We start from the raw sequence: 56,123 nt of genomic DNA, 5'->3' as shown, positions 1-56,123 counted from the left end.
TTGGAGAACGTCGGCTACTACGTGGTGGACAACCTGCCCCAGGCGTTGATGCTCGACATGGCCGAGTTGGCGTTCAAGGCCGGGGGAGCGGCCCGGCGTACGGCCATGGTGCTGGACGTACGGTCGCGGGCCTTCTCCACGGATCTGGCCGGGGCGATCCGCGAGCTCAAGGAGCGTGGCTTCTCGCCCCGGGTGGTCTTCGTCGACGCCGACGACGAGGTGCTGATCCGGCGGTTCGAGAGTGTGCGCCGGTCGCACCCGTTGCAGGGCGAGGGGCGGCTGGCCGACGGCATCGCCGTGGAACGCGGCCTGCTGGAGGAGGCCCGCGACCAGGCCGACGTGATCATCGACACCAGCCACCTGAACGTCAACCAGCTTCGGCGGCGCATCGAGGAGCTGTTCGGCGGCGAGGACGCCCGCCGGCTGCGGGTGACAGTGCTGTCGTTCGGCTTCAAGTACGGCCTGCCGCCGGACGCCGACTTCGTGCTTGACGCCCGGTTCCTGCCCAACCCGTACTGGGTGCCGGAGCTGCGGGAGCACACCGGGCGGGAGGAGGCGGTGAGCGCGTACGTGCTGGGTCAGGAGGGTGCGGACGCCTTCGTCGCCTCGTACGCCGACCTGGTCAACGCCACCACCACGGGCTTCGAACGGGAGGGCAAGCGGTACCTGACGGTCGCCGTGGGCTGCACCGGCGGCAAGCACCGCAGCGTGGCCATCGCCGAGGAGTTGGCCGGGCGGCTGCGCCAGTCCGGGTTGGCGGCCAACGCGCAGCACCGCGACCTGGGGCGGGAATGACGGCGCGTCGGGTGGTGGCGTTCGGTGGCGGGCACGGGCTGTCCGCGTCGCTGCGGGCGCTTCGCCACTGCGCTCCCGAACTCGACCTGGACATCACCGCGGTGGTCACCGTCGGTGACGACGGCGGGTCAAGCGGTCGGCTGCGCGCCGAGCGGGGTGGTCTGCCCCCGGGCGACCTGCGGCAGGCCCTGGTCGCGCTGGCCGGCGACCACCCGGCCACCCGGCGCAGCGCCGGACTGTTCCAGCACCGCTTCGCCGCCGTACCGGCTGTCGGGACCGACGCGGACGTGGCGGCGGCGGGCGGCCCGGGGTCGCGCGGCGCGGAACCGACGGCGGCGCGCTCCGACGGGCTGGCCGGGCACGCGGTGGGCAACCTGGTGCTCTGCGGCCTCATGGAGCTGCTCGGTGACCCGGTGGCGGCGCTGGAGCACGCCGGAGCGATGCTCGGCGCGGTCGGTCGGGTGCTGCCGATGTCCCGCCAGCCGGTGGGCATCGAGGCCCGGGTCCGCGGGGCGGACCCGGCCGCGCCCGACGAGATGCGCACGGTACGCGGCCAGCACCAGGTGGCGGTCACCACCGGGCGGGTCGAGTCGCTGCGGCTCACCCCGGCGGCCCCGGCGGCCTGCGCGGAGGCCCTCGCGGCGATCGGCGCGGCGGACTGGTTGATCTTCGGGCCGGGCAGTTGGTACACGAGCGTGCTGCCGCACCTGCTGGTGCCACAGCTCGCCGACGCGATCGTGTCCAGCCCGGCCCGGCGGCTGGTCACCCTGAACCTCGCCGCCGAGAAGGAGACCCTCGGGCTCTCCGTCGCCGACCACCTCGCGGCGCTGCGCTGGTATCTTCCCGAGCTCAAGGTGGATCTCGTGCTGGCCGACGCCAAGGCGGTGGGTGACCCCGAACCGGTCGAACGTGCGGCAGAATCGCTTGGTGCCCGCCTGGTCCTCGCCCCCGTCGCCGTCACCGACGGCACTCCCCGCCATGATCCGGCTGCCCTGGGCGCCGCGCTGGTGCCTGTCCTGGGCGCCGATCGTTAGACACGTACGTAATCTCCGGCGACACGCCGGAACAGGTCCGTGAGGGGACGCACAATGGCGATGACGGCTGCGGTCAAGGACGAGCTGAGTCGGGTCGACGTGCCCAAGCCCTGCTGTCGGCGGGCGGAGATGGCTGCGCTGCTGCGCTTCGCCGGTGGGCTGCACATCGTCTCCGGCCGCGTGGTGGTGGAGGCTGAGCTGGACACCGGGGCGGTGGCCCGCCGGCTGCGGCGGGAGATCGCCGAGGTCTACGGCTACCCCAGCGAGATCCACGTGCTGGCCTCCGGCGGCCTGCGCAAGGGCAGCCACTTCATCGTCCGGGTGGTCAAGGACGGCGAGGCCCTCGCCCGCCAGACCGGCCTGCTGGACGTACGCGGACGCCCGGTGCGGGGGCTGCCCCCGCACGTCGTGGCCGCGAACGTGTGCTGCGCGGTGTCCGCGTGGCGGGGCGCGTTCATGGCGCACGGCTCGCTCACCGAGCCCGGCCGCTCCAGCGCACTGGAGATCACCTGCCCGGGGCCGGAGTCGGCGCTGGCGCTCGTCGGCGCGGCCCGGCGCATCGGCATCACCGCGAAGAACCGCGAGGTACGCGGGGTGGACCGGGTGGTGGTCAAGGACGGTGACGCCATCGCGGCGCTGCTCACCCGCATCGGCGCGCACTCCAGCGTGCTGGCGTGGGAGGAGCGGCGGGTGCGCCGCGAGGTGCGGGCCACCGCCAACCGGCTGGCGAACTTCGACGACGCGAACCTGCGCCGTTCCGCCCGGGCGGCGGTGGCCGCCGCCGCGCGGGTGACCCGCGCCCTGGAGATCCTCGCCGACGAGGCGCCCAACCATCTCACCGACGCCGGCCGCCTGCGGTTGGAGCACCGGCAGGCGTCGCTGGAGGAGTTGGGAGCGCTCGCCGAGCCGCCGCTGACCAAGGACGCCATCGCCGGGCGGATCCGCCGACTGCTGGCGCTCGCCGACAAGCGAGCCCGGGACCTGGGCATCCCGGATACCGAAGCAGCCGTCACGCCCGACATGCTCGTGGTCTGATAGGACGGTGAGGCCGCGCGGTGCGCCCGGGACGCGACCCGGCGCAGCGTGGCGTCGCACGCTCGGATAGGGTCGCTGCGTACGGCAAGGGGGCCGACACAGGCACCCCTCGCCGTGCCCACCGCCTCGGGCGGTCAGGTCCTCAGACCGCGGCGGGGTGCCGAGATGAACCGTCAACGGCCGGCTCCAACGGTCGGCGCACATCACTTCGCCGGCCCGTTGTCTGAAGCCGGCGGACCAGAACGCGAGGAGATGGGACCTGTGACCATCCGGGTTGGCATCAACGGCTTCGGCCGGATCGGCCGTAACTTCTTCCGGGCAGTGCTGGCGTCCGACGCCGACATCGAGGTCGTGGCGGTGAACGACCTGACCGACAACGCCACGCTCGCCCACCTGCTCAAGTACGACAGCATCCTGGGTCGCCTCCCGTACGAGGTGAAGGCCACCGCCGACGAGATCACCGTGGGCGGCAAGACCATCAAGGCGTTCGCCGAGAAGGACCCGTCGGCGCTGCCGTGGGGCGAGGTCGGCGCCGACGTCGTCATCGAGTCGACCGGCTTCTTCACCGACGGCACCAAGGCCAAGGCGCACGTCGACGGCGGCGCCAAGAAGGTCATCATCTCCGCTCCGGCGAAGAACGAGGACGTCACGGTCGTCATGGGCGTGAACCACGACCAGTACGACCCGGCGAAGCACACGATCATCTCGAACGCCTCGTGCACCACGAACTGCCTCGCCCCGATGGCGAAGGTTCTGCACGACACGTTCGGCATCCAGCACGGTCTGATGACGACGATCCACGCGTACACCCAGGACCAGAACCTGCAGGACGCGCCGCACAAGGACCTGCGTCGGGCCCGGGCCGCCGCGCTGAACATCGTCCCGACCTCGACCGGTGCGGCCAAGGCCATCGGCCTGGTGCTGCCGGACCTCAAGGGCAAGCTCGACGGGTACGCGCTGCGGGTGCCGATCCCGACCGGCTCGGTCACCGACCTCACCGTCAACGTGGGCCGTGAGACCACCGTGGACGAGGTCAACGCCGCGCTGAAGGCCGCCGCGGACGGCCCGCTCAAGGGCATCCTGGTCTACAACGAGGACCCGATCGTCTCCACCGACATCGTCACCGACCCGGCGTCGTGCATCTTCGACGCGCCGCTGACCAAGGTCGTCGGCAACCAGGTCAAGGTCGTCGGCTGGTACGACAACGAGTGGGGCTACTCCAACCGCCTGGTGGACCTGGTCAAGCTGGTGGGTTCCTCGCTGTGAGCATCCGGACCCTCGACGACCTGCTCGCCGAGGGGGTGTCGGGTCGGCGCGTGCTGGTGCGCGCCGACCTGAACGTCCCGCTCGACAAGCAGACCGGTGACATCACGGATGACGGGCGCATCCGCGCGGTGCTGCCGACGCTCGGCGCGCTTGTCGAGGCCGGCGCGAAGGTGGTCGTCTGCTCGCACCTGGGCCGCCCGAAGGGCACGCCGGACCCGCAGTTCAGCCTCAGTCCGGTCGCGGGGCGGCTCGGTGAGCTGCTCGGCGCGCCCGTGCACTTCGCCGAGGACACCGTTGGTGACTCGGCCCGCTCCACAGTCGCCGGCCTGGCCGACGGCCAGGTCGCCCTGCTGGAGAACCTGCGCTTCAACGCGGGGGAGACCAGCAAGGACGAGGCCGAGCGGGGCGCCTTCGCCGACCAGCTCGCCGCGTTCGGTGACGCGTACGTGGACGACGCGTTCGGCGCCGTTCACCGCAAGCACGCGAGCGTGTACGACGTGCCGGCCCGGTTGCCGCACGTCGCGGGTCGTCTGGTGCTGCGTGAGGTCGAGGTGCTCTCGAAGCTCACCGGCAGCCCGGAGCGGCCGTACGTGGTGGTGCTCGGTGGTTCGAAGGTGTCCGACAAGCTGGCGGTGATCGAGGCGCTGCTGCCGACCGTCGACAGGCTGCTCATCGGCGGCGGGATGTGCTTCACGTTCCTCAAGGCCCAGGGTCTGGAGGTGGGCACCTCGCTGCTGGAGAAGGACATGGTCGAGACCTGCCGCAACCTGCTGGAGCGGTCCGACGGCAAGATCATGCTGCCGGTCGACGTGGTGGCGGCGGACGCGTTCGCCCCGGACGCCGCGCACGACACGGTCCGGGTCGACGGCATCCCGAGTCACCGGCTGGGTCTGGACATCGGCCCGGAGACGGTCGCCGGTTTCGCCGCCGCGCTGTCCCAGGCGAAGACCATCTTCTGGAACGGCCCGATGGGCGTGTTCGAGATGGCCGCGTTCGCGGCCGGCACCCGGGGGGTCGCCGAGGCGATCACCAAGGCCGACGCGTTCAGCGTCGTCGGCGGCGGCGACTCTGCGGCCGCGGTCCGTGCGCTCGGTCTTGACGAGTCGTCCTTCGGGCACATCTCCACGGGTGGCGGCGCCTCCCTGGAATACCTCGAGGGCAAGACCCTCCCCGGCATCGCGGCCCTGGAGAACTGAACATGGCGAGCACGACCCGCCGGCCGTTGATGGCCGGCAACTGGAAGATGAACCTCAACCACCTCGAGGCCAACCTGCTTGTGCAGAAGCTGGCCGCGAGCCTCACCGAGAAGCAGCTCACCGAGGTCGAGACGGTCGTGCTGCCCCCCTTCACCGATCTGCGCACCGTGCAGACGGCTGTGGACGGGGACAAGCTGCTGATCGGCTACGGCGGGCAGGACCTCTCCCCGCACGCCTCCGGCGCGTACACGGGTGACATCTCCGGCGCGATGCTGGCCAAGCTGGGCTGCACGTACGTGGTGGTCGGGCACTCCGAGCGGCGGGCCTACCACCACGAGGACGACGCCCAGGTCAACGCCAAGGTGAAGGCGGCGTTGACGCACAACCTGACCCCGATCCTCTGTGTGGGGGAGGGGCTGGACGTGCGCGAGCAGGGCACCCACGTGGCGCACTGCGCCGACCAGCTCGACGGTGGTCTCGCGGGGCTCACGGCCGAGCAGGTCAAGCAGGTGGTCATCGCGTACGAGCCGGTCTGGGCGATCGGCACCGGCAAGACCGCGACACCGGAGGACGCCCAGGAGGTCTGCGGCGCGGTCCGGCAGCGGTTGGCGGAGCGCTTCGACGCCGAGACCGCCGACGCGGTCCGCGTCCTGTACGGCGGCTCGGTCAAGGCGTCGAACGTCGCCTCGATCATGGCCCAGCCGGACGTGGACGGGGGTCTCGTGGGTGGCGCCAGCCTGGACGCGGAGGAATTCGCGCAGATCTGCCGGTTCCCCGAGCACATCGCCCGCTGATCGCTCGCTATCCTTGACACCGCCCGTCCACCGGCCGGTGCCATCGTGCCCGACCTGTCCGGGCGAGGATCGCTACGAGAGGACTGCCCCCAGCCATGCCGATCTGGTTCGCATACACGTTGATCGTGTTGCTGGTCATCACGAGCGTTCTGCTCACCCTGCTGATCCTGCTGCACCGCGGTAAGGGCGGCGGACTGTCGAGCATGTTCGGCGGTGGTGTCAGCTCCAGCCTCGCCGGCTCCTCGGTGGCGGAGAAGAACCTGGATCGTTACACCGTTCTGGTGGGCGTCGTCTGGTTCGCCGCCATCGTCGGGCTCGGCCTCTGGCTCCGCCTCCAGATGAACAGCGGCGCCTGAGCAGGCTCGTAAAGTCGTACAATCTGCGCGCGGTCCGTCATTCGACGGGCCGCGCGCAGGCTTTTCTCCGCTGCACCGCGTCGCCCGCCGTCCACCCCCGAAGACGGCGGGTCCCCTCCGACGACAGGAGCGAGCAGCCGTGCCTAGTGGCAACGTTATCCGCGGCGCCCGGGTCGGGTCGGCGCCCGTCCGCCCGGACGAGCGACACCAACCCGCACCCCGACAGGACGTCACCTACTGGTGCCGCAACGACCATCGCACCAGCATCCGGATGGCCGCGGACGTCGCGCCGCCGCCGCTGTGGGACTGCCCCCGGTGCGGGCTGCCCGCCGGCCAGGACGAGCAGAACCCGCCCGGCCGGGTCCGCGCCGAGCCGTACAAGAGCCATCTGGCGTACGTGAAGGAGCGGCGCACCGCCGAGGAGGGGGAGGCGCTGTTGAACGAGGCGTTGGCCGCGCTGCGCCGCCGCCGAGGCGAGTAGCGGGTCAGCGCAGGCTGCGCAGCCGGGTGGGCACGTCGGCGGCCGCGGCCCGGTCCAGCAGCCAGCGGGTACGGTCCACGCCGTGCACGCCCGCCGCCGGCAGCTGCACAGGCCCGGCGCCGGCCAGCGCCATGCCCACGGCACGGGCCTTGTCGGCGCCGCCGGCGACCAACCAGACCTCCTCGGCCGTGTTGATCGCGGCGAGGGTGAGGGTGGTCCGCACCGGCGGGGGCTTCGGGCTGCCCCGCACCGCGCTTACCGGACGGGTGTCGTAGTGCACCGGATGCCCGGGGAAGACCGACGCGACGTGGCCGTCCTCGCCGACGCCGAGCATCAGCACGTCGAAGTGCGGCAGCGCGGCGTGCCCCGGCCGGGCGGCGCGCGCCAACTCCTCGGCGTACGCGGCGGCGGCCGCCTCGGGGTCGTTGCCGGCCGGGCCGTCGGACGCCGGCATCGGGTGTACCCGGTCCGGGTTCAGCGGCACCACGTCCAGCAGGGCGGCCCGCGCCTGGGTCTCGTTGCGCTCCGGGTCGCCGGCGGGCAGGAACCGTTCGTCGCCCCACCACACGTCGACGCGGGACCAGTCCACCGCGTCGCGGGCCGGCAGCGTGGCGACAGCCCGGTACACGGCCGCGGCGACCCGGCCGCCGGTCAGGACCACCGACGCCTCACCACGGTCGGCCTGCGCGTCGAGCAGTTTCACAAGCAGCCGGGCCGCCACGGCCTGCGCCAGCAGGTCGGCGTCGGCGTGGACGGCGACACTCGCCTCACTCATGGGTTGTGCCTTCCCGACCGCTGAGCGGTCGCTGTCGCGTCGTCGTGCCCGGACGTACGCCCGGGGAGGAGGTGGTGGGGCGGGATGCCCCGGGACCGGGGCAGAGCGGGGACGGTGCCCGGCCCTGCCCCGGTGCGGCTCAGCTCTCGCCGCTCGTGCCGGCGTGCGCGGTGACCCCGGCCTCGGCGCGCTGTGCGGTGGCCGGGTCCTTCCAGACGTGCACCCGCTGCGGTGGACGCTGCTCCAGGCCGCGCAGCCCGACTGTCGCGCCGAGCGCCTCCGCGTACACCTGGTCGGCGTCGAGGCGGCGCAGTTCCTCGGCCAGTTCGTCGCCGAGCGGGCGACGGACCAGTGGCAGGGTCCGGTCGTCCTGACCGGTCCGGCGGAAGACGGCCAGGCTGTCCTCCCGGGTCAACGTCAGCTGGTCACCGTTGGCGCAGGTCAACTGCACCTCACGCATCCGGGGGAACTCGGTGTCGTCCACCCGGCGGGGGGTGATGCCCAGCCGGCTGGACAGCCAGCCGATCATCAGCGTCGCCGTCGGGTCGCTGGGCGGCGCGACGACTGTCGCCTCGGTGACCTTCGCCTCGGTGGTGTCGAACGCTCCCGCGACGAGGGTCCGCCACGGGGTGATCCGCGTCCACGCCAGGTCGGTGTCACCCGGGGCGTAGTCCCGGGCCCGCTGCCGCAGCGCCTCCTGCGGGTCGGCGGCCTGCGCCGAGTCGGTGATCCGGCGGTCGGCGACCACACCGAGGAAGTCGGTGGCGATCTCCGCCGGCGGTTCGCCGTGCCACCAGGTGACCACCGGCACGTCCGGAACGAGCAGCGGCATCACCACCGACTCGGCGTGCAGGGCCAGCCGCCCGTACATCCGGGTGACCACCGCCTCGCACGGGCCGAGCCGGCCACCTACCACGATCTCCGCGTCGAGCCGGTTGCGGTCCCGCTCGATCTCGGAGCGGACCACCACCACGAGCCGGCACGGGTGGGCGGCGGCGGCGATGGTGGCCGCCGCCTCCGCCTCGCGGACCCGTCGCTCGTCCACCACGACGATGAGGGTGAGCGCCATGCCGCTGGCCACGCCACCGGCGCTGCGCCGCTCGGCGGCGAGCGCCTTGACCACCTCGTTGCCGGTGGTGTCCCACAGCCCGATCATGCTCTTCTCCAAGCGCGGCCCTCGCGGGCCAGCATCTCGTCGGCCGCCCGCGGCCCCCACTCACCGGCGCGGTACGGCTCCGGCGTGGTGCCCTCCCAGGCGTGCTCCAACGGGTCGATCACCTGCCAGCTCTGCTCGACCTCGGCCGCGTCGGGGAACAGGGTGCGGTCGCCGATCAGCACGTCCAGCACCAGACGCTCGTACGCCTCGGGGCTGGACTCGGTGAACGCCTCGCCGTACTGGAAGTCCATCGCGATGTCGCGGACCTCCATCGTGGTGCCCGGCACCTTCGAGCCGAACTTGAGCACCACGCCCTCGTCCGGCTGCACCCGGATGACCAGCTGGTTGTTGCCCAGCGACTCCATGTCGGCGTCGTTGAACGGCAGGTGCGGCGCCTTCTTGAACATGATGGCGACCTCGGTGACACGTCGGGGCAGCCGCTTGCCGGCCCGGATGTAGAACGGCACCTCGGCCCAGCGGCGGTTCTGGATGCCGAGGCGCACCGCCACGTACGTCTCGGTGGTGGAGTCGGCGGGGACGTCCTGCTCCTCCAGGTAGCCGACGGCACGTTCGCCGCCCACCCAGCCGGGCAGGTACTGGCCGCGGACGGTGTCCCGGGCCACGTCCTTCGGCAGGGTGATCGCCTTGAGCACCTTGAGCTTCTCGGCCCGGATCTCGTCGGCGTCGAAGCTTGTCGGCTCCTCCATGGCGACCAGGGCGAGGAGCTGGAGCAGGTGGTTCTGCAACACGTCGCGGGCGGTGCCGACCGTGTCGTAGAACCCGGCGCGGGTGCCGATACCGACGTCCTCGGCCATGGTGATCTGCACCGAGTCGACGTACTTGGAGTTCCACAGTGGCTCGAACAGGTTGTTGGCGAACCGCAGGGCCAGGATGTTCTGGACCGTCTCCTTGCCCAGGTAGTGGTCGATGCGGAAGACGTCCTGCCGGGTGAAGACGTCGTCGACCAGGTCGTTGAGCGCCTTCGCCGACGGCAGGTCGTTGCCGAACGGCTTCTCCACCACCACCCGGCGCCAACCGCCGGACTTCTCGTTGTCGGCCATCCCGGTGCGGGCCAGCTGCTTGAGCACGACGGGGAACGCGGCCGGGGGGATCGAGAAGTAGAACGCGGCGTTGCCGGTGATGCCGTGGGTCTGGCGCAGGTCGTCGAGCGTCTCGGCGAGGGTGTCGAACGCCGCGTCGTCGTCGAACGACCCGCCGACGAACTTGATGTTGCCGGCCAGACGCGCCCACACCTCGTCCCGCCACGGGGTACGGGCGTGCTTGCGGGCCGCCTCGCAGGCGAGGGTCTCGAAGTCGCCGTCACCCCAGTCGCGGCGTGCGAAGCCGAGCACCACGAAACCGGGCGGCAGCAGGCCCCGGTTGGCCAGGTCGTAGACCGCGGGGAGCAGCTTCTTGCGGGCCAGGTCGCCGGTCACCCCGAAGATCACCAGAGCGCACGGCTCCGGGATCCGGGGCAACCGGCGGTCCTGCGGGTCGCGTAGCGGGTTCACGCCTTGGGTCACGTCGTCCATCCTCACGTGCGCAGCTGACCGGCCGCGTCGAGCAGTTGGGCGACGCCGGCCGCCCGGTCGGTCAGGTGCAGTCGCAGCACGGGCCGTTCCCGACCGGCGAGGGCCTGCCGGTCGCCGGCGGCCTGCGCCGCCTGCAACTCACCGAACGTGTACGGCTTGCCCGGCACGTCCAGGTCCTCGGCGACCGCGCCGGTCACCTGGAGGTAGCTGCCGACCTGCGGACCACCCTTGTGGTACTGGCCGGTCGAGTGCAGGAACCGCGGCCCCCACCCGAAGGTGACGGGCCGGCCGGACGCCTCGGCCAGCAACGGACGCAGCCGGGCCGTGTCCGAGTCGGCGAACCGGTCGAGGTACGCCATGACCGCCAGGTAGCCGTCGTCGCCCAGCCCGTCCAGCAGCCACCGCAGCACACCCGCCAGGTCGCCGGGTGCGCCCTGCGGCGCGTACACCTCGATCGCGCCCTCGGTGAACGACGGCGTCTCCGTCGGCAGACCCGAGGCCAGGATCTTGTTGGTGTTCTCCTTGGACTCGGTGACGTTCGGCTGGTTGAACGGGTCGATGCCGAGCACCACACCCGCCACCGCCGTGGCGTACTCCCAGGCCAGGAACTGTGCGCCGAGCGGGCCGTTCACCGCCACGTCCGGGTCGGTGCCGCCACCGGGCACGTCGCCGGGGGCCAGCGCGCCGCCGTAGGTGACGGTCAGCACGTCGGAGCCGGTGGCGCCGGGGCTGTTCGGGGACTCCACCACCACCGGCAGGATGCCCACGCCGGCCTTGCCTGTCGACTCGGCGATCAGCTGCTCGGCCCAGTCGCCCAGCCCGTCGATGCCGGTGCCGTCGGAGATCAGGGCGACCTTGTCCCGGGCCAGGGTGGCGGCGGCGCCCAGCGCGGCGCCCAGCGCCAACGCCGGGTTGTCCCGGTCCCCGGCGAGCGACTCGGCAAGCGCGTCGGCCTGGTCGATCAGCTCGGACACCTCGACGCCGGCAAGGGCCGACGGCACCAGGCCGAACGCGGTGAGCGCCGAGTACCGGCCGCCCACGTTCGGGTCGGCCAGCACGGTGAACGCGCCCATCTCGGTAGCGGTCGTCTCCAGCGGCGAGCCCGGGTCGGTGACGATGACGAAGTGCCGGCCGGCCTCCGCCTCGGTCATCCCGGCGTCCAGGAACGCCTGCCAGTACGCGCGCCGGTGGCTGTCGGTCTCCACCGTCGAGCCGGACTTGCTGGCCACCACCACGACGGTGCGCTCCAGCCGGTCACCGAGGGCCGCGCGGACCTGGCCGGGGTCGGTGGTGTCCAGCACGGTCAGCGGCCGGCCGAGGGTCCTGGTGATCACCTCGGGGGCGAGCGACGAGCCGCCCATGCCGGCGAGCACCACGTGGTCCAGGTCGGCCAGCTCGGTGGTCAGCTCGGCGAGCTGCACCAGCAGCTCCCGGCTGCGCCTGTGGGTGTCCACCCAGCCGAGCCGGATCTTCGCCTCGGCCTCGGCGTCCGGACCCCACAGGCCCGGGTCCTTCGCGGCCAGCTTGCCCGGGACGCCGGCCTTGACCAGCGCGTCCCGGGTCGAGGCGGGTGCGGACCTGTCGATCGCGTCGGCGCCGTGCACGACGAGCCCGGCGGCGGACTCCGCCGGCCCTGCGAGTAGGTCGCTCATGCGCCACCGGCCTTCTCGGCGCCCTTGGCGTTGCCCTCGGCGGCCTTGTTCGGAGAGCCCTTGCCCTTCGCCGCCGCCTCCAGCGACTTGCGGACCCCGTCGAGCAGCTCCTGCCAGCTGACCTCGAACTTCTCCACGCCCTCGCGCTCCAGGGTGACGATCACGTCGTCCATGTCCACCCCGACCGACTCCAGGTCCGCGAAGACCTTCCGGGCCGCGTCGTAGGCGCCGGTCACCGTGTCGCCGCGGGTCTCGCCATGATCGGCGTACGCGTGGATGACCGCCTCCGGCATCGTGTTGACAGTGCCGGGAGCGATCAGCTCCTCCACGTAGATGACGTCGCGGTAGTCCGGGTTCTTCGTCGAGGTCGACGCCCACAGCGGCCGCTGCGGGTGCGCGCCGGCGTCGGCGAGTGCCTTCCAGCGGTCTGAGGAGAACACCTCGGAGTAGCGCTCGTACGCCAGCTGGGCGTTGGCGACTGCGGCCTTACCCTTCAACGCCTTGGCCTCGTCCGAGCCGATCTTCTCAAGCCGCTTGTCGACCTCGGAGTCGACGCGGGAGACGAAGAACGACGCGACCGAGCCGATGGTGGACAGGTCGTGGCCGTTGGCCTTGGCCTGCTCCAGACCGGCGAGGAACGCCTCCATGACCGCCGAGTAGCGGTCCAGACCGAAGATCAGCGTCACGTTGACGCTGATCCCCTCGGCAAGCGTGTCGGTGATCGCCGACAGGCCCTCCTCGGTGGCCGGGATCTTGATGTAGAGGTTGGGCCGGTCGACGAGCCACCACAGCGCCTTGGCCTCGGCCACGGTCTTGTCCGCGTCGTGCGCGCTGCGGGGGTCCACCTCGATCGAGACGCGGCCGTCGACACCGTCGCTGCCGTCGTACGAGGGGCGCATCACGTCGCAGGCCCACCGCACGTCGTACGTGGTCAGCATCCGTACCGCCTCTTCCACGTCCACGTCACGAACGGCGAGGTCGCGCAGCTGCCAGTTGTACTCGTCGGCGTCGCTCAGCGCCTTGGCGAAGATCGTCGGGTTGGTGGTGACCCCGGCCACGTGCTTCTCGCGGCGCAGCTGGTCCAGCCCGCCGGAGCTCAGACGCACCCGGGAGAGATCGTCGAGCCAGACCGCCACACCCGCGGCGGTGAGCTCATTCAGCTTGTCGGTCATGCCGTCCACGCTCCCTCAGTTGCCGGTGGTGAAACCGGTGATGTCGCCCACCCGGGCCAGCGAGGCGTGTGCCGCCGCCACGATCCGGTCGGGGGTGAACCCGAACTGCTCGAAGAGCACGGTGTGCGGGGCGCTCGCTCCGTAGTGCTCCAGGCTCACGCTCTCGCCGAGGTCGCCGACGATCCCGCGCCAGGACATCGCGATGCCCGCCTCCACGCTCACCCTTGCCTTTACCCCGCGCGGGAGCACCGACTCCCGGTACGCCTCGTCCTGCTCGTAGAACCACTCCTGGCAGGGCATCGAGACGACCCGGGTCGGGGTGCCGTCGGCCTCCAGGCGCTCCCGGGCGGTCAGGCAGAGCTGCACCTCGGAGCCGGTACCGACGATGATCACCTGCGGCTTGCCGTTGGACGCCTCGGCCAGCACGTAACCGCCCTTGGCCACGCCGTCCGCGCCACCCAGGACGTCCCGGTCCAGGGTCGGCAGCGGCTGACGGCTCAGCGCCAGCGCGGTGGGCCGGTCGGTGTGCTCCAGCGCCTGCCGCCACGCCCAGGCCGTCTCGTTGGCGTCGGCGGGGCGGACCACGTCCAGGCCCGGGATGGCGCGCAGCGCGGTCAGGTGCTCCACCGGCTGGTGGGTCGGGCCGTCCTCGCCCAGGCCGATCGAGTCGTGCGTCCAGACGTACGTCACCGGAAGCTTCATCAGCGCGGCGAGCCGCACCGACGGGCGCATGTAGTCGCTGAACACCAGGAACGTGCCGCCGTACGGGCGGGTGCCGCCGTGCAGGGCGATGCCGTTGAGGATCGCTCCCATGGCGTGCTCGCGGATGCCGAAGTGCAGCGTGCGGCCGTACTCGTGGCCGGGGAAGTCCTTGGTGGCGTGCGCGGCCGGGATGAACGACGGCTCGCCCTTCATCGTGGTGTTGTTGCTCTCGGCCAGGTCGGCCGAGCCACCCCACAGGTCCGGCAGGACCGGCGCGAGGGCCTCCAGCACCTTGCCGGACGCGGCCCGGGTGGCCACTCCCTTGGCGTCGGCGGGGAAGACCGGCAGCGCGTTGGTCCAGCCGTCGGGAAGCACCCGGCCGGCCATCCGCTCGTAGAGCGCCGTGCGCTCCGGGTTGGCCTTCTTCCAGGCGTCGAACGCGGTGGTCCACTCCTGCTGGGCCTCGGAGCCGCGGCCCATCACCGTGCGGGCGTGGCCGAGCACCTCCTCGTCCACCTCGAAGGTCTGCTCCGGGTCGAAGCCGAGGATCCGCTTGGTGGCCTTCACCTCGTCGGCGCCGAGCGCCGAGCCGTGGATCTTGCCGGTGTTCTGCTTGTTGGGGGCGGGCCAGCCGATGATGGTGCGCAACGCGATGAAGGAGGGACGGTCGGTCTCCGCCTTCGCGGCGAGCAGCGCGCGGTACAGCGCCTCGGCGTCCTCGTGGTAGTCACCCTGGTCGGCGTCGCCGCTGCGCCAGTCCACGGTCTGCACGTGCCAGCCGTACGCCTCGTAGCGGGCCGCCACGTCCTCGCTCTTGGCGATGCGGGTGTCGTCCTCGATCGAGATCTCGTTGTCGTCGTAGATCACCGTGAGGTTGCCCAGCTGCTGGTGCCCGGCGAGCGCACTGGCCTCGTGGCTGATGCCCTCCTCGATGTCGCCGTCGGAGACGATGCACCAGATGTCGTGGTCGAAGATCGACGCGCCCGGCTCGGCCTCCGGGTCGAACAGGCCGCGCTCGCGGCGGGCCGCCATGGCCATGCCCACCGCGTTGCCGAGGCCCTGCCCGAGCGGCCCGGTGGTGGTCTCCACGCCCGGGGTGTGCCCGTGCTCGGGGTGACCCGGAGTGAGCGAGCCCCACTGCCGCAGCGACTTCAGGTCGTCCAGGCTCAGCGGGTACCCGGACAGGAACAGCTGGATGTAGAGCGTCAGGCTGGAGTGCCCGGCGGAGAGCACGAAGCGGTCCCGGCCGGGCCAGTTCGGGTCGGCCGGGTTGTGCCGCATGACCCGGTTGAACAGGAGGTACGCCGCGGGCGCCAGGCTCATCGCGGTACCCGGGTGGCCGTTGCCGGATTTCTCCACGGCATCCATGGCCAGGACGCGGACGGTGTCGACAGCCCGGCGATCGAGGTCGGACCAGTTGAGTTCGGAGTGCTCGGGTCGGTTGGCAGCCACTATGGTTGTGCTCCTCGGCAGATGGGCGGAACCCTCACTGGTGACCCTATCGAGCGTGACTAAACGTCCGCCCGGGGATCTCTGCATGGTCTGCGGTACGGGACAGGGCATCGAGTCGTTCAACCCGGTGGTGTGACGGCCCGCACCGTTGTCGGGTCGGCCGGGCAGCCAAAACGACAACGCGTAGTGTGTGGGTCGGTGTGCGGCCCCCGAACAGGTTGGGCCGACCGATCTCCCCGTGCCGATGCCGGAAGGTGGCAATCCGTGAGCATGATCACCGAGCGCCCCGCGAGCAACCCCGCGGGGCAGCCCTCGGCGCGGACGGCTGACGGTCCGGTGGCGCGGCGGGACGTGCGCGCGATCGTCTCGGCGTACGTGGCGCTCACCAAGCCGCGCATCGTCGAGTTGCTGCTTGTCACCACCGTGCCGGCGATGATGCTCGCCGAGGGTGGTCTGCCGTCGCTGTGGCTGATGGCAGTGGTGCTTGTCGGCGGCTCGCTCGCCGCCGGCGCGGCAAGCGTCCTCAACTGCTACATCGACCGGGACATCGACCAGTTGATGCGCCGGACGAAGCGCCGGCCGCTGCCGGCGCACACGGTGTCACCGCGCAGCGCCCTGATCTTCGGTCTGGTGCTGGCGGCGGTCTCGATCGTGCTGATGGCGGCGTTCACCAACCTGCTCGCCGCCGCGCTCACCCTCGCCGCGATCGTCTACTACGACGTCGTCTACACGCTGTGGCTCAAGCGCTCCACCCCGACGAACACGTTCTGGGGTGGCGCCTGCGGGGCCGCTCCGGTGCTCATCGGCTGGGCGGCGGTGACCGGTTCGCTGGCGCCGGCCGCGTGGGGGCTGTTCGCGGTGGTCTTCTTCTGGCAGATGCCGCACTTCTACCCGCTCGCCATGAAGTACAAGGACGACTACGCGCGGGCCGGGATCCCGATGCTGCCGGTGGTGGCCTCCACCCGCCGGGTGAACGCCGAGATCCTGATCTTCGCCTGGCTCACCGTGCTGACCTCCCTGGCGGTGTGGCCGCTGGGCCTGAGCGCGATCTACGGCGTACCGACGCTTGTGGTGGGCGCCATCTTCATCGTCGAGGCGCACCGGCTGTGCCGTCGCGCGACGCGGGGCGAGGCAGTCAAGCCGATGCGGCTGTTCCACTGGTCGACCACGTACCTGACGATCGTGTTCGTGGCCGTCGCGCTCGACGCGCTGATCTGACGGTTGCCGGCTCGACCCTGAGTCGTTCCGTCGAGTGGATCAATCATCATCATGGATGAGTTGTCCGGGTTTAACGTCACATCGGGGTAACTTTCGCATGAGTCGGATGGGCTCAACCTGCGCCGGCTCGATCCGGGTTTGCCAGGACTTTCCGCACTCACAAGTCGGGAAAAAACCGGACAGAAAATCTGTCTTCTGTCTTAAACCTGTAGGTAATTGGCATCACAAAAGCTTCATGGTTCTCGCCCGGGCGAGTGGAACTCTGCTTAGGCTTCGCGTCATGGCAGATGGTTCCGATACGACGCTGACGGACGAGCAGACCGTCGGTGGGCAGGCTTCGCACGGCCTGGTAGCCGGCCTCAAGGCGTTCGCCGCCGGCCACGGTGGAGCGAAGGCGGTCATCGAGTACGTCGGCAAGCGTGGAGCGCGGATCGTCCTCGTGGGCTCCGACGGTGAGTGGGGCGACCAGTTCGCCGACGACACCGTCACCGCCCGGGAGGCGTGCGCCAAGGCGGGAGTCACCGTCGAGAACGCCTGGGAGCGTGAACTGATGGACCAGATGCGTCCGAGCAACGACCTCTGGCGGTCGATGGCCCGGCGCACGATGGCCCGCTGAGATAGATAGTTGAGTTGACCGACCACCACCAGTCGACCCGGGGGAAACCCCGGGTCGCTCTCGTTACCTGCACCGAGCTGACCGAGCTGGACCCGGACGACAGGCTCGTCCTCGCCCCGCTCGCCGCCCGGGGCGTCACCGTCGAGGCTCCCGTCTGGGACGACCCCGACGTCGACTGGTCCTCGTACGACCTGGTCGTGCTCCGCTCCCCGTGGGACTACGCGCTGCGCCGCGACGAGTTCGTCACGTGGGCGGCCACCGTCCCGGCGCTCGTCAACCCGGCTGACGTGGTCCGCTGGAACACCGACAAGCGGTACCTCGCCGAGCTGACCGCCGCAGGCGTGCCCACCGTGCCGACCTCCTGGGTCGAGCCGGGGGAGAGCTGGCAGCCTCCCGCCGACTCCGGCGAGTACGTGATCAAGCCGGCGGTCAGCGCGGGCAGCCAGGACACCGGCCGGTACGACCTGGCCGACCCGGAGCACCGCGACCTCGCCGTGGCGCACGTACGCCGGCTGTCCGCCGCCGGTCGGACGACAATGGTCCAGCCGTACCTGAACGCCGTCGACACCGAGGGCGAGACGGCGCTGCTCTTCCTGGCGGGCCCGGGCGGGCTCGCGTTCAGTCACGCCATCCGTAAGGGGCCGATGCTGACCGGCCCGGACCTCGGCCCGGACGGGCTCTACAAGGCCGAGGAGATCAGCGCCCGCACCGCGCGGCCGGACCAGTTGGCGGTCGCCGAACGCACCCTCGCCACGGTTCCCGGCGGCACGCGGCAGCTGCTCTACGCCCGGGTCGACCTGATCCCCGGCCCGGACGGCGACCCGGTCCTTGTCGAGCTGGAGCTGACCGAGCCGTCGCTGTTCATCGGGTACGCCGACGGCGCCCCCGACCGCCTCGCGGAGGCGATCACCACCCACCTGGCCCGCCGCGCCTGACCGCCGGGCACCACCGTGCCACGCGCCACCGCGCGCCGCCAAGATCCGCGCAACTTCGGTGAACGTGGTGCCTCAAGGCCCCGGGACACAGCACTTTCCCCAAAGTTGCCCAGATCTTGGGCCCGGGAGGTGGCGCGCGGGGCGGGGACTCGCGGTCAGGCGGTGACCGGGACCGGATCGGCGGAATCGGCCCGGGCGGCCTCGGCGGGTGCCGGGGCGACCGGGCGCCGCTCGCGGGTCGACCACTGCACGGACAGGGTGGCGAGCAGCACGATGCAGGAGCCGAGCATGTGCGCGCCGACCAGGAGCGCGGGCACGTGGGTGAAGTACTGGACGAAGCCGATGACGCCCTGGCTCAGCTCGACGGCGACCAGGACGATCGCGGCGCGGGTGGCCCGCCGCGCGCCCACCGCCCGGAACGCGAAGATCAACGCCACCGAGAGCCCGATCAGCAGGAACACCGCGTCGGCGTGCACCTGCGAGATCGATTCCGGGTCGAGCCCGTTGCGGGCGGCGCCCTGGTCGCCGGCGTGCGGGCCGCTGCCGGTGACCCAGGTGCCGATCACCAGCACCGCGACGCTGACGCCCGTGGTGATCCTGGTCAGCGTGCGCAGCGGCGTGGGCACCACGGCGACCGTGGGCCCGTCCGGCTCGCCGATCCGCCGCCACAGGGCGTACGCGGCGGCGATCACCGCCATGGAGGCGAGGAAGTGCAGCCCGACCACCCATGGGTTGAGATTGGTGAGCACGGTGATGCCACCGAGCACCGCCTGGGCGGGGATGCCCAGGAAGACGGCGACGGCAAGCGCGAGGAGGCCGGGTCGGCGCGGCCGGTGGGCCAGTACGGCCAGCACTGTGGCAAGCGCGATGAGGCCCACCGCGAACGTCAGCATCCGGTTGCCGAACTCGATCATCCCGTAGATGCCCATCTCGGGTGTGGTGACGTACGAATCGTCGGTGCACCGCGGCCAGGTGGGGCAGCCGAGGCCGGAGGCGGTCAACCGGACGGCCCCGCCGGTCACGACGATGCCCACGTTCGCGATGATCGAGGCGAGCGCGAGGCGGCTCAGCAGGGTGCCGGAGACCGGACGGACGATTCGGTTCACGGCGCAAATCCTACGCACCGTAGTGATCGAGGTTCGTCCGACTCCGCCGGGTCGGTGGTTCGGATCACCGGGACCCAGGTTTGCGACAGTCCGGGTAATTACGTAACGTTGGCGTTGTGAAAAACGCGGCGGCGCTCTCCGGGCAGCGGTCGGCGGCCGACCCGGCCGCCGGTGCTTCCGCGTGCGCGCCCGTCGTGACCACACCGGCAGGCCTCTCCGGTGCCGCCGCGGCCGAGGTCTCCACCCGGGACCGGGTCACCCAGCTGCTGCTGGAGCGGGGGGCCACCACCGCCGCGCAGCTCGGTCAGGCGCTCGGTCTGAGCCCGGCGGCGATCCGCCGGCACCTCGACGCGATGCTCGCCGACGGTGACGTCTTCGCCCGGGAGCAGACCGTGCAGGGCAGTCGTGGTCGGGGCCGCCCGGCGAAGGTGTTCCTGCTGACCGAGGCCGCCCGGGTCCGCTGTGGCACCCATCACTACGACAACATGGCCACCGCGGCGCTGCGCTGGATCGCCCGCAGCGGTGGTTCGGACGCCGTCGAGGCGTTCGCCACCGAGCAGGTGTCCGCCCTGGAGTCGCGTTGCCGGGCCGCCATGGAGGACGCCGGCGACGACCCTCTCGCGCGGGCTGAGGCACTCGCCGGAGCGCTCACCGCCGAGGGATACGCTGCCAACGCGACCACGATCGCCTCCGGCGGCCAGCTCTGCCAGCACCACTGCCCGGTGGCGCACGTGGCCGCCGAGTTTCCCCAGCTGTGCGAGGCCGAGACCGCGGTGATCTCCCGTCTGGTCGGCACCCACGTGCAGCGCCTGGCCACCATCGCGCACGGCGACGGGGTGTGCACCACGCACATTCCGACCCAGCCGACCCGCGCCCAATCCGGTAAGCCCGTCACCACTGTGAGGACAGATAGATGACCGAGCAGATCGTCCAGCCCCTGACCCAGGAAGAGCAGCTCGCGGCGCTGGGTCGCTACGAGTACGGCTGGTCCGACCCGGACACCGCCGGGGCGGTCGCCCAGCGCGGTATCAACGAGGCGGTGGTGCGGGACATCTCGGCCAAGAAGAACGAGCCGGCCTGGATGCTCGACCTGCGCCTGAAGGGGCTGCGGCTGTTCGGCCGTAAGCCGATGCCGGCCTGGGGCGCGGACCTCACCGGGATCGACTTCGACAACATCAAGTACTTCGTGCGGTCCACCGAGAAGCAGGCCACCAGCTGGGAGGACCTGCCCGAGGACATCAAGAACACCTACGACCGGCTGGGCATCCCGGAGGCGGAGAAGCAGCGCCTGGTCGCCGGTGTCGCGGCGCAGTACGAGTCGGAGGTCGTCTACCACAAGATCCGTGAGGACCTTGAGGAGCAGGGCGTCGTCTTCCTGGACACCGACACGGCGCTGCGCGAGCACGAGGACATCTTCAAGGAGTACTTCGGCACGGTGATCCCGGTCGGCGACAACAAGTTCGCCGCACTGAACACCTCCGTGTGGTCCGGTGGCTCGTTCATCTACGTGCCGAAGGGTGTGCACGTGGAGATTCCGCTGCAGGCCTACTTCCGGATCAACACGGAGAACATGGGCCAGTTCGAGCGGACGCTGATCATCGTCGACGAGGGTGCGTACGTGCACTACGTCGAGGGCTGCACCGCGCCGCTGTACTCCTCCGACTCGCTGCACAGCGCGGTCGTGGAGATCATCGTGAAGAAGAACGCGCGCTGCCGGTACACGACCATCCAGAACTGGTCGAACAACGTCTACAACCTGGTGACCAAGCGCGCCGTCTGCCACGAGGGCGCGACCATGGAGTGGGTCGACGGCAACATCGGCTCCAAGGTCACCATGAAGTACCCGGCTGTCTACATGACGGGCGAGCACGCCAAGGGCGAGGTGCTCTCGGTGGCGATGGCCGGCGAGGGCCAGCACCAGGACGCGGGCGCCAAGATGGTGCACGCCGCGCCGCACACCTCCTCGACGATCGTGTCGAAGTCGATCGCCCGGGGCGGCGGCCGCACCTCGTACCGGGGCCTGGTGCAGGTGCTGGAGGGCTCGCACCACAGCCGCAGCACCGTCAAGTGCGACGCGCTGCTTGTCGACACCATCTCCCGCTCGGACACCTACCCGTACGTCGACATCCGCGAGGACGACGTGGCGATGGGGCACGAGGCGACCGTTTCCAAGATCAGCGACGACCAGCTCTTCTACCTGATGAGCCGCGGCCTGAGCGAGGACGAGGCGATGGCCATGATCGTGCGTGGCTTCATCGAGCCGATCGCCAAGGAACTTCCCATGGAGTACGCCCTGGAGCTGAACCGGCTGATCGAGCTCCAGATGGAGGGCGCGGTCGGCTGACGCCGTCCGCTCCCGTCCGCCGACCTGACACCGTCGTCGCAGCAGAGAACAGACCAAGGAAGAAATGACTACCCAGGCTTCCGCGCCGCCGCCCAGCACCAAGTCGCAGGCGCTGCGCTCGTTCGACGTCGCCGACTTCCCGGCCCTCACCGGCCTGGAGGAGGAGTGGCGTTTCACCCCGCTCAAGCGCCTCCGCGGCCTGGTCGGCGACGGGCCGGCGTCGTCGGACGAGGCGTCGGCCGCGTCCGGCGCCGTCCGGCACGAGTACGGCGACCTGCCCGAGGGCGTGGCCGTCGGACGGGTCGGCCGTGACGACAAGCGGATCGGCAGCGTGCTCACGCCCGTCGACCGGGTCAGCGCGCTGGCGTACGGCGCGGCCACCGACGCCCTGCTGGTGCGTGTCGACCCCGACGCGGTGCTCGGCGCTCCGGTGCGCCTGCGCGTGGTCGGCGACGGCGCCGGGCAGCCGGCGTTCGGTCACACCTTCGTCGAGGTGGGCCGCTTCGCCGAGGTGACACTGGTGCTGGAGCACGTCGGGTCGGCGACCCTTGCCGACAACGTCGAGGTCACGGTGGCCGACGGCGCGAAGCTGACCCTGGTCACGGTGGCCGACTGGGCCGACGACGCGGTCCAGGCGCAGCACCTCAAGATCAAGCTGGGTCGGGACGCCAAGGTCATCCACATCCAGGTCACCCTCGGCGGTGACCTGGTCCGGCAGTTCACCTCGGTGGAGTACACCGGCCGGGGCGGCGAGGCGGAGCTGTACGGCGTCTACTTCGCCGACTCCGGCCAGCACCTGGAGCACCGGCAGCTGGTCGACCACAACGTGCCGGACTGCCGCAGCTACGTCGGCTACCGGGGCGCTCTGCAGGGCGACGACGCGCACACAGTCTGGGTGGGCGACGTGCTGATCCAGGCCGAGGCGACAGGCACCGACACGTACGAGATCAACCGGAACCTGCTGCTCAGCGACGGCGCGCGTGCGGACTCCGTACCCAATCTGGAGATCGAGACCGGCGAGATCGCTGGCGCCGGCCACGCCAGCGCGACCGGCCGCTTCGACGACGAGCAGCTGTTCTACCTGATGGCCCGGGGCATCCCGGAGGGTGAGGCCCGGCGCCTGGTGGTCCGGGGCTTCTTCGCCGAGCTGATCAACAAGATCCCGGTGGTGGAGCTGCGCGAGCGCCTGGGCGACGCGATCGAGGCTCGGCTCGCCAAGGCCGGCGCCTGATGATCCGGATCTGCTCCACCGAGGACGTGCCGAAGGGCACCGCCATCAGCGCGGACGTCGACGGCACTCCGATCGCCCTGGTGCACGCCGAGGACGGCAACTTCTACGCCGCGTACGACGAGTGCTCGCACGCCGCGGTCGCCCTCTCCGAGGGTGAGGTCGACGGCTGCACGCTCGAGTGCTGGTTGCACGGCTCGCGCTTCGACCTGCGCACCGGCGAGCCGACCGGCCTGCCCGCCACCGAACCCGTACCCGTCTACCCCGTCGACGTCCGCGACGGCGACATCTACCTCAGCCTGACGCCGAGTAATGGAGTGACCCGATAATGAGCACCCTGGAGATCCGCGACCTGAAGGTGTCGGTCAAGCTGCCCGAGGGTGAGCTCAAGCCGATCCTGGCCGGTGTCGACCTGACCGTGAGGTCCGGTGAGACCCACGCGATCATGGGCCCGAACGGCTCCGGCAAGTCCACCCTGGCGTACTCGATCGCCGGCCACCCCAAGTACGAGATCACCGGCGGCACGGTCACCCTCGACGGCGAGGACGTGCTGGCCATGACCGTCGACGAGCGCGCCCGCGCCGGCCTCTTCCTGGCCATGCAGTACCCGGTCGAGGTGCCCGGCGTCTCGGTGGCGAACTTCCTGCGCACCGCGAAGACCGCCATCGACGGTGAGGCCCCGAAGCTGCGTACCTGGGGTGGCGAGCTGCGCGGTGCCATGGAGCGCCTCCAGATGGACCCGGCGTTCGCCCAGCGCAACGTCAACGAGGGCTTCTCCGGTGGTGAGAAGAAGCGGCACGAGATCGTCCAGCTGGAGCTTCTCAAGCCGAAGATCGCGGTCCTCGACGAGACCGACTCCGGCCTCGACGTGGACGCGCTGCGCGTGGTCAGCGAGGGCGTCAACCGGGTCCGCGACACCGGCGACACGGGCGTGCTGCTGATCACCCACTACACGCGGATCCTGCGCTACATCAAGCCGGACTTCGTGCACGTCTTCGTGGCCGGCCGGATCGTCGAGCAGGGCGGCCCGGAGCTGGCCGACAAGCTCGAGGCCGAGGGCTACGAGCGGTACGCCGCCGGGGCCGGCACGGCCAGGGCCTGACCGAGAGAGACGCTGCCGAGATGACCAGCATCGCGATCCCTGAGGGGATGCCGCAGTACCACGACGTGCCGCGTTTCGACGTGGCCCGGGTGCGCGCCGATTTCCCGATCCTCGATCGGGAGATCAACGGGCACCCGCTGGTCTACCTCGACAGCGCCAACACCTCCCACAAGCCGCGCCAGGTGCTCGACGTGCTCGCCGAGCACTACGCGCTGCACAACGCGAACGTGTCGCGCTCGGTGCACACCCTGGGCACCGAGGCCACCGAGGCGTACGAGGGGGCGCGGGCGAAGGTCGCCGCGTTCATCAACGCGCCGAGTGTGGACGAGGTGGTGTTCACGAAGAACTCCACCGAGGCGATCAACGTGGTGGCGTACGCCTTCTCCAACGCCTCGCTGCGCCCCGACGGTGACCCCCGGTTCCGGCTCGGCCCCGGCGACGAGGTGGTGATCTCCGAGATGGAGCACCACTCGAACATCGTCCCGTGGCAGCTGCTGTGCGAGCGCACCGGCGCGACCCTGCGCTGGTTCCCCGTCACCGACCAGGGTCGGCTCGACGAGTCGGGCCTGGACGACCTGGTCACCGAACGGACGAAGATCGTCTCGCTGGTGCACATGTCGAACATCCTCGGCACGGTGAACGCGACCTCCCGGATCACCGCGCGGGTCCGCGAGGTGGGCGCGCTGCTGCTGCTGGACTGCTCGCAGTCGGTGCCGCACCTGCCCATCGACGTGGTCGACCTGGACGCCGACTACATCGTGTTCACCGGGCACAAGATGTGCGGCCCGACCGGCATCGGCGTGCTCTGGGGCCGGGGTGAGCTGCTCGCGGCCATGCCGCCGGTGTTCGGTGGCGGTTCGATGATCGAGACGGTCACCATGGCCGGGTCGACGTTCGCGGCACCGCCGGCCCGGTTCGAGGCGGGCACCCCGCCGATCGCCGAGGCGGTAGCGCTCGGCGCTGCGGTGGACTACCTCACCGGGATCGGCATGCCGTCGATCCAGTGGCACGAGAAGGAGCTGACGGCGTACGCGCTCGACGCTCTCGGCTCGGTGCCCGACCTGCGGATCTTCGGCCCGACAGTGCCGGTGGGTCGGGGCGGCACCATCTCGTTCGCGCTGGGTGACGTCCATCCGCACGACGTGGGTCAGGTGCTCGACTCGCTCGGCGTGCAGGTGCGGGTGGGTCACCACTGTGCCAAGCCGGTGTGCAGCCGGTTCGGCGTCCCGGCCATGACCCGGGCCTCGTTCTATCTCTACACCACCACCGAGGAGATCGACGCTCTGGTGGCCGGTCTGGAGCAGGTGCGGAAGGTGTTCGACTGATGGTGCAGCTCGACCAGCTCTACCAGGAGATCATCCTGGATCACTACAAGCATCCGCACGGGCGTGGCCTGCGCGACGCCGACGACCCGGGCGACCAGGTCGCCGAAGCGCACCACGTCAACCCGACCTGCGGTGACGAGGTCACCGTCCGGGTGGCCACCGACGGCGCGGTGCTGCACGACATCTCGTACGACGGGATGGGCTGTTCGATCAGCCAGGCCTCGGCGAGTGTCCTGCACGAGTTGCTGCGCGGCCGGGGCGCCGGGGAAGCATTCGAGGTGCACGAGGCGTTCGTGGAGTTGATGTCCGGACGTGGCCAGGTCACGCCGGACGAGGACGTACTCGGTGACGGGGTTGCTTTCGCGGGTGTCGCCCGCTACCCCGCCCGGGTCAAGTGCGCGCTGCTGCCGTGGATGGCGTTCAAGGACGCGGCGGCACGCGCCGGTGTGGGCGTGAGCCCGGAGGTGAAGGCATGAGCAGCGAGAACACCGCTACCGCGGCGACGCCGGAGGCCGGTGACGCCACCGCGGCGCCGCAGACCGACGCCGTGACGACCGACAGTGCCGCGACGGCGGGTGCCGGCGATGCCGCCACCCCGACGGCGGGCGTCAGCAAGGCCATGATCGCCGACATCGAGGAGGCGATGAAGGACGTCGTCGACCCGGAGCTCGGCATCAACGTGGTCGACCTCGGCCTGGTGTACGGCGTGCACGTCGACGACGAGAACATCGCCACCCTGGACATGACGCTCACCTCGGCGGCCTGCCCGCTGACCGACGTCATCGAGGACCAGGCCCGGCAGGCGCTGACCACCGGCCCCGGCGGCGGTCTGGTCAACGACATCCGGATCAACTGGGTGTGGCTGCCGCCGTGGGGCCCGGACAAGATCACTGACGAGGGTCGGGACCAGCTCCGTTCCCTCGGCTTCAACGTCTGAGTCGACCCCGGTCGGCTCTGCCCGTCGAGCGCGACACCCGGTGGGGTGCCGCGCTCGACGCGTTCCACCCCTGACAACGGCGCGCCCGGTGGGAAATGTGGTGGCGGAGGCACGGCTGCGGGGCGCAGGATGCGGCGGTGACTGAGGCGTACCCGATGCAGGTCCCTGTCCGTGCGGCGACTGCCGTGCGTCGACAGCGGCCGGTCCACGGGCGGGCCTCGATCCGGCTTCGACGGCAGTGAGCGGGGCGTTCCTGGCCGGCCTGGTGGCCGGCTACGGCGTCGCCATCCCGGTCGGCGCGATCGCCATCCTGATCCTGGGGCTCAGTGCCCGTACCTCGTTCCGGGTCGGGGCCGCGGCGGCGCTCGCCGTGGCGACCGCCGACGGGCTCTACGCGGCCGTCGCCACGCTCGGCGGCGCCGGTCTGGCCGGGCTCATCGCGCCGGTCGCCGGTCCGCTGCGGGTCCTCGCGGCAGTGGTGCTGCTGGGGCTCGCCGCGCACGGTCTCTGGCGCACCTGGTCGACCCACCGTTCCGGGCGACCGCAGGCGGCGCGCGCCGGCGCCGGCCTGGGCACCCCAGGGCGTGCCTACGCGGCGCTGCTCGGGTTGACACTGCTGAACCCGACGACGGTGCTCTACTTCACCGCCCTGGTGCTCGGCCGTCGGGACTCGACCGACGCGGGCGCCGTCCCAGCGGCGCTGTTCGTGGCGGGTGTGTTCCTGGCGTCGGCGAGCTGGCAGCTGCTCGTCGCCGGCGGCGGTTCGGTGGTCGGTCGGGCGTTGACCGGGCCGCGCGGCCGGCTGGTCACCGGCCTGGTCTCCAGCGCGCTCATCGCCGCGCTGGCGGTGGCGGCGCTGCTGCCGGGTTGAGCGGTAGCGGCCCGGCCGCCCGAGAGGGCACGCGGTGCCGTACGGTCGGGCGGTGACCAGTCGACCCGCAGCCGGGGGAGGCCGGTGGGTCGAGGTCGACCCGGCCCGCGTCGGCCGCTGGGTCGAGGGCTTCGCCGACCGGCACGGCCCGCACACCACCACCGCCCGGGAGTACGGCCTGCTTCTCACCGCGGCCGACGGGACAACCGCCGAGTTGTACGCCCCGCCGGGAGCACCGGCCGGCGTCGACGTGCCCGGGTTCGTGGCGTCCGCCGTCGCGCCCCGCCGGATCGGTCTGCTGTTGGCCCGCAAGGGCGCGGTGGCGATCGGTGTGGCCGACGGCCCCGACCTCGTCGTCTCCAAGGTCGACACCCGGTACGTGCAGGGGCGCACGGCGGCGGGGGGCTGGTCGCAGCACCGGTTCGCCAGGCGGCGCGACAACCAGGCCAAGGCGGCGCTCGGCGATGCGGCGGACCTGGCCGTACGGCTGCTGTTGCCGCAGGCCGCGAGGCTCACCGCTGTGGTGTGCGGCGGTGACCGGCGGGCGGTGGACACGGTGCTGGCCGACCGGCGACTGTCCCCGCTCGTGCCGCTGCGGGCCGAGCGGCTGCTCGACGTGCCGGAGCCCCGCCACGCGGTGCTGGTGTCGGCGGTCGACGCGGCCCGGGCGGTACGGATCCGGCTGCGCGACCCCGCACCCGACTGACCTGGAGTCTGGAGGTATCAGGTCTCGCAACTGCCCTGACCGGTGCGTGGCGGGGCCGGTGGGGCCCCGCCACGACGCGGGATGAGGTCAGAGCTGGTTTGTCGCGAAGGTGTCGCAGGTCTTCGGGTCGCCGCGGTCGTAGCCCTGGGTGAACCAGCGCTTGCGCTGCTCGGACGTGCCGTGGGTGAACTGGTCGGGGTTGACCCGCCCGCCGGAGCGCTCCTGGATGCTGTCGTCACCGATCGCCTCGGCGGCGTCGACGGCCTGGTTGATGTCGGCCTCGGTGATCGACGTGAAGAGTGGCTGCTGTCCGGTCTTGTCCTTGCTCTCGGTGGCGTGCTTGGCCCAGGCGCCGGCGTAGCAGTCGGCCTGCAACTCCAACCGTACGGAGGCGGAGCGGGGGCCGCTCTGGTCTCCCTGGCCGGCCTTGGCGTTGGTGCCGAGCAGGTTCTGGATGTGGTGGCCGTACTCGTGGGCGAGCACGTACGGCTGGGCGAACTCGCCCTTGGCGCCGAAGCGGGAGGCCAGCTCGTCGTAGAAGCTCAGGTCGATGTACACCTTGCGGTCGGCCGGGCAGTAGAACGGCCCGACGCCGGAGTCGGCCTGACCGCAGCCGGTGTTCACGGCGGCCTGGAAGAAGTTCGTGGTGGTGGGCTCGTACGTGCCGTTGCCCAACTCCGGGTACGCCTTCTGCCAGTAGGCCTGGATGCTGTTGACGTAGAGCAGGTTGCGGCAGCGCGGGTCGTCGAGACGGTCGGCGTTGGCGGTGGAGCACACCTGATCCAGGTCGCTGCCGCCGGCCTGGCCGCCCTCGTCGCCGTTGGTCATGGCGTTGAGACCGAACCCGCCGCCGAGCAGGGCGACGAGCACGGCCACCACGATGCCGATGATGCCGCCCCGGCCGCCGCCTCCCGGGATGGGGATGCCGATGCCGCCACCCGACCCGCCGCCGCCCCGGCCCAGGTCGTTGGCCTGGGAGGTGTCGAGCTCGGCCCGCTCGTTGAGTTCCATACTGACCCCGATCGCCGTATGCCGGTGAATGTCGTCTCTGTATCGGTTCGTCATAAAGGTGCCGGACGGGGTCCGGACAGGCGTTCCGGTACCCGATGATCTTGATCGGTAATCCGGGCGGCCCGACTCGGGGCGCCCGGTACACTTGTCCCCGTGCCGCGCTGCGAAGGCTGAACCGCCCCGCGCCGACGGGCCCACCGCCCGCCGGCGCTTTCGCGTGCCCTGAGTCAGCCTTCCAGACCCCGAGAGCGAGTCCCACGAGATGATCACTGCCACCGGCCTGGAGCTGCGTGCCGGCTCCCGGATCCTGCTGTCCGACACCACCCTGCGCGTGCAGCCAGGTGACCGGATCGGCCTGGTCGGTCGCAACGGCGCCGGCAAGACCACCACCCTGAAGGTGCTCGCCGGCGAGGGGCAGCCGTACGGCGGCCAGATCGACCAGCGCAGCGCCATCGGCTACCTCCCGCAGGACCCGCGCACCGGCGACCTGGAGGTGACCGGCCGCGACCGGGTCCTCTCCGCCCGCGGCCTGGACGTGCTGATGTCCCAGATGAAGGAGATCGAGGCCCAGCTCGCCGAGGACGCCAACGAGAAGCTGGTCCGCCGCTACGGCGCGCTGGAGGACCAGTTCGCCGCCCTGGGCGGGTACGCGGCCGAGGCCGAGGCCGCCCGGATCTGCGCCAACCTGGGCCTGCCGGACCGGGCGCTCGCGCAGACCATCGGCACCCTCTCCGGTGGTCAGCGCCGGCGCATCGAGCTGGCCCGGATCCTGTTCCGTGACGCGGGTGAGAACGGCGGCGGCATCCTTCTGCTCGACGAGCCGACGAACCACCTGGACGCCGACTCGATCACCTGGCTGCGGGGCTTCCTCGCCAACCACAAGGGCGGCCTGATCGTGATCTCCCACGACGGCGCGCTGCTGGAGTCGGTGGTCAACAAGGTCTGGTTCCTCGACGCCACCCGGTCCGTGATCGACGTCTACAACCTGGGCTGGAAGGCGTACCTGGAGGCCCGCGAGACCGACGAGCGGCGTCGCCGCCGGGAGCGGGCCAACGCGGAGAAGAAGGCCGGCGCGCTGATGGCGCAGGCCGACAAGATGCGGGCCAAGGCCACCAAGACCGTCGCCGCGCAGAACATGGCCCGCCGGGCCGAGAAGCTGATCTCCGGCCTCGAGGAGGTACGGGTCGCCGACCGGGTCGCCAAGGTGCGTTTCCCCAGCCCCGCGCCGTGCGGCAAGACCCCGCTCACGGCGACCGGCCTGTCCAAGTCGTACGGCTCGCTGGAGATCTTCACCGACGTCAACGTGGCGGTGGACAGGGGTTCCCGGGTGGCCATCCTCGGGCTCAACGGCGCCGGCAAGACGACACTGCTGCGGATGCTCGGTGGGCTGCTCACCCCGGACACCGGTGAGGTGCACGCGGGGCACGGGCTGCGGTTGGGCTACTACGCCCAGGAGCACGAGACGCTGGACGTGGAGCGGACGGTGCTGGAGAACATGCGGGCCGCCGCCGTCGAGCAGTCCGACACCGACCTGCGCAAGATCCTCGGCGCGTTCCTCTTCTCCGGCGACGACGTGAACAAGCCGGCCGGGGTGCTCTCCGGTGGCGAGAAGACCCGGCTGGCCCTGTCCACCCTTGTTTGTTCCGGTGCCAACGTGCTGCTGCTCGACGAGCCGACGAACAACCTCGACCCGGTCAGCCGCGAGCAGGTGCTGGACGCCATCGCCAACTACCCGGGCGCCATCGTGCTCGTCACGCACGACCCGGGCGCCGTGCTGGCCCTCAAGCCGGACCGCGCGATCCTGCTTCCCGACGGCGACGAGGACGCCTGGAGCGACGACCTGCTCGAGCTGGTCGAGTTGGCCTGACCGCCCCCGGCCCGGTCAGCCGAGCAGGTCGACCAGTTCGCCGAGCACGCCGGAACCGGCCAGGATCACCACACCGATGCCGATGAAGATCGCCGGTACCAGCCAGTGGCCGGCGCGCTCGACCAGCCGGACCACGCGGGGGTGCCCGCCGAGCCAGGCGCCGGCGGCGCACCACAGCGCGATGAGCAGCACGAACATCAGTAGGAAGATCGCGCTGTCGGCCGGCCCGAGCGCCCGGAACACAGGTACGTAGACGGCCACGTTGTCGGCGCCGTTGGCGATGGTCACCCCTGCCACCCCGAGGGTGGACGCCACCACCGCCGGCGTCTCGTCGTCGTCGCGGCGCGCCAGGGCACGGACTCCCAGGGCGATCGGCAGCAGACCGAGCAGCCCGGTCCACGGCTCGGGCACCACCAGCAGGCCTGCCGCGACGACCGCGCTGGCCAGCGCCAGCGCGCCGATCCCCAGGTACTGACCTGTGACGATCTGCCAGGGGCGGGGTCGGCCGCCGGTGCGGGCCGCGACGAAGAAGAGCGTCAGGATGACGATGTCGTCGATGTCGGTGGCGGCGAACACGACAGCCGCTCCGGCCGCGGTGCCCAGGAGGTCGATCATGACCGAAGGGTACGGCCGTCGACGGGTGTCGCCGCGCGGCGATGGTACGCCCAGCCGGCGCGGCGGGACGGATCGCCAGGATCACTCTATCGGGAAGCTGACATTGCATAGCGTGTCGGTTGGCGAAGAGTTGATATCTGGCGCATGATCGTTCGAGGCGGTCTAATAGGTGGGACCGTATCCGAACCGCACAGTCTGGGACGTGAGGACACAGCATGGCAGCCACTGGCACAGCCACCAGCACTGAGAAGGGTCGCCGGATCATCGGAGCCGAGCGTCAGACGCTCGCCAAGGACCTGGTAAAGCGGTACACCTCGGGGGAGAGCATCCGCGCGCTGGCGGCCTCGACCGGCCGTTCCTACGGGTTCATCCACCGAGTGCTCACCGAGTCCGGGGTGCAGCTGCGTCAGCGCGGCGGTGCCCGGCGCCGCAAGAAGGCGTGACCCGCCCCTCAGCGTCGTTCACCAGCGCCGCGCCCCGGGCCGCCCGGTGACCGCCGAGGCGACCGGGGTCCGGCTGACCTGCGACGGGCCGGTTGCCACGGTGACGTTGTGCCGGCCCGACGTGCTCAACGCCCAGACGCCCGCGATGTGGCGCGCCATGAGCGACTTCTCCCGGGACCTGCCCGGCGATGTGCGGGTGGTGGTGGTCCGTGGTGAGGGCCGCGCGTTCTCCGCAGGCCTCGACCTGTCGGTGGCCGGCGCCTCCGGTCCGGGGTCGTTCGCCGAGCTGGCCACGCTGCCCGAGCAGGAGTGCGCGGACCGGATCGCCGAGCTCCAGACGGGTTTCACCTGGCTGCACCGCCCCGATCTCATCACGGTGGCCGCCGTGCAGGGCCACGCGATCGGCGCCGGTTTCCAACTGGCGCTCGCCTGTGACCTGCGCGTCCTCGCCACCGACGCGAAGCTGTCGATGGCCGAGGTGACGCTCGGGCTGGTGCCCGACCTGGCCGGCACGAAGCGCCTCGTGGAACTGGTCGGCTATTCCCGGGCGCTGGAGATCTGCGCGACAGGCCGCCGGCTGGACGCCGCCGAGGCGGACCGGATCGGATTGGCCACGCTCGTCGTACCGCCGGGTGAGCTGGACGACGCGGTCCGCGACCTGAGCGCGGGCCTGCTCGCGGGCGCCCGCGACGCCGTCGTGGAGATCAAGGCGTTGCTCGCCGGCGCGGCCGGGCGTTCGCACGCCGACCAGCAGCGAGCCGAACGCGAGGCGCAGACCCGCCGGCTGCGCGACCTCGCCGGCCGGGGAGAATAGTAAGGACCGCACGGGAAGATCCGGGTTACGACCGAGGTTGTCAGAGTCGTCGGGAGAATTGACCTGGCGTGCGGTCTGCCCGACGACCCGGAGGTGAACGGTGTCCAACCCGATGTCCGGCGGTGGCATGGCGGGATGGAGCATGCTCCGGTCGATGCGCAACCGCGACGAGGTCTCCGCCCACCGGCTCAAGCGTGGGGTGGCCCGGCGGATCGTCGCCTTCGCCCAGCCGTACCGCCGCGACATCATCATCTTCCTGGCCACCGTGGTGCTTGCCGCCATCATCGGCGTGGCCACCCCGGTGCTCGCCGGCGACGTGATCAACGCGATCAACAGGGGTGGCGCCGAGGCGGGCCGGCTGGTGGTCCGTCTGGCACTGTTCATCGCCGCGCTCGCCGTCGCCGACGCGCTGCTGTCCCTGGCCCAACGCTGGTATTCGGCACGCATCGGCGAGGGCATCATCCTCAACCTGCGCACCCGGGTCTACGACCACGTGCAGCGGATGCCGTTGCAGTTCTTCACCCGCACCCAGACCGGCGCCCTGGTCAGTCGACTCAACAACGACGTGCTCGGCGCTCAGCGGGCCTTCACCTCCACCCTCTCCGGCGTGGTCAGCAACGTCATCCAACTCGTGCTCACCGCCGCGGTCATGTTCACCCTGTCGTGGCAGATCACCGCGCTCTCCCTGGTCCTGCTGCCGATCTTCATCATCCCGGCCCGCCGGGTCGGGCGGCGCCTGGCCGACATCACACGTGAGGCGTACAACCTCGACGCCAAGATGAGCGCGACGATGACCGAGCGGTTCGGGGTGGCCGGCGCGCTGCTGGTGAAGCTCTTCGGCCAGCCCGAGATCGAGGCCCGCCGGTTCGCCGACCGGGCCGGACGGGTCCGCGACATCGGCATCCAGTCCGCCATGTACTCCCGCACGTTCTTCGTGGCGATGCTGCTGGTGGCGTCGCTCGCGCAGGCCCTCACCTACGGCCTCGGCGGCTGGCTCGCGGTCACCGGAGGCGTCAGCGCGGGCACCGTCGTGACCCTCGCGCTCCTGCTGACCCGCCTGTACGGTCCGCTCACCGCGCTCTCCAACGTCCGGGTCGACGTGATGAGCGCGCTTGTCTCCTTCGACCGCGTCTTCGAGGTGCTCGACCTCCAACCCGGCATCGTGGAGAAGCCCGGCGCGGTGCCGGTGCCCCGGGGCAACGGCCGGGTCGACTTCCGGGACGTGCGGTTCCGCTACCCGAGCGCCGCCGAGATCTCCCTCGCCTCGCTGGAGGAGGTCGCCACCCTCGACCGGGCGGTCAACGAGCCGGTGCTCAGGGGTGTCTCGTTCAGCGTCGAGCCGGGGCAGATGGTCGCCCTGGTCGGCCCGTCCGGCGCCGGCAAGTCGACGCTGTCCATGCTCATCTCCCGCATCTACGACGTCACCGACGGCCAGGTGCTGGTCGGCGGGGTGGACGTCCGCGACGCGACACTCGCCTCGCTGCGCGACGAGATCGGCGTGGTCACCCAGGATTCGCACCTGTTCCACGAGACGATCGCCGAAAATCTGCGCTACGCCAAGCCGGACGCCACCGACGACGAGATCTGGGCGGCCCTCGCCGGTGCCCAGGTCGCCGACCTGGTCCGGTCGCTGCCCGACGGTCTGGACACCACTGTGGGGGAGCGCGGCTACCGGTTCTCCGGCGGCGAGAAGCAACGCATCGCCATCGCCCGGCTGCTGCTCAAGGCCCCGTCGATCGTGATCCTCGACGAGGCCACCGCACACCTGGACTCGGAGAGCGAGGCCGCAGTGCAGCGGGCGCTGTCGGTGGCGCTTGCCGGGCGTACCGCCCTGGTGATCGCGCACCGGCTCTCCACAGTCCGCGACGCCGACCAGATCCTGGTCCTCGACGGCGGGCGGATCGTCGAGCGGGGCCGCCACGACGAGCTGGTGGCGGTCGGCGGGCTCTACGCCGAGCTGTACCGCACGCAGTTCGCCGTCGCCGACTCGCCCCGGCCCTTCGAGGACGCGACGGGCCCCGAGCCGGTGGTCATGCCGCTGGGCACGTACGTCGCCGACGAGGCGATGCCGCCCGCCGCCGCCAACTGACCGGCGGCGGGCTCAGGCCGGGCGGCGGTCCGGCAATCCCGTCGCCACCCGCAGTTCGGCGAACGCGGCGCCCAGCGTGACAGGCGTGAAGTGCGCGTTCAGGCCGCTGGGGTTGGGAATCACCCAGAGCCGCGCCCCGGCCAGCGACTCCGGCTGCGGCCCGAAGGCGGCCTTCGGCCGCTGAAAACCGATCCGGTACGCGGTCACCCCGACCACCGCCACCCATCGCGGCCGGTACCGGGCCACCTTTTCGGTCAGGATCGTGGCGCCGTCGAGGAGTTCGGAGGCGGTCAGCTCGTCCGCTCGGGCGCTGGCCCGCTCGGCCATGTTGGTGATGCCGAGCCCGAGGGCGGGCAGCGCGTCCTGTTCGCTCGGGTGCAGCAGTCGGGGAGTGAACCCGCCCGTGTGCAACGCCGGCCAGAACCGGTTCCCCGGTCGGGCGAAGTGCCAGCCGGTCGCGGCCGACCAGAGGCCGGGATTGATGCCGACGAAGAGCACCGCGAGGCCGGGCGCGAGCACGTCGGGGATGGTCCGGTCCGCTGCGGCGGCCAGCTCCGCCCTGGTCGGCCGGGGATGGCCGGCGGCAGCACCGCCGGGCCGGGCCAGGTCTGGCGGCACCTCGCCGGCTCGCCGGCCCGCGCCCGCTGTCACAGGCCGCGCAGCGCGCCGCCGTCGACCGGCACGGTGAGACCGGTCAGGTAGCTGGCGGCGGGGGAGAGCACGAACGCGGCCACCCGACCGAACTCGGCCGGATCGCCGAGGCGCCGCAGCGGGATGATCGCCTCTGCCTCGGCGCGGGCCCGCTCCGGGTCACCGGTCGCGGCGAACAGCTCCCGGTTGCGGTCGGTCAGGATCCGGCCCGGCAGCAGGCCGACCACCCGTACGCCGCGGGGGCCGTAGTCGTCGGCCACGTCCTTGGCGACGCCGACCAGGCCCGGACGCAGGCCGTTGGAGATGCCGAGACCGGGCACCGGGCCACGGGCCGAGGTGGAGAGCACGAGCCCTATCGCGCCGCCATCGTCGAGCGCGCCGGCGATCGTGCGTACCGCGCGGACGGTGCCCAGGAAGACGGTCTCGAAGGAGGTCCGCCACTGCTCGTCGCTTATCGACGCCGCGTTGCCGGCCGGCGGGCCGCCGACCGAGATCAGCGCGCCGTCCAGTCGGCCGAAGTGCTCCCGCGCCGCCGCGACGAGCCGCTGTGGGGTCTGCGGGTCGGCCAGGTCCGCGGTGATGCCCACCGCCCGCTGCGGCCCGCCGAGCTGCTCGGCGGCGGCGGCCACCGCGTCCGCGTCCCGGGCCGAGAGCACCACCCGCGCCCCGTCGGCGACCAGGCACTGCGCCGTGGCGTAACCCAGGCCGCGGGAGGCGCCGGTGAGCACGTAGACGCGGTCGGTCAGTCCGAGATCCATGCCGCCGATCCTGCCGCATCCGGCAGGCCCCCGCCAACGTCTGCGGCAGGCGCGGGCGGGCGTGGGGCCGGGCGCAGCAGGCGTACCCGACCGGCGATCTGCATCGCCACGGCCCCGCCGGCGCGGGTCACCGCCGGCAGCCGGCGCGGACGTGGCGCCGTGTGCCCGTCGTAGCGCAGGCCCGCCTCGCGCACGGCCAGCTCCTCCGCGCCGGCAGGGGGCAGCGCACCCCGCTCGCGCAACGTCCGGGCCAGGTCCCAGCCGTCGCGCAGCGAACCGGTCGTGGGTCGGCCGGACGCCCAGCGCGCGAACGTCGCAGGCCACCCGTGGCCCAGGCCGGCGGCGAGCAGCGGCCAGTGCCGGCCCACCTCGCCGGCCCGCTTGCGCAGCAGCGCCGCGCGGGCGGCGGCCAGCGGACCCGGAGCGAACCCCGCGGGCGGCGCGCCACCGGCGACCAGAGCCGCGACCAGCTCGGCCTGCCGTTCGGCGAGCCCGGGGCGAGGTTCGCCCGTCATGTCACGGCCGGGAAGCCGGCGGCGGCGGCCAGGGCGTCCAGCTCGGCGCGCAGCTCGGCCGCCGGTGGATAGCTCCCGTCGCGTTCCAGCAGCAGCGCCGGGGGTCGCCGACTGGCGCAGAGCGCGCCGACCAGGTCCAGCACGTCCGGCGACACCGGGTCGGTGTGCGTGTCGTGGTAGTAGCCGCCGTGCTCCGCCCCGCCGGCCACGTGCGCGTACCCGACCCGGTCCAGGGGCAGGCGGTCGAGCAGCGCGAACGGGTCGGTGCCCCGGTTGCGGGCGTTGGCGTACACGTTGGCGACGTCGAGCAGCAGCAGAGCGCCCGTGCGGTCCAGGATCTCGGTGAGGAAGTCCGCCTCGTCCAACTCGTCGTCGGGCCAGTCGACGAGGGCGGCGATCGGTTCCAGGGCGATCGGTACCGGCAGTTCGGCCTGCGCCCGGGCCACGTTGGCGCAGACCGCGTCGACCGCCTCCCGGCTGCGGGGCAGCGGCAGCAGGTGCCCGGCCTCCAGCCCGCCGGCCCGGACGAACGCGATGTGTTCGCTGACCAGCGGGGCGTCGACCCGCCGCGCCACCGCCGCCAGGTGGGCGACCCGGGCCGGGTCGACCGGCTCGGCGCCGCCGAGCGAGAGTCGCACCCCGTGCGGTACGACAGTCACCGCGCGGTCGCGCAGCTGCGCCAGCCCCGGCGGGAGCGGCCCGGACGCGGGCACCGACTCGGCCACCACCTCGACGAACCGCAGGCCGGGCAGCTCGGCCACGAAACCGGCGATCTCCGGGCGCCAGCCGATGCCGATCCCGGACAGGCCCGTCATCCGCCGCACCCGCCGCCGCCGCACCCGCCGCCGCCGCACCCGCCGCCGCCTCCGCCACCGCACGAGCTGCCGCCACCGCAGGAGCTGCCACCGCCCGACGTGCCGCTGGAGCCCGACGACCAGCCACCGCCGATGGCCTGGCGCTGCACCTCGGCCTGCTCGGCGAAGCCCGGGTCGAGCGCCCAGAGCGACGCGGTGCCGTACAGGGCCACTCCCATCGCCGCGCCGGCCGCGCCGTAGGTGGCGTACGCGGGCGACGAGCCGGGAGCCAGGTGGGTGTGCGCCCGACGCTGGTCGCGCAGCGCGGCGCGGCCGGCCCGGGTGGTCTGCGGGACGCGCCACAGCAGCAGCACCGCCGCCAGCACCGCGAACAGGGTGAGCAGCAGGTAGCCGACCGGGCGCCCGTTGGTCAGGCCGGCGAACAGCCGCACCACGCCCAGCACCAGCAGGGCGGCGAGGACCCGGCTCCACCGCCGGACGGCTGCCCGCTGCGCCCGGCTCAGCAGCAGGCCTCGTTGCTCCAGGTCGGCGCGCAGCTGGTCGAGCGCGTCGCGTACCCGCTGTTCCCGTGGCAGGTCCCGGGCCCGGGACCGCTGGTGGGCGGCCCAGTGGATCGCCTGGTCCAGTGGGGTGAGCCCGGTCGGCGCCGGGCCGGTGGTGAGCAGCCGGCGATCCGGTCCGACACCTATCGCGCCGCTGCCCCGCAGCCCACCGAGCGCGGCGTGCACGGCGAGCGCCGGCCCGCCGTTGAGGTACGCGAGCTGCTGCGCCCCGAGCGGGCCGGGGCCTGCGGTGTTCGCGCCGGCCAGCAGCCGGACCCGGTGGTACACCGCGACCGCCACCACCACGGCGCTCGCCAGGAGGTAGAACCGGAGGAAGGTCGGGCCGGGGATGCCCCAGGTGTCGCCCGACGCGGCATGGACGATCATCGGCTGCTCCTGTCGCCGGAGGGATCGGCGGCCCCATTGTGGAGCAGCGCCGCCACGTCCGGCGGACCGGTGTCGGGGCGGTCAGTGGCGGCGGACCGCCTCCTCGACGAGGTCGAGCACGGGACCGAGGTCGCCGGCCGGCTGGCCCATCGCCAGGTGCAGCACCAGGCCGTCGTACGCCAGCTCCAGGAACTGGGCGAGCACGTCGATCGGTACGTCCTCGCGCAGCACGCCGGCGTCGCGCTGGCGGGCCAGGCGGTCGCGGGTGGCCTCGGCGATCGCGGCGGACCGTTCCGCCCAGCGGCGGGCGAACGCCGGGTCGGTGCGCAGCCGGCGGGACACCTCCAGTTGGCTGCCCAGCCAGCCTGTGGTGTCCGGGGAGACCGCCCGGGCCAGCAGGTCGCGCATGACCTGGACCAGGCCGTTGCGGGCCACCGTCTCGACCATGACGGCAGCGTCGTCCTCGGCGACGGCCAGAAAGAGCGAGTCCTTGTCCCGGAAGTGGTGGAAGATGGCGCCGCGGGACAGGCCGGTGGCCTCCTCGAGGCGGCGTACCGTCGCCCCCTCGTAGCCGTGCCTGGCGAAACACGCCCGCGCGGCGGCGAGGATCTCCTGCCGGCGCGCGTCGAGCTGATCCTGGCTTACTCTGGGCACGCGTCGATCGTCGCAGGTCACCACGGGGCGTGCAAACCGTACGTACGGCTTGGTGCGCTTGCGTCTACCATCGGCCGGTGACCCCGCCCCACCCCGTGCCGACCACCCCGCTGACCGTCGCCACCGTCCAGGCCACGCCGACACCCGGTGACGTCGCCGGCAACGCGCTGGCCGCCGCCGACCTGGTCCGCCGTGCCGGTGGGCAGGGTGCCCGGGTGGCAGTGCTGCCCGAGTTGTACCTCTGCGCGTACCATCCGCCGACCCTTGCCGCCGACCCGGCCGGCACCGACGTCGCGGCCGACCCGGCAGGCGCGGTCGCGGACGCCCGCCTCGACCCGCTGCGCGTCGCGGCGCGCGAGGCCGGCGTCACAGTGCTCGTCGGCGCCGCCGTCCGCCACCCGGACGGGCGGCGGACCATCGCCGCCCTGGTGGTCGACCGCGCCGGCGCGGTCCGTGTCGGGTACGACAAGCAGCAACTGTGGGGCGACGAACGCGAGCTGTTCGACGTGGGCGTACGGGGTGCCACGCTGCTGGTCGACGACTGGCGGCTCGGGTTGGGCATCTGTTACGACGGCTGCTTCCCCGAGCACGCCCGGGCCGCTGCCCTCGACGGTGCGCACGGCTACCTGTGCCCCAGCGGGTACCTGGCCGGCTCGGAACACCGCCGGGACCTCTACTACGCCGCCCGGGCACTGGACAACACGATGTTCGTGGTCTTCGCGAACGCTGTCGGGGGAGCGGACCCGTGGCGGTTCAACGGCGGCGCGGCGATCTACGACCCGCAGGGACGGGCGCTGGCCCGGGGCGCCGACGAGGGCACCGCGGTGCTCGTGGCCACGCTGGACCCGGCCGCGCTCGCCGCCACCCGGGCGGCCCATTCGATGCTCGCCGATCGGCTCCCGGACCAGGGTGGCCAGCGGGTGTCGATGTCCGGTTGAGCACCCCGTCAGGTCGACACCCGCCGGATCTGTTGGCGGACACGTCGGTCCCGTAGGGTGCCCGAGTGCCACTGCTCCTGCTGGACCTGGACAACACCCTGCTGGATCGGGCCGGGCCGTTCCGCCGCTGGGGTGAGCGCTTCCTGGACGGCATCGGCGCGCCCCCCACCGACATCGAGTGGCTCCTCTCGATCGACGCGGACGGTCTGACCGATCGCTGGGACCTGGCCGACGCGATCCGGGACCGCTACGAGCTGCGGATCCCCTCGATCGACCTGGTGGAGGAGCTGCACGACGGGGTGGTCGCGCAGACCCGGCTGGATCCGCTCATCGCGTGCGCGCTGCGGATCGCCGACGACGCGGGCTGGATCCCGGTAGTGGTCTGCAACGGCACGGTACGCGTGGAGGAAGCCAAGATCCGCCGGACCGGCCTGGACCGCTACGTCGCGGACTGGGTGATCTCCGAGGAGGCCGGGGTCAGCAAGCCCAACCCGCGCATCTTCGCGCTCGCCGCGCAGCGGGTCAGGATGCCCCTGCGTGGCGCCTGGGTGGTCGGGGACAGCCCGGAGGCGGACATCGGCGGCGCCGCGGCGGTCGGCCTGCCCAGCGTCTGGCTGCATCGCGGGCGTACCTGGTCGGACGTGCGGTTCGCGCCCAGTCGCACCGTGGACGGGCTGATCGCCGCGGTCGCCACCGTGCTCGCGAGCTGACGCGCGCCCGCCGTTCGGCGCGGCGGCGGCGGTAATTCGGTTGACCGGCCGGCGGGGCTGCGGCGAGCATTGTCGACGCAACGTGCACCCCGGGCGTGCGCCCGGTCGAGGAGAGGGGGTCGGTCATGGCCGTCTTCGCAGGTCGCTTCCAGCTGCCTATCTCAGCCTCGACCAAGGGAACCTCACCACAGTGCGCGATCATGACCTGCCGGCGCTCGAGCGCCGCAGCCGCGGCAAGCGCCGCTTCGACGACGACGAACCACAGTTCCTGAAGCGCGGGCGGCCCACCGAGCCGCCCGCCGACCCCGACACCGAGCCCGACCCGGACACCGGCGAGCACTGGTCGTCCTGGGACGACGCCGTGCACGGGCCGCAGCCGCACCCGGACTGGCTGGTCACCGAGCTGGCCGCCAAGGACACCGAACTGGGTGTGCTGAAGACCGGCAAGGAGGCGGACGTCCACCTGGTCCGTCGGGCGGTGCCGGACACGGACCGGTCCTGCCTGCTGGCGGTCAAGCGGTACCGGGACGCCCAGCACCGGCTGTTTCACCGCGACGCCGGCTACCTGGAGGGCCGTCGGGTACGCCGGTCCCGGGAGAACCGGGCGATGGCCGGCCGGACGGCCTTCGGCCGACAGATGATCGCCGGGCAGTGGGCCGCCGCCGAGTTCGCCGCCCTGGCCCGGCTCTGGGAGATCGGCGCCGGGCACGACCGGATCGCCGTGCCGTACCCGGTGCAGCTGCGCGGCACCGAGCTGATGCTGGAGTTCGTCGGCGACGCCGAGTCGGGGCTGGCCGCGCCCCGGCTGGCCCAGTTGCGTCCCGGCCCGGCCGAGGTACGCGACCTGTGGGCGCAGCTGGTGGAGGCGTTGCGCGTGCTGGCCCGGGCCGGGTACGCGCACGGCGACCTGTCGCCGTACAACCTGCTCGTGCACGCCGGCCGGCTCGTCGTGATCGACCTGCCGCAGGTGGTCGACGTGGTGGCGAACCCGCAGGGGCCCGACTTCCTGGCCCGCGACGTGCGGGTGGTGAGCGCCTGGTTCGTGGCCCGGGGGCTGCCCGTGGAGCAGGCCGATCCGCTCGCGCTGACCGGGGAGCTGCTGCGCGAGGCGGGTATCCGCTGACCGGGGCGGGTCGGGCGGCCCGGCCGTCCGACCCGCCCGCGTCGGTCACTGGAGGTAGCGCTCCACCTCCGGCTTGGGGCGCTCGCCCTGGGCGTCCGGGTCGCCGTGGGTCTCCCGGGCGGCCCGCCGGCGGCGCAGCAGGTCCCAGCACTGGTCGAGGGACTCCTCGAGGTCGCGCAGCCGGGCGCTGGCCTCGCCCTCGGTGCCCGACTCGGTGGCCTGGGCCTCGGCGCGCAGCTTGTGTTCCTCGTCGACCAGTTCGGAGATCCGGTTCAGGATGGTCTTGTCGTCCATGCCTGAGAGCCTGGCACAGGGTGCCCGGCGTCGCCCGGATTCGGGGGTACCGGTGCGTCCTCGCTCACGTCCTGGGATCGCGGCCCGTGCCCGGGCCGCGCGGAGCCCTGCCTCGCCGCCGGCCCGCCTCCCGGCGACCGGGCCGGAGTGATCACCGATCGGGCCGTCCGCGTCGTCGGTGGCCGGTCCCGACCTGCGCCGCGATCGCTCCTGATTGTCCACTCAGGAGTGAACTGGCTCACCACCACCACGGCAGGCCCGGTGCGGCTGTGGAATTCGCCCGGTTGGGGGTCTGGAGGTGGCTCGCGTTTGGTGAGATGCTTCCGACGCCCAGAAGGTGAAAGTCCCACAGTCCTGACCGTGCCAAGTGGACAATTGCGCGCGGTGGGACAACGAGGAGACGTGGTTTCGATGTCGCAGGTGTCCGATGCCGGCCCCGCCCCCCTCAGCACCGAGCCGCGGACGATCCCGCTGCACCGCGCCCTGCCCGCGCTGGTCCGTGATCCGCTCGCCGCGCTTGTCAACTTCGCCGACGCCGCCGCCGGCGAGGTCGTCCGGCTGAACCTGGGCACGTTCCGCCCGTACCTGGTGAGTCATCCCGAGCATCTGCAACGCGTGCTGAGGGACAACGTTGCCAACTACACACGCGACGGAGACGGGCTGCTCTGGCGACCGGTCCGACGCATCGTCGGCGACGCCATCCTGGTCGCCGAGGGCGAGATCTGGGAGTCCAGCCGGGGTGCGCTGCAACCGCTGTTCACCGCCAAACGGGCCGAGACACTTGTCGACAGGATGGCCGAGGCGATCAATGAGGCCGTCGACGAGTGGCTGGAGCCGGCCCGCGAGGGCCGCGCCATCGACGGCGGCGCCGAGCTGACCCGGATCGTCCTGCGCACCACCATGCGTGTGCTCTTCGCCGACCGGATCTCCGTGCCCGACGCGCTGCGCATCAGCGCCGCGCTGGACACGCTCACCACCGCGATGCTCCCGCGCCTGCTGGTGCCCTTCGTGCCGTACGCCGTGCCGGTGCCCGGCGACCGCGCCTTCAACGAGGCGGTACGGACCATCGACGAGGTGGTGCTGCCGATCGTCCGGGAGGCGCGTGCCCGGCCCACCGACGGCGACGACATCATCTCCACCCTCTGCCGGCCCCGGGCCGACGGAACCGAACCCGACGAGTACGCCATCCGCGGCGACGTGGTCGCCATGTTCTCCACCGCCACCGAGACCACTATCGCCCTGCTCTCCTGGCTCTGGCCGGTGCTGTCCTCCCGCCCCGACGTGGCCGAGCGGATGACCGACGAGATCGAGCGGGTGGTCGGCGCCGACCGGGTCGGCCGCGAGCACCTGCCCCAGCTGCGCTACGGCCGCATGGTGCTCGACGAGATGCTGCGGCTCTACCCGGCCGGCTGGATGATCCCGCGGACCGCGGTCGGCGACGACGTGCTGGGTGGAGTGCGCATCAAGGCCGGCGGCACGGTGCTGGTCAGCCCGTACGTCACCCAGCGGATGTCGACGTTCTGGGACGACCCGACGCTGTTCGACCCGGAGCGCTTCGCGCCGGAGCGACCCCGCCGACGGTACCGCTACTCCTACTTCCCGTTCGGTGGCGGCCCGCACCAGTGCCTCGGGCAGTACCTCTTCCTCCTCGAGGCGCAGCTCATCGTCAGCACCGTGCTGAGCCGCTACCGCTTCCGGCTCCGCAAACCCGTCGATCTGACACCCCGGCTGGGCGCCTCCCTGCAACCCAAGCAGCGGGCCGAGCTGCTCGTCACCCCTGTCGAACGTCCGGTCGCGTCGTGACCGGGGCGTCGTGGCCGGTGCGGACCGGTTCGGACGCCGTAGCCGAGCAGGGCCGGGCGGCCGCGCTCGCCGTGCGGGGCGTACGCGACCTCCAGGGCGTCACCGCCGCCCACCCGGAGTTGTTCGACGCCGCGCCGTTCGACGCCGCGCTGCTCAGCTCGGTGGCCACGGTGGTCGCCTTCATCGCGCCCTGGCACACCGCCGACGAACTGCGGATCACCACCCGTACCGTGCTCTGGTCCTTCGCGGCCGACTGGCAGGTCGACTACCTCGCCCGGTCCGCCGACGACGTCCGGCAGCTGGTGACCGACTGCCTGGCGGTGGCCGACGGCGCAGCCCCGCCACCGGGGAGCCACCTCGCCCGGCTGCTTGCCGACCTGCGCGACGAGTTGGTCACCGTGCCGGCGTTCACCAGGCTGCGCCCGATCTGGCGTGAGGAGTTGGCGCGGATGTTCGCGGCCGTCTCCCGGGAGTGGGACTGGAAGAACCTGCCGACCGACCCGTCCACCGGGCGACGCCTGCCGGACCTCGACCGCTACCTGGACAACGCCGACAACTCCGCCTGCTCCTTCGTCAACGTCACCCACTGGATCGCCAACGGCGACGAGCGGACGCTCGCCCAGCTGACCGACCTGCTGGACGTCGGTAGGGGTGTGCAGCGCGTGGTGCGGCTGATCAACGACCTCGCCACCCACGGCCGGGACGCCGAGTGGGGCGACCTCAACGCGTTGCAGCTCGTCGACGATCCGACGCAGGTGCACGCCCGGCTGGCCGAACTGACCACCCGTTCCCGGGGGGACCTGGCGTCCCTCGCCGAGCGGTGCCCCCGCCAGGCGGAATACCTGCACCGGCAGATCTCCTTCACCGGCGGTTTCTACCAGCTGTCGGACTTCTGGGGCACGCGCGATGAGTGAGGGCTCCCCCCGGGTGCTGGCACAGCCGGCCACCGACGCCGCCGCGCGCGAGCTGATCGCCGGCCTCGCGCTGCGGCCGTGGGGGCAGGTCGCCGCCTCGGTGTACGAGAGCGCCCGGCTGGTCGCCGGCGCGTCCTGGCTGCCGGGACATGACAAGCGGGTCGGGTTCCTGCTGCGCGAGCAGCGTCCGGACGGCGGGTGGGGCCCACCCGAGGGGTACGCCCTGGTGCCCACGCTCAGCGCCACCGACGCGCTGCTCGCCGTGCTCGCCGACGGCGGATGGCCCGGGGCGGACCTGCTCGCCCCGGTGGCGCGCGGGCTGGACGCGCTCACCGGCCGGCTGCTCGCCATGCCCGCGCGGGCGCTGCCGGACACCCCGGCGCTGGACCTCATCGTCCCGGCGCTCGTCGAGTCGATCAACGAACGGATGGCCCTGCTGGACCGGGCGGTCGCCGACCGGCTGCCCCGCCCGCGGCTGGCGCTGCCCGCGGGGCTCGGCCCGGACCGCCTGCGGGCGGTACGGGCCGCGGTGGCCGCCGGGGCTGCGCTGCCGACGAAACTTGCCCACTTCTACGAGGTGCTGGGCGCGACACCGGCCGACGCCGGGCCGACCCTCACCGCCGTCGGCGCGTCGCCCGCCGCGACCGCCGCCTGGCTGACCGCCGCCGGCCCGGACGCCGGCCCCGCCGCGCACGCCTTCCTGCGGGAGCTGATCCGCGAGGGCGACGGACCGGTGCCCTGCCCGACCCCGATCACCGTGTTCGAGCGGGCCTGGGTGCTCAGCGGACTCGGCCGCGCCGGCGTCGCGGTCAACCCGCCGGCCACCGTTCTGCGCATCCTGGCCGCCGCCACCGGCGCCGAGGGCGTCGCCACAGGCGAGGGCCTGCCGACCGACGCCGACACCACCTCGGTCACGCTCGACGCGCTGGCCCGCCTCGGCCGCCCCGCGGACCCGGCCGGCCTGTGGGCGTACGAGACGGCGGACGGCTTCTGCACCTGGCCGGGGAGCGAGGACGGCTTCTCGGTCACCACAAACGCCCACGTGCTCGACGCGTTCGGCCAGCACGTGGCCGCGCGGCCCGGCGTGGACGCGCGGTACCACCGGACTGTCGAACGGCTCAGCGTCGTGCTGCCGGCCCACCAGCTCGCCGAGGGCCCCTGGCAGGACCGGTGGCATGCCTCGCCGTACTACGCGACTGCCTGCTGCGTGCTGGCCCTGGCGGAGTTCGGCCGCGGCGGCCCGGCGGCCGAGGCGGTGGACCGGGCGGCCCGCTGGGTGCTGGAGAGCCAACGCGCCGACGGCTCGTGGGGGCGCTGGGGCGGCACGGCCGAGGAGACCGCGTACGCCCTGCAGGTGCTGCTGGCCGCGCCGACGGGAGCGCCGCGGGTCGCCGACGCGGTGGCTCGCGGCCACGCCTACCTGCACCAACCGTCCGGCCGGCCGCACCCTCCACTGTGGTACGGCAAGGAGTTGTACTGTCCTACGGCGATCGTGCGCGCGGCGGTGCTGGCCGCCTGCCGGCTGTCCTCCGTCCACCTGGTGGGCGTCGACCGTTCGGTGGTGGATTGTGGTTACCAGGTAACAAAAACAACAACTTGAGGGGTTGTGTGGACACTGCTAGCGTACGCAGAGCCTCAGCCCCATGTGCCCCGCTGTGGCGGGACGACGTCGCCCTCATGATCACCCGTTGATGAGCTGAGTCAACGCCCGGCCTGGGACGGTTCAATGCGTTCTCGCGGTACGAGTATCCGCACCAAGGTTGTTGCCCTGCTGCTCTCCCTTGTCGCGCTCTGGATGTTCGCGGCATGGGTGACCCTGCGCGACGGCTTCAACCTGCTCGGTGTCCAGCTGATCAACAGCAAGGTCTACGCGCCCACCGAACCGCTGTTGCAGGAGCTCCAGTTGGAGCGGCGGCTGACCCAGGCGTACCTGAGCAACCCCGGTCCCGAACAGCGGGCGGCGCTGGAGGCCAAGCAGCGCGAAACCGCGAAGCTGGCCGCGGACTTCGCCGGATCGGTCGACAACTGGCAGGTCGACGTGGCCGGCAGCTCGGCGCTCGACGCCCAGCTGGACTCGACGATCGCCCGGATCAACTCGCTGGAGCAGACCCGCGCGCAGGTGCTCGGCCGCTCCGTCGACCGGATCGCCGCCGCCGACGCCTACACGAGCGCCATCGCGTCGATCTTCCAGGTCTACGACGTCACAGGCAGTCTGGACGACAAGGCGATCGCCGCCGACGCGGCGGCCCTGATCCAGCTCAACCGGATGAAGGAACTGGTCTCCCAGGAGGACGCGCTGCTCAGCGGCCTCTTCGGCAACGGTCGGATGAGTGGGCCGGAGTACGCCCGCTACGTCAGCCTGGTCGCCGCCGAGCGGTACCTGGGCGAGGAGACCCGGACCCGCCTCGCCGACGCCGACGAGCGCCGCTACCAGCAACTCGTCGAGGGGGAGGCGTTCACCCGGCTGCGCGCCGTGCAGGACAGCATCATCCGCGAGGGCCGACCGACGACCCAGTTGCCGGTCAGCGCCGAGCAGTGGCGCGGCACTGTGGAACCCGCGCTGGCCGCGGTCAACGACGTCGTGGTCGCCGGCGGTGAGGGCATCGTGGACCGGGCCACCGGCGTCGCCGTGATGGTCGTCGTCCGGCTGGTGCTCGCCACCGGTCTGGGTCTGCTCGCCGTCATCGCCTCCGTCGTCATCTCCATCTCCACGGCCCGGAACCTGCTGCGCCAGCTCGAACGGCTCCGCCAGGCCGCCTGGCAGCTCGCCGACGAGCGGCTGCCGCGCGTGGTGGAACGACTCGGCCGGGGCGAGGAGGTGGACGTCGCGACCGAGGCGCCCCCGCTGGAGTTCGGCACCGACGAGATCGGTCAGGTCGGCAAGGCGTTCAACGCCGTCCAGGAGACCGCGCTGCGCACCGCCGTCGAGCAGGCCGACCTGCGCCGCAACGTCCGCGAGGTCTTCCTCAGCCTGGCCCGACGCACCCAGGCGCTCGTGCACCGCCAGCTCACGCTGCTCGACGCCATGGAGCGGCGTGAGCACGACGCGGAGGAGCTGGAGGACCTTTTCCGGGTCGACCACCTGGCCACCCGGATGCGGCGCAACGCGGAAAACCTGATCGTGCTCTCCGGCTCCACCCCCGGCCGGGCCTGGCGGCGCAACGTGCCGATGGTCGACGTGGTCCGTGGCGCGGTGGCCGAGGTGGAGGACTACACCCGGGTCAACGTCCTGCCGCTCGGGCCGGTCTCCCTCGCCGGCCGCGCGGTCGGCGACATCATCCACCTGCTCGCCGAGCTGATCGAGAACGGCCTGTCGTTCTCACCGCCACACACCACTGTTGAGGTACGCGGTCAGCTGGTGGCCAACGGGTTCGCCATCGAGATCGAGGACCGGGGCCTCGGCATGAGCGAGGAGGACCTGGCCGCGGCGAACCACCGCATCGTCGACCAGTCCGAGCTGAACCTCGCCAACGCCGCCCGGCTCGGTCTCTACGTGGTGAGCCGGCTGACCGAGCGGCACGGCGTGCGGGTGCGGCTCAAGGAGTCGGCGTACGGCGGCACCACAGCCGTGGTGCTGATCCCGCTGGACCTGGTCACCGACAACGGCCCGTCCCCGGAGGACTCCGGCGCGATGCGGACCGGCTCGCCGGCCGTCGCCCTGCCCTCCGGCGCGAGCGGCGACACCGGCCGGCCGTCCGTCCTCGCGCCGGTCGCGGTGGCGGCCGAACCGGGAACGACAGCCCCGCCGGCGCCCGTCACCCCGGACGGCCCGCCGGTGCCCGACACCACCAGTACCGTGACAGCGCAGGCCGACGGCGTCGACGTGGACGCCGCCCTGCCCACCCGTCAGCGCACCCCGCAGGCCACCGGCACGCCGGACCTGCCCACCCGGGCCCGGCGCCTTCTGGGCCAGCCCGCCCTGGAGGCCCCCACGGTGCCCACCGGACTGCCCGCGGTCGACCCCTCCCGCCCGACGGACAGCGCCAGCGAGCGCTCTCCCGAGGCTGGACTGCTGCCGGCCCGCTCCGAGGCCGACCGCACCGACTCGGGCCTGCCGGTCCGGGTGCGACAGGCGAACATCGTGCCCGAGCTGCGTGACGACCCGGCGGCGACAGACACCGACGACGAGGACGTGGCACGCCCCCCGGAGCAGGTGCGCCGGATGATGAGCTCCTACCAGACCGGCACCCGACGCGGTCGTACCGACGCGGCGCGACTGCTCGGCGGCGGAGCGGGCACCCCGCCGAGCGCGACGCCCGAGCCGGGTGACGAGGACCAGCAAGCTACCTGACCGGCCGCCGAGGATGCGGATCTCCGCACGGTGTGACGGTCAGCCCCCAGACGAATACGGCGCAACAGCCGGGCGAGAAGAGGACGACGAAGTGGCGCAGAAGACGGCTTCGAGTGCCGACCTGACGTGGTTGCTGGATGATCTGGTGGGCCGGGTCAAGCAGGCCGAGCACGCGGTCGCGCTCTCCACCGACGGACTGTTGATGGCCTCCTCCCAGGGATTGAGCCGGGACGACGGCGAACACCTCGCGGCGATGGCCGCCGGCATCCAGAGCCTGGCCCGGGGCGCGGGGAAGCGCTTCGGTGGTGGGCAGGTGCAGCAGACCATCATCGAGATGCAGTCGTCGTTCCTGTTCGTCACCGCCGCCGGCCGCAACGCCTGCCTCGCGGTCCTGGCCACCGAGGACGCCGACGTCGGCCTCATCGCCTACGAGATGGCGATGCTCGTCACCCGGGTCGGCAAGTACGTGGCCTCCCCGTCCCGAGGCGTCGAGCAGCCGGCCGGCGAGAAGTAGGGCCCATGACGGTGCAGGGAGACTCCGCAGACCATCAGTGGGTGGACGACCATGCGGGCCCGGTGGTGCGCCCGTACGCGGTGACGCGTGGCCGGGCACGCCCGGTCACCGGCACGTTCGACCTGATCTCCCTTGTCACCGCGACCCGAGCCGAGGTCACGCCGGAGGTCGGCCTCGGCCCGGAACACCTGGCGATCGTCGGGCTGTGCCAACGCATACAGTCCGTCGCCGAGATCGCCGCCCATCTCGACCTTCCGGTGGGCACCATCCGGGTGCTCCTCGGCGACCTGGCGGCCCGCAGCCTGGTGCAGGTCCGCGAGCCGCAGACCACGGCCGGTCTTCCCGACAACAGCATCTTCGAGGCGGTAATCAATGGACTACGGGCACTCTGACCGGCCGGCGGGAGCGACCCCACTGCCCACCGCGATCAAGATCCTGGTCGCCGGTGGGTTCGGCGTGGGCAAGACCACAATGGTCGGCGCGGTGAGCGAGACCCGGCCGTTGCGCACCGAGGAGGTGCTGACCGAGTCCGGTGTCGGCATCGACGACCTGTCCGGGGTGGAGGGCAAGACCACCACCACCGTGGCGATGGACTTCGGTCGGATCACCATCAGCGACGACCTGGTGCTCTACCTGTTCGGCACGCCCGGGCAGGACCGGTTCTGGTTCGTCTGGGACGAGCTGGCGCTCGGCGCTATCGGCGCGGTAGTGCTTGCCGACACCCGCAGGCTGGCCGACTGCTTCCCGTCCATCGACTACTTCGAGGGTCGGGGCACCCCGTTCGTGGTCGCCGTGAACTGCTTCCAAGGCGCCCGCACGTACCGGTTGGACGAGGTGCAGGCCGCGTTGAACCTGGACCCGGGTGTGCCGGTGCTGCTCTGCGACGCCCGGCAGCGCGAGTCCAGCAAGGAGGTCCTCGTGACGCTCATGGAGCACGCCATGAAGACCCGCGAGGCCCGCCGCCGCGCGGCCGGGGGAAACTGACAGGGGTTTCTCGGGAGAGGGTGTCCGGAACGGCCCCGGCCGATCGTCATGCTGGTGATACCCCGAGAAACCGAGGGAGCGACCAGATGAAGTACCTGATGTTCGTGTGTAGCGACAGCGAGCCGGACACCGACCCCACCCAGCTGCCCGACATCCACAAGTGGGTGGCGGAGAACGACTCCCGTGGCCGCCGCCTGACCGGCAACGTGCTGGCGCCGACCAGTGCGGCCACCACCGTCCGTGTCCGTGCCGGCGAGCTGCTGGTCTCCGAGGGGCCGTTCGCGGAGACCGCCGAGGTGATCGTGGGCTTCGACCTGCTCGAGTGCGCCGACCTGGACGAGGCGATCGAGGTGGCCCGCACCCACCCGATGGCCCGCGAGGGGCGACTGGAGCTGCGGCCGTTCGCGGACCTGCCCGACTGACCGGATGACCCACGCCGACCCGCCAGCCGGCGCGGTGGCCGCGGCGGGCGCCGTCGCGGCCGCAGGCGTCGAGGCGTACCCCCGGATCGTCGCGACCCTCATCCGGTTGACCGGGGACTGGGCGCTGGCCGAGGACTGCGCCCAGGAGGCGTCGGCCGTGGCCCTGGAGCGCTGGCCCGTCGACGGCGTGCCGGCCAACCCGGGCGGCTGGCTCATGACGGTGGCCCGCAACCGTGCGCTCGACGTGCTGCGCCGGGCCGCCGTCGAGCGCCGCAAGCTGCACGACCTGGGGCTGCTCACGCCGACGGACGGGCCACCCGGGCACGACCTCGTGGACGACAGGCTGCGGCTCATCTTCACCTGCTGCCACCCTGCGCTCGCGATGGAGGCCCGGGTGGCGCTGACGCTGCGCACCATCTGCGGCGTGCCCACCGCCGACATCGCCCGGCTCCTGCTGGTCAGCGAATCGACGATGACCCGGCGGCTGACCCGGGCCCGCGCCCGCATCGCCCAGGCGGGCATCCCGTACCGGGTGCCGAGCGGGCCGGCCCTGACCGAGCGGCTGCCCGGCGTCCTCGCCGTGCTGTACCTGCTGTTCACCAGGGGCTACGTCGCCGACGGCGAGCCGGCCTTCGCCGACGAGGCGGTCCGGCTGGCCCGGCTGCTCGACGCGCTGATGCCCCGGCAGTCCGAGGTGGCCGCCCTGCTGGCGCTGATGCTGTTGCAGCACTCTCGCCGGGACGCCCGCCGGGACGCCGCGGGCAACCTGCTCACCCTGCACCGCCAGGATCGCGCACGGTGGGACCGCGCGGCCATCGCCGAGGGCCTGGCCGCCCTTGCCCGGGTACGCCACGACGGGCCGTACGCGTGGCAGGCCCGGATCGCCGCCTGCCACGCCATCGCCACCTCGGTCGACGACACCGACTGGCCGGCGATCGCCCGGGCCTACGACGCGCTTGCCGACATCCGGCCCTCACCGGTGATCGGGCTCAACCGCGCGGTCGCGCACGGCTACGCGTACGGGCCGTCCGCCGGGTTGGGCCTGCTCGACGCGGCGCAGGCCGGGGGAGGGTTGGACGGCAGCCCGCTCGCCGTGGCGGTACGCGCGGATCTGGTCGCTCGGCAGGGTGACCGGCTGACCGCCGCCGCGCTGTTCCGGGAGGCCGCCGGGATGGCCGGTTCGACAGCCGAGGGCCGTGCGCTGCTCAACCGGGCGGACGGCCTCGCTCGCCGGACCGCGTGATCGCCACCCCGCGCCGGTGACGAACGGCCCGGAGACGACGCAGGCTCCCTCCCGCCTCGGCGGGAAGGAGCCTGGTGACGTCGTCGGTACGTCAGTTGGCGATCATGCGGCGCAGCACGTACTGCAGGATGCCGCCGTGCCGGTAGTAGTCCGCCTCACCCGGGGTGTCGATCCGGACCACCGCGTCGAACTCCACGCCCGTGTCGGTGCTGACCCGCACGGTCCGCGGGGTCTCGCCGTCGTTGAGCGCTGTCACACCGGTGATGGTGAACGTCTCGGTGCCGGTCAGACCGAGCGACTCGGCGGTGGTGTCCACCGGGAACTGCAGCGGAAGCACACCCATGCCGATCAGGTTGGAGCGGTGGATCCGCTCGTACGACTCGGCGATGACCGCCCGGACGCCCAGCAGCATGGTGCCCTTGGCCGCCCAGTCCCGCGACGAGCCCGAGCCGTACTCCTTGCCGGCCAGGATGACGAGCGGGATGCCGGCCTCCTGGTAGGCCATCGAGGCGTCGTAGATCGAGGACTGCTCGCCGGTGAGGTGGTTGACGGTGAAGCCGCCCTCCACACCCGGCACCAGCTGGTTACGCAGCCGGATGTTGGCGAACGTGCCCCGGATCATCACCTCGTGGTTGCCCCGGCGGGAGCCGTACGAGTTGAACTCGTGGCGCGGCACGCCGTGCTCGGCCAGGTACGTGCCGGCGGGGGAGTCGGCCTTGATCGAGCCGGCCGGCGAGATGTGGTCGGTGGTCACCGAGTCACCAAGCTTGGCCAGCACCCGCGCGTCGGCGATGTCGACGACAGGGCTCGGCTCCTGCTGCATGCCCTCGAAGTACGGGGGCTTGCGCACGTAGGTGGAGTCGTCGGCCCAGGCGAAGGTGTCGCCGGTCGGGGTGGGCAGCGACTGCCACCGCTCGTCACCTGCGAACACGTCGGCGTACGCGGCGCTGAACCCGGTCGCGCCGATCGCCTGGGCGATGACGTCCTGGATCTCGGCGCTGTTCGGCCAGATCTCCCGCAGGAAGACCGGGTTGCCGTCGCTGTCCTCACCGATCGGCTCGTTGGCCAGGTCGATGTCCATCGTGCCGGCGAGGGCGTAGGCGACCACCAGCGGCGGGGACGCCAGGTAGTTCATCTTGACGTCCGGGTTGATCCGGCCCTCGAAGTTCCGGTTGCCGGACAGCACCGACACGACCGACAGGTCGTGCTCGTTGACCGCGGCGGACACCTCCTCGGGCAGCGGGCCCGAGTTGCCGATGCAGGTCGTGCAGCCGTAGCCGACCAGGTTGAAGCCGAGCTTGTCCAGGTACGGCGTGAGGCCGGCACGCTCGTAGTAGTCCATGACGACCTTGGAGCCCGGCGCCAGGGTGGTCTTCACCCACGGCTTGCGGGTCAGGCCCTTCTCCACGGCGTTGCGGGCCAGCAGGGCCGCCCCGATCATCACCTGCGGGTTGGACGTGTTGGTGCAGGAGGTGATCGCGGCGATCACCACGGCGCCGTGGTCCAGCTCGTACTCGACGCCGTCGGCGCCGGTGACCCGGATCGGGTTGCTGGCCCGGCCACCCGCTCCGACCGCCGCGGTCTCCAGGTCTCGCGGCTCGTCGGCCGGGTCGCTGAAGTCGTTGGCCGGCGGGTCGCTGGCCGGGAAGGACTCGGCGCTGGCCTCGTCGGCCGGGCCGTTCGCGCCGCGCGGAAGCTCCTCGCGGGGTACGCCCGGCTTGAGGTCCCGCTCACCGACGGAGTCGTCGGCGACGTAGTCGGTGAGCGCCGAGCGGAACAGGGTCTTGGCGGCGCCCAGCGGCACCCGGTCCTGCGGGCGCTTCGGGCCGGCGAGCGACGGCTCGATGGAGCCCAGGTCCAGCTCCAGGCGCTCGGAGTACTCCGGCTCCGCCTCCGGGTCATGCCAGAGGCCCTGCTCCTTGGCGTACGCCTCGACGAGCGCGACCTGCTGCTTGTCGCGGCCGGTCAGCTCCAGGTAGCGGATGGTCTCCGCGTCGATCGGGAAGATCGCCACGGTGGAGCCGTACTCGGGGGACATGTTGCCGATCGTGGCCCGGTTGGCCAGCGGCACGGCGCCCACGCCCGGGCCGTAGAACTCGACGAACTTGCCTACCACGCCGTGCTTGCGCAGCATCTCGGTGATGGTGAGCACCAGGTCGGTGGCGGTGGTGCCGGCCGGCATCTCGCCGGACAGCTTGAAGCCCACCACGCGGGGGATCAGCATGCTGACCGGCTGGCCGAGCATCGCGGCCTCGGCCTCGATGCCGCCGACGCCCCAGCCCAGCACGCCCAGGCCGTTGACCATCGTGGTGTGCGAGTCGGTGCCGACCACGGTGTCCGGGTACGCCTGGCCGTTGCGCTCCATGATCGTGCGGGCCAGGTACTCGATGTTGACCTGGTGCACGATGCCGGTGCCCGGGGGGACGACCTTGAACTCGTTGAACGCGGTCTGGCCCCAGCGCAGGAACTGGTAGCGCTCCTTGTTGCGCTCGTACTCCAGCGCGACGTTGCGTTCGAAGGCGTCCTCGCGGCCGAACAGGTCGGCGATCACCGAGTGGTCGATGACCAGCTCGGCGGGGGCGAGGGGGTTGACCTTGGTGGCGTCGCCACCCAGGTCCCGTACCGCCTCACGCATGGTGGCCAGGTCGACCACGCAGGGCACGCCTGTGAAGTCCTGCATGAGCACCCGCGCCGGGGTGAACTGGATCTCCACGCTCGGGTCGGCGGCGGAGTCCCATCCGCCGAGCTGGCGGATGTGGTCGGCGGTGATGTTCGCGCCGTCCTCGGTCCGCAGCAGGTTCTCCAGCAGGATCTTCAGGCTGTACGGCAGCCGATCGTGGCCGTCCACCTTGTCGATCTTGAAAATCTCGTAGCTCGCGTCTCCGACGCGTAGCTGGGTCTTCGCACCGAAGGTGTCGAGGCTCGCCACGTCGTACTCCTTCACACCAGCGACCGTGAGTAGTCCTGAGCAGTCTGTCGCACCGGTCGGGGTGCCGCCGAGGTTAGGTGACACTTACCGCCGATTCCGCTCTCAACAAAACCGTACGTCCGTCTTGCTAGTTCCGCAAGCCGAGGCGCTCGCCGCTCGGTTCCGTCTTACCCCTAGCCTCCTAGGACGACTTGCGCCGTGTGCGGCCGATCTCCACGGCCGGGCCGCGACGGCACGTACGACAGGCTCGCCACGGGTAGGGTTCGATGCCCGCCGGGGAAGGGGTCCACTGTGTTCGACGTCCAGCACTGGCTCACGTCCCTGCCACCGATCGCCGTCTACCTGCTCGTCGGCGGGGTGATCGGCGTCGAGAGCATGGGAGTTCCCCTGCCCGGCGAGATCGTCCTGGTCAGCTCTGCTCTGCTCGCCGCCACAGGTGTGGTCGAGCCGGAGTGGGTGGCCGCCGCCGCGGCCACAGGCGCGATCGTCGGCGACTCCATCGGGTACGCGGTGGGCCGCCGAGGCGGACGACCGTTGCTCGTCCGGCTGGGCCGGCGCTTCCCCCGACACCTCGGCCCCGCCCAACTCGTCCGCGCCGAGCAGAGCTTCGCCCGGCACGGCGTGTGGGCGGTCTTCTTCGGCCGGTTCGTGGCACTGCTGCGGATCCTGGCCGGGCCGCTCGCCGGGGCACTGCACGTGCCGTACCGGCGCTTCCTGATCGCCAACGCGGCCGGCGGGCTGGTCTGGGCGTTCGGCACCACCTATCTGCTGTTCAGTGTGGGTCGGGCGGCGGAGCACTGGCTCAAGGACATCTCCTGGGCCGGCCTGGCCCTCGCGGTGTTGGCCGGCCTCGCCAGCACCTGGTGGCTGCGGCGACGGGCCCACCGGATCGAGACCGCCTCGCCGACCCCGGATGCCGAGCCGACCCGAGCGGTCAGCGAACTCTGACCTGGACGCGACGAAGGGCCGGACCCCGTGGGTGGGGTCCGGCCCTTCGTCGTTGGGTGGTGC

56 protein-coding genes (1 of these 56 running past the window's edge) are annotated in these 56,123 nt (G+C 72.0%); 38 read left to right on the top strand and 18 right to left on the bottom strand.

Annotated elements, in window-relative coordinates; all coding sequences use genetic code 11:
• The 8 genes from rapZ to ACFY1S_RS29365 form a co-directional block, all read left to right on the top strand.
• Window positions 1–795 carry the 3' portion of an RNase adapter RapZ gene (rapZ, locus tag ACFY1S_RS29400; protein WP_244295403.1) on the top strand. The gene continues 138 nt to the left of window position 1, outside the view, so only the last 795 of its 933 coding nucleotides appear in the window; the start codon falls outside the window, past its left edge; the stop codon is at window positions 793–795.
• Window positions 792–1,829, top strand: a complete 1,038-nt coding sequence (locus ACFY1S_RS29395) for a 2-phospho-L-lactate transferase CofD family protein (RefSeq protein WP_387124161.1) — start codon at window positions 792–794, stop codon at window positions 1,827–1,829. The genes rapZ and ACFY1S_RS29395 overlap by 4 nt, the downstream gene beginning before the upstream one ends.
• A gap of 54 nt (window positions 1,830–1,883) precedes the next feature.
• A complete protein-coding gene (gene whiA / locus ACFY1S_RS29390; protein WP_074312802.1) occupies window positions 1,884–2,864 on the top strand; it encodes a DNA-binding protein WhiA in 981 nt (326 codons plus the stop codon).
• A 261-nt stretch (window positions 2,865–3,125) separates the two neighbouring features.
• The gene (gene gap / locus ACFY1S_RS29385; RefSeq protein WP_364362724.1) at window positions 3,126–4,130 is read left to right on the top strand and encodes a type I glyceraldehyde-3-phosphate dehydrogenase; all 1,005 of its coding nucleotides are present in this window, start codon (window positions 3,126–3,128) and stop codon (window positions 4,128–4,130) included.
• Window positions 4,127–5,326, top strand: coding sequence for a phosphoglycerate kinase (locus tag ACFY1S_RS29380; protein WP_387124159.1), 1,200 nt, complete (start codon window positions 4,127–4,129; stop codon window positions 5,324–5,326). The genes gap and ACFY1S_RS29380 overlap by 4 nt, the downstream gene beginning before the upstream one ends.
• 2 nt (window positions 5,327–5,328) lie before the next feature.
• Complete coding sequence (gene tpiA / locus ACFY1S_RS29375; protein WP_364362726.1) at window positions 5,329–6,120, top strand: triose-phosphate isomerase; 792 nt, start codon at window positions 5,329–5,331, stop codon at window positions 6,118–6,120.
• A gap of 95 nt (window positions 6,121–6,215) precedes the next feature.
• Window positions 6,216–6,476: a preprotein translocase subunit SecG gene (gene secG, locus ACFY1S_RS29370; protein WP_109819549.1), complete on the top strand. Its 261-nt coding sequence runs from the start codon at window positions 6,216–6,218 to the stop codon at window positions 6,474–6,476.
• Window positions 6,477–6,615: 139 nt separating this feature from the next.
• On the top strand, window positions 6,616–6,957 hold the full coding sequence (locus ACFY1S_RS29365; RefSeq protein WP_387124156.1) for an RNA polymerase-binding protein RbpA: 342 nt from the start codon (window positions 6,616–6,618) through the stop codon (window positions 6,955–6,957).
• Window positions 6,958–6,961: 4 nt separating this feature from the next.
• On the opposite strand, the gene pgl is transcribed toward ACFY1S_RS29365, so the two are convergent.
• The 6 genes from pgl to tkt all read right to left on the bottom strand — a co-directional run bounded on the left by pgl (window position 6,962) and on the right by tkt (window position 15,398).
• Window positions 6,962–7,732, bottom strand: a complete 771-nt coding sequence (pgl, locus tag ACFY1S_RS29360) for a 6-phosphogluconolactonase (RefSeq protein WP_364362728.1) — start codon at window positions 7,730–7,732, stop codon at window positions 6,962–6,964.
• Between the two features lie 139 nt (window positions 7,733–7,871).
• Window positions 7,872–8,888: a glucose-6-phosphate dehydrogenase assembly protein OpcA gene (locus tag ACFY1S_RS29355; RefSeq protein WP_364362729.1), complete on the bottom strand. Its 1,017-nt coding sequence runs from the start codon at window positions 8,886–8,888 to the stop codon at window positions 7,872–7,874.
• Window positions 8,885–10,420 carry a glucose-6-phosphate dehydrogenase gene (gene zwf / locus ACFY1S_RS29350; RefSeq protein WP_387124171.1) on the bottom strand — a complete coding sequence of 512 codons (1,536 nt, stop codon included), beginning with the start codon at window positions 10,418–10,420 and terminating at the stop codon, window positions 8,885–8,887. Before zwf ends, ACFY1S_RS29355 begins: the two co-directional genes overlap by 4 nt.
• A gap of 2 nt (window positions 10,421–10,422) precedes the next feature.
• Window positions 10,423–12,072 (bottom strand): glucose-6-phosphate isomerase, encoded by a 1,650-nt coding sequence (locus ACFY1S_RS29345; protein ID WP_387124153.1) that lies wholly within the window; start codon window positions 12,070–12,072, stop codon window positions 10,423–10,425.
• Entirely contained in the window at window positions 12,069–13,244 is a 1,176-nt protein-coding gene (tal, locus tag ACFY1S_RS29340) for a transaldolase (RefSeq protein ID WP_364362731.1), read from the bottom strand. Before tal ends, ACFY1S_RS29345 begins: the two co-directional genes overlap by 4 nt.
• 15 nt (window positions 13,245–13,259) lie before the next feature.
• A complete protein-coding gene (gene tkt, locus ACFY1S_RS29335; RefSeq protein ID WP_387124150.1) occupies window positions 13,260–15,398 on the bottom strand; it encodes a transketolase in 2,139 nt (712 codons plus the stop codon).
• A 264-nt stretch (window positions 15,399–15,662) separates the two neighbouring features.
• On the opposite strand from tkt, the gene ACFY1S_RS29330 reads away from it, so the two are divergent.
• The 3 genes from ACFY1S_RS29330 (at window position 15,663) to ACFY1S_RS29320 (ending at window position 18,167) form a co-directional block, all read left to right on the top strand.
• Window positions 15,663–16,616, top strand: a complete 954-nt coding sequence (locus ACFY1S_RS29330) for a heme o synthase (protein WP_364362733.1) — start codon at window positions 15,663–15,665, stop codon at window positions 16,614–16,616.
• A 280-nt stretch (window positions 16,617–16,896) separates the two neighbouring features.
• The gene (locus ACFY1S_RS29325) at window positions 16,897–17,232 is read left to right on the top strand and encodes a hypothetical protein (protein ID WP_364362734.1); all 336 of its coding nucleotides are present in this window, start codon (window positions 16,897–16,899) and stop codon (window positions 17,230–17,232) included.
• A 14-nt stretch (window positions 17,233–17,246) separates the two neighbouring features.
• Entirely contained in the window at window positions 17,247–18,167 is a 921-nt protein-coding gene (locus ACFY1S_RS29320) for a RimK family alpha-L-glutamate ligase (RefSeq protein WP_387124148.1), read from the top strand.
• 155 nt (window positions 18,168–18,322) lie between these two features.
• Here the strand turns inward: ACFY1S_RS29320 and ACFY1S_RS29315 are convergent, their stop codons facing one another.
• Window positions 18,323–19,291 (bottom strand): heme A synthase, encoded by a 969-nt coding sequence (locus ACFY1S_RS29315; RefSeq protein ID WP_387124146.1) that lies wholly within the window; start codon window positions 19,289–19,291, stop codon window positions 18,323–18,325.
• 98 nt (window positions 19,292–19,389) lie between these two features.
• On the opposite strand from ACFY1S_RS29315, the gene ACFY1S_RS29310 reads away from it, so the two are divergent.
• The 10 genes from ACFY1S_RS29310 to ACFY1S_RS29265 all read left to right on the top strand — a co-directional run bounded on the left by ACFY1S_RS29310 (window position 19,390) and on the right by ACFY1S_RS29265 (window position 27,786).
• Window positions 19,390–20,190 (top strand): helix-turn-helix transcriptional regulator, encoded by an 801-nt coding sequence (locus tag ACFY1S_RS29310; RefSeq protein ID WP_387124144.1) that lies wholly within the window; start codon window positions 19,390–19,392, stop codon window positions 20,188–20,190.
• Window positions 20,187–21,617 carry a Fe-S cluster assembly protein SufB gene (gene sufB, locus ACFY1S_RS29305; RefSeq protein ID WP_387124142.1) on the top strand — a complete coding sequence of 477 codons (1,431 nt, stop codon included), beginning with the start codon at window positions 20,187–20,189 and terminating at the stop codon, window positions 21,615–21,617. Before ACFY1S_RS29310 ends, sufB begins: the two co-directional genes overlap by 4 nt.
• Before the next feature lie 64 nt (window positions 21,618–21,681).
• A complete protein-coding gene (gene sufD, locus ACFY1S_RS29300; RefSeq protein ID WP_387124140.1) occupies window positions 21,682–22,848 on the top strand; it encodes a Fe-S cluster assembly protein SufD in 1,167 nt (388 codons plus the stop codon).
• Window positions 22,848–23,174, top strand: coding sequence for a non-heme iron oxygenase ferredoxin subunit (locus ACFY1S_RS29295; RefSeq protein WP_387124138.1), 327 nt, complete (start codon window positions 22,848–22,850; stop codon window positions 23,172–23,174). Before sufD ends, ACFY1S_RS29295 begins: the two co-directional genes overlap by 1 nt.
• On the top strand, window positions 23,174–23,947 hold the full coding sequence (sufC, locus tag ACFY1S_RS29290) for a Fe-S cluster assembly ATPase SufC (RefSeq protein ID WP_364362740.1): 774 nt from the start codon (window positions 23,174–23,176) through the stop codon (window positions 23,945–23,947). Before ACFY1S_RS29295 ends, sufC begins: the two co-directional genes overlap by 1 nt.
• A 20-nt stretch (window positions 23,948–23,967) precedes the next feature.
• Window positions 23,968–25,272, top strand: a complete 1,305-nt coding sequence (locus tag ACFY1S_RS29285) for a cysteine desulfurase (RefSeq protein ID WP_387124136.1) — start codon at window positions 23,968–23,970, stop codon at window positions 25,270–25,272.
• Window positions 25,273–25,274: 2 nt separating this feature from the next.
• Window positions 25,275–25,748, top strand: a complete 474-nt coding sequence (sufU, locus tag ACFY1S_RS29280; protein ID WP_121653048.1) for a Fe-S cluster assembly sulfur transfer protein SufU — start codon at window positions 25,275–25,277, stop codon at window positions 25,746–25,748.
• Entirely contained in the window at window positions 25,745–26,209 is a 465-nt protein-coding gene (locus ACFY1S_RS29275) for a metal-sulfur cluster assembly factor (RefSeq protein ID WP_139584647.1), read from the top strand. Before sufU ends, ACFY1S_RS29275 begins: the two co-directional genes overlap by 4 nt.
• Before the next feature lie 238 nt (window positions 26,210–26,447).
• Complete coding sequence (locus ACFY1S_RS29270) at window positions 26,448–27,080, top strand: LysE family transporter (protein WP_387124133.1); 633 nt, start codon at window positions 26,448–26,450, stop codon at window positions 27,078–27,080.
• 52 nt (window positions 27,081–27,132) lie between these two features.
• A complete protein-coding gene (locus ACFY1S_RS29265; RefSeq protein WP_387124131.1) occupies window positions 27,133–27,786 on the top strand; it encodes an acVLRF1 family peptidyl-tRNA hydrolase in 654 nt (217 codons plus the stop codon).
• 87 nt (window positions 27,787–27,873) lie between these two features.
• On the opposite strand, the gene ACFY1S_RS29260 is transcribed toward ACFY1S_RS29265, so the two are convergent.
• Entirely contained in the window at window positions 27,874–28,797 is a 924-nt protein-coding gene (locus ACFY1S_RS29260) for a neutral zinc metallopeptidase (protein ID WP_387124129.1), read from the bottom strand.
• A 262-nt stretch (window positions 28,798–29,059) separates the two neighbouring features.
• Between ACFY1S_RS29260 and ACFY1S_RS29255 the strand changes: the two genes are divergently transcribed.
• Window positions 29,060–30,664, top strand: a complete 1,605-nt coding sequence (locus tag ACFY1S_RS29255) for an ABC-F family ATP-binding cassette domain-containing protein (protein ID WP_364362746.1) — start codon at window positions 29,060–29,062, stop codon at window positions 30,662–30,664.
• A gap of 15 nt (window positions 30,665–30,679) precedes the next feature.
• On the opposite strand, the gene ACFY1S_RS29250 is transcribed toward ACFY1S_RS29255, so the two are convergent.
• Window positions 30,680–31,279, bottom strand: coding sequence for a cadmium resistance transporter (locus ACFY1S_RS29250; protein ID WP_364362747.1), 600 nt, complete (start codon window positions 31,277–31,279; stop codon window positions 30,680–30,682).
• Window positions 31,280–31,494: 215 nt separating this feature from the next.
• Between ACFY1S_RS29250 and ACFY1S_RS29245 the strand changes: the two genes are divergently transcribed.
• A complete protein-coding gene (locus ACFY1S_RS29245) occupies window positions 31,495–31,722 on the top strand; it encodes a helix-turn-helix domain-containing protein (RefSeq protein WP_074312753.1) in 228 nt (75 codons plus the stop codon).
• Window positions 31,723–31,740: 18 nt separating this feature from the next.
• Here the strand turns inward: ACFY1S_RS29245 and ACFY1S_RS29240 are convergent, their stop codons facing one another.
• A complete protein-coding gene (locus ACFY1S_RS29240) occupies window positions 31,741–31,881 on the bottom strand; it encodes a hypothetical protein (protein WP_244295905.1) in 141 nt (46 codons plus the stop codon).
• Here ACFY1S_RS29240 and ACFY1S_RS29235 point away from each other — a divergent pair.
• Window positions 31,823–32,536: an enoyl-CoA hydratase/isomerase family protein gene (locus tag ACFY1S_RS29235; RefSeq protein WP_387124169.1), complete on the top strand. Its 714-nt coding sequence runs from the start codon at window positions 31,823–31,825 to the stop codon at window positions 32,534–32,536. The two genes, ACFY1S_RS29240 and ACFY1S_RS29235, sit on opposite strands and share 59 nt — an antisense overlap.
• Before the next feature lie 112 nt (window positions 32,537–32,648).
• Window positions 32,649–34,625, top strand: a complete 1,977-nt coding sequence (locus ACFY1S_RS29230) for an ABC transporter ATP-binding protein (RefSeq protein WP_387124167.1) — start codon at window positions 32,649–32,651, stop codon at window positions 34,623–34,625.
• A gap of 12 nt (window positions 34,626–34,637) precedes the next feature.
• Here ACFY1S_RS29230 and mug read toward each other — a convergent pair whose 3' ends face one another.
• The 6 genes from mug to ACFY1S_RS29200 form a co-directional block, all read right to left on the bottom strand.
• Window positions 34,638–35,243, bottom strand: a complete 606-nt coding sequence (mug, locus tag ACFY1S_RS29225; protein ID WP_387124126.1) for a G/U mismatch-specific DNA glycosylase — start codon at window positions 35,241–35,243, stop codon at window positions 34,638–34,640.
• Between the two features lie 29 nt (window positions 35,244–35,272).
• The gene (locus ACFY1S_RS29220) at window positions 35,273–36,034 is read right to left on the bottom strand and encodes an SDR family oxidoreductase (protein WP_387124124.1); all 762 of its coding nucleotides are present in this window, start codon (window positions 36,032–36,034) and stop codon (window positions 35,273–35,275) included.
• On the bottom strand, window positions 36,019–36,549 hold the full coding sequence (locus ACFY1S_RS29215; protein WP_387124122.1) for a hypothetical protein: 531 nt from the start codon (window positions 36,547–36,549) through the stop codon (window positions 36,019–36,021). The genes ACFY1S_RS29220 and ACFY1S_RS29215 overlap by 16 nt, the downstream gene beginning before the upstream one ends.
• Window positions 36,546–37,364 carry a DUF692 domain-containing protein gene (locus ACFY1S_RS29210; RefSeq protein ID WP_387124120.1) on the bottom strand — a complete coding sequence of 273 codons (819 nt, stop codon included), beginning with the start codon at window positions 37,362–37,364 and terminating at the stop codon, window positions 36,546–36,548. Before ACFY1S_RS29210 ends, ACFY1S_RS29215 begins: the two co-directional genes overlap by 4 nt.
• Window positions 37,361–38,293: a TIGR04222 domain-containing membrane protein gene (locus ACFY1S_RS29205; protein WP_387124118.1), complete on the bottom strand. Its 933-nt coding sequence runs from the start codon at window positions 38,291–38,293 to the stop codon at window positions 37,361–37,363. The genes ACFY1S_RS29210 and ACFY1S_RS29205 overlap by 4 nt, the downstream gene beginning before the upstream one ends.
• Before the next feature lie 81 nt (window positions 38,294–38,374).
• On the bottom strand, window positions 38,375–38,947 hold the full coding sequence (locus tag ACFY1S_RS29200) for a TetR/AcrR family transcriptional regulator (protein WP_387124116.1): 573 nt from the start codon (window positions 38,945–38,947) through the stop codon (window positions 38,375–38,377).
• Between the two features lie 77 nt (window positions 38,948–39,024).
• On the opposite strand from ACFY1S_RS29200, the gene ACFY1S_RS29195 reads away from it, so the two are divergent.
• The 3 genes from ACFY1S_RS29195 to ACFY1S_RS29185 all read left to right on the top strand — a co-directional run bounded on the left by ACFY1S_RS29195 (window position 39,025) and on the right by ACFY1S_RS29185 (window position 41,718).
• Window positions 39,025–39,885: a carbon-nitrogen hydrolase family protein gene (locus ACFY1S_RS29195; RefSeq protein WP_387124114.1), complete on the top strand. Its 861-nt coding sequence runs from the start codon at window positions 39,025–39,027 to the stop codon at window positions 39,883–39,885.
• Window positions 39,886–39,950: 65 nt separating this feature from the next.
• Window positions 39,951–40,595, top strand: coding sequence for an HAD family hydrolase (locus ACFY1S_RS29190; protein ID WP_387124112.1), 645 nt, complete (start codon window positions 39,951–39,953; stop codon window positions 40,593–40,595).
• A 190-nt stretch (window positions 40,596–40,785) separates the two neighbouring features.
• Entirely contained in the window at window positions 40,786–41,718 is a 933-nt protein-coding gene (locus ACFY1S_RS29185; protein ID WP_387124110.1) for a serine protein kinase RIO, read from the top strand.
• A gap of 45 nt (window positions 41,719–41,763) precedes the next feature.
• Here ACFY1S_RS29185 and ACFY1S_RS29180 read toward each other — a convergent pair whose 3' ends face one another.
• Window positions 41,764–42,012, bottom strand: coding sequence for a DUF2630 family protein (locus tag ACFY1S_RS29180; RefSeq protein WP_387124108.1), 249 nt, complete (start codon window positions 42,010–42,012; stop codon window positions 41,764–41,766).
• 465 nt (window positions 42,013–42,477) lie between these two features.
• On the opposite strand from ACFY1S_RS29180, the gene ACFY1S_RS29175 reads away from it, so the two are divergent.
• The 9 genes from ACFY1S_RS29175 (at window position 42,478) to ACFY1S_RS29135 (ending at window position 52,183) form a co-directional block, all read left to right on the top strand.
• Window positions 42,478–43,815, top strand: a complete 1,338-nt coding sequence (locus ACFY1S_RS29175) for a cytochrome P450 (RefSeq protein WP_387124165.1) — start codon at window positions 42,478–42,480, stop codon at window positions 43,813–43,815.
• On the top strand, window positions 43,812–44,729 hold the full coding sequence (locus ACFY1S_RS29170; RefSeq protein WP_387124106.1) for a terpene synthase family protein: 918 nt from the start codon (window positions 43,812–43,814) through the stop codon (window positions 44,727–44,729). The genes ACFY1S_RS29175 and ACFY1S_RS29170 overlap by 4 nt, the downstream gene beginning before the upstream one ends.
• Window positions 44,722–46,329 carry a prenyltransferase/squalene oxidase repeat-containing protein gene (locus ACFY1S_RS29165; RefSeq protein WP_387124104.1) on the top strand — a complete coding sequence of 536 codons (1,608 nt, stop codon included), beginning with the start codon at window positions 44,722–44,724 and terminating at the stop codon, window positions 46,327–46,329. Before ACFY1S_RS29170 ends, ACFY1S_RS29165 begins: the two co-directional genes overlap by 8 nt.
• Window positions 46,330–46,455: 126 nt before the next feature.
• Window positions 46,456–49,020 carry a nitrate- and nitrite sensing domain-containing protein gene (locus tag ACFY1S_RS29160; protein ID WP_387124102.1) on the top strand — a complete coding sequence of 855 codons (2,565 nt, stop codon included), beginning with the start codon at window positions 46,456–46,458 and terminating at the stop codon, window positions 49,018–49,020.
• 91 nt (window positions 49,021–49,111) lie between these two features.
• Complete coding sequence (locus tag ACFY1S_RS29155; protein ID WP_139586819.1) at window positions 49,112–49,534, top strand: roadblock/LC7 domain-containing protein; 423 nt, start codon at window positions 49,112–49,114, stop codon at window positions 49,532–49,534.
• A 5-nt stretch (window positions 49,535–49,539) separates the two neighbouring features.
• A complete protein-coding gene (locus ACFY1S_RS29150; RefSeq protein ID WP_357355436.1) occupies window positions 49,540–49,926 on the top strand; it encodes a DUF742 domain-containing protein in 387 nt (128 codons plus the stop codon).
• Window positions 49,907–50,518, top strand: a complete 612-nt coding sequence (locus ACFY1S_RS29145; RefSeq protein ID WP_387124099.1) for an ATP/GTP-binding protein — start codon at window positions 49,907–49,909, stop codon at window positions 50,516–50,518. The genes ACFY1S_RS29150 and ACFY1S_RS29145 overlap by 20 nt, the downstream gene beginning before the upstream one ends.
• 86 nt (window positions 50,519–50,604) lie before the next feature.
• Window positions 50,605–50,940 (top strand): YciI family protein, encoded by a 336-nt coding sequence (locus tag ACFY1S_RS29140; protein WP_387124097.1) that lies wholly within the window; start codon window positions 50,605–50,607, stop codon window positions 50,938–50,940.
• A gap of 4 nt (window positions 50,941–50,944) precedes the next feature.
• On the top strand, window positions 50,945–52,183 hold the full coding sequence (locus ACFY1S_RS29135; RefSeq protein ID WP_387124095.1) for an RNA polymerase sigma factor: 1,239 nt from the start codon (window positions 50,945–50,947) through the stop codon (window positions 52,181–52,183).
• 91 nt (window positions 52,184–52,274) lie between these two features.
• Here ACFY1S_RS29135 and ACFY1S_RS29130 read toward each other — a convergent pair whose 3' ends face one another.
• A complete protein-coding gene (locus ACFY1S_RS29130) occupies window positions 52,275–55,127 on the bottom strand; it encodes an aconitate hydratase (protein ID WP_364362765.1) in 2,853 nt (950 codons plus the stop codon).
• Window positions 55,128–55,403: 276 nt separating this feature from the next.
• On the opposite strand from ACFY1S_RS29130, the gene ACFY1S_RS29125 reads away from it, so the two are divergent.
• A complete protein-coding gene (locus ACFY1S_RS29125) occupies window positions 55,404–56,060 on the top strand; it encodes a DedA family protein (protein ID WP_387124093.1) in 657 nt (218 codons plus the stop codon).
• Window positions 56,061–56,123 lie beyond the last annotated feature (63 nt).

This window comes from Micromonospora sp. NPDC000663 (assembly GCF_042898105.1).
Classification (GTDB): Bacteria; Actinomycetota; Actinomycetes; order Mycobacteriales; family Micromonosporaceae; genus Micromonospora.
This window is presented reverse-complemented; position numbering and strand designations above follow the sequence as displayed.

What these genes read in the sequence shown, in the direction of transcription:
- ACFY1S_RS29395 (WP_387124161.1), top strand. Translation starts at nt 792, where the DNA reads ATGACGGCGCGTCGGGTGGTGGCGTTCGGTGGCGGGCACGGGCTGTCC.
- whiA (WP_074312802.1), top strand. Translation starts at nt 1,884, where the DNA reads ATGGCGATGACGGCTGCGGTCAAGGACGAGCTGAGTCGGGTCGACGTG.
- tpiA (WP_364362726.1), top strand. Translation starts at nt 5,329, where the DNA reads ATGGCGAGCACGACCCGCCGGCCGTTGATGGCCGGCAACTGGAAGATG.
- secG (WP_109819549.1), top strand. Translation starts at nt 6,216, where the DNA reads ATGCCGATCTGGTTCGCATACACGTTGATCGTGTTGCTGGTCATCACG.
- pgl (WP_364362728.1), bottom strand. Translation starts at nt 7,732, where the DNA reads ATGAGTGAGGCGAGTGTCGCCGTCCACGCCGACGCCGACCTGCTGGCG.
- ACFY1S_RS29355 (WP_364362729.1), bottom strand. Translation starts at nt 8,888, where the DNA reads ATGATCGGGCTGTGGGACACCACCGGCAACGAGGTGGTCAAGGCGCTC.
- zwf (WP_387124171.1), bottom strand. Translation starts at nt 10,420, where the DNA reads ATGGACGACGTGACCCAAGGCGTGAACCCGCTACGCGACCCGCAGGAC.
- ACFY1S_RS29345 (WP_387124153.1), bottom strand. Translation starts at nt 12,072, where the DNA reads ATGAGCGACCTACTCGCAGGGCCGGCGGAGTCCGCCGCCGGGCTCGTC.
- tal (WP_364362731.1), bottom strand. Translation starts at nt 13,244, where the DNA reads ATGACCGACAAGCTGAATGAGCTCACCGCCGCGGGTGTGGCGGTCTGG.
- ACFY1S_RS29325 (WP_364362734.1), top strand. Translation starts at nt 16,897, where the DNA reads ATGGCAGATGGTTCCGATACGACGCTGACGGACGAGCAGACCGTCGGT.
- sufB (WP_387124142.1), top strand. Translation starts at nt 20,187, where the DNA reads ATGACCGAGCAGATCGTCCAGCCCCTGACCCAGGAAGAGCAGCTCGCG.
- sufD (WP_387124140.1), top strand. Translation starts at nt 21,682, where the DNA reads ATGACTACCCAGGCTTCCGCGCCGCCGCCCAGCACCAAGTCGCAGGCG.
- ACFY1S_RS29295 (WP_387124138.1), top strand. Translation starts at nt 22,848, where the DNA reads ATGATCCGGATCTGCTCCACCGAGGACGTGCCGAAGGGCACCGCCATC.
- sufC (WP_364362740.1), top strand. Translation starts at nt 23,174, where the DNA reads ATGAGCACCCTGGAGATCCGCGACCTGAAGGTGTCGGTCAAGCTGCCC.
- ACFY1S_RS29285 (WP_387124136.1), top strand. Translation starts at nt 23,968, where the DNA reads ATGACCAGCATCGCGATCCCTGAGGGGATGCCGCAGTACCACGACGTG.
- ACFY1S_RS29275 (WP_139584647.1), top strand. Translation starts at nt 25,745, where the DNA reads ATGAGCAGCGAGAACACCGCTACCGCGGCGACGCCGGAGGCCGGTGAC.
- ACFY1S_RS29260 (WP_387124129.1), bottom strand. Translation starts at nt 28,797, where the DNA reads ATGGAACTCAACGAGCGGGCCGAGCTCGACACCTCCCAGGCCAACGAC.
- ACFY1S_RS29255 (WP_364362746.1), top strand. Translation starts at nt 29,060, where the DNA reads ATGATCACTGCCACCGGCCTGGAGCTGCGTGCCGGCTCCCGGATCCTG.
- ACFY1S_RS29250 (WP_364362747.1), bottom strand. Translation starts at nt 31,279, where the DNA reads ATGATCGACCTCCTGGGCACCGCGGCCGGAGCGGCTGTCGTGTTCGCC.
- ACFY1S_RS29245 (WP_074312753.1), top strand. Translation starts at nt 31,495, where the DNA reads ATGGCAGCCACTGGCACAGCCACCAGCACTGAGAAGGGTCGCCGGATC.
- ACFY1S_RS29240 (WP_244295905.1), bottom strand. Translation starts at nt 31,881, where the DNA reads ATGGCGCGCCACATCGCGGGCGTCTGGGCGTTGAGCACGTCGGGCCGG.
- ACFY1S_RS29230 (WP_387124167.1), top strand. Translation starts at nt 32,649, where the DNA reads ATGTCCGGCGGTGGCATGGCGGGATGGAGCATGCTCCGGTCGATGCGC.
- ACFY1S_RS29220 (WP_387124124.1), bottom strand. Translation starts at nt 36,034, where the DNA reads ATGGATCTCGGACTGACCGACCGCGTCTACGTGCTCACCGGCGCCTCC.
- ACFY1S_RS29215 (WP_387124122.1), bottom strand. Translation starts at nt 36,549, where the DNA reads ATGACGGGCGAACCTCGCCCCGGGCTCGCCGAACGGCAGGCCGAGCTG.
- ACFY1S_RS29210 (WP_387124120.1), bottom strand. Translation starts at nt 37,364, where the DNA reads ATGACGGGCCTGTCCGGGATCGGCATCGGCTGGCGCCCGGAGATCGCC.
- ACFY1S_RS29205 (WP_387124118.1), bottom strand. Translation starts at nt 38,293, where the DNA reads ATGATCGTCCATGCCGCGTCGGGCGACACCTGGGGCATCCCCGGCCCG.
- ACFY1S_RS29180 (WP_387124108.1), bottom strand. Translation starts at nt 42,012, where the DNA reads ATGGACGACAAGACCATCCTGAACCGGATCTCCGAACTGGTCGACGAG.
- ACFY1S_RS29165 (WP_387124104.1), top strand. Translation starts at nt 44,722, where the DNA reads ATGAGTGAGGGCTCCCCCCGGGTGCTGGCACAGCCGGCCACCGACGCC.
- ACFY1S_RS29160 (WP_387124102.1), top strand. Translation starts at nt 46,456, where the DNA reads ATGCGTTCTCGCGGTACGAGTATCCGCACCAAGGTTGTTGCCCTGCTG.
- ACFY1S_RS29150 (WP_357355436.1), top strand. Translation starts at nt 49,540, where the DNA reads ATGACGGTGCAGGGAGACTCCGCAGACCATCAGTGGGTGGACGACCAT.
- ACFY1S_RS29145 (WP_387124099.1), top strand. Translation starts at nt 49,907, where the DNA reads ATGGACTACGGGCACTCTGACCGGCCGGCGGGAGCGACCCCACTGCCC.
- ACFY1S_RS29140 (WP_387124097.1), top strand. Translation starts at nt 50,605, where the DNA reads ATGAAGTACCTGATGTTCGTGTGTAGCGACAGCGAGCCGGACACCGAC.
- ACFY1S_RS29135 (WP_387124095.1), top strand. Translation starts at nt 50,945, where the DNA reads ATGACCCACGCCGACCCGCCAGCCGGCGCGGTGGCCGCGGCGGGCGCC.